Origin of the sequence: Tundrisphaera macrotermitis (assembly GCF_051175315.1) — a bacterium.
Classification (GTDB): domain Bacteria; phylum Planctomycetota; class Planctomycetia; order Isosphaerales; family Isosphaeraceae; genus Tundrisphaera.
In genome coordinates, this window is record NZ_CP195101.1 from 1 (window position 1) to 57,671 (window position 57,671).

General features: G+C 71.9%; 41 protein-coding genes (1 of these 41 running past the window's edge). 28 read left to right on the forward strand and 13 right to left on the reverse strand.

Annotated elements, in window-relative coordinates:
• Positions 1-819, forward strand: coding sequence for a ParA family protein (locus TA3x_RS28490; protein WP_435022560.1), 819 nt, complete (start codon positions 1-3; stop codon positions 817-819).
• Positions 816-1,808: a ParB/RepB/Spo0J family partition protein gene (locus TA3x_RS28495; protein WP_435022562.1), complete on the forward strand. Its 993-nt coding sequence runs from the start codon at positions 816-818 to the stop codon at positions 1,806-1,808. Before TA3x_RS28490 ends, TA3x_RS28495 begins: the two co-directional genes overlap by 4 nt.
• Before the next feature lie 61 nt (positions 1,809-1,869).
• On the opposite strand, the gene TA3x_RS28500 is transcribed toward TA3x_RS28495, so the two are convergent.
• Positions 1,870-4,812, reverse strand: a complete 2,943-nt coding sequence (locus TA3x_RS28500; protein ID WP_435022564.1) for a PQQ-dependent sugar dehydrogenase — start codon at positions 4,810-4,812, stop codon at positions 1,870-1,872.
• A 281-nt stretch (positions 4,813-5,093) separates the two neighbouring features.
• Between TA3x_RS28500 and TA3x_RS28505 the strand changes: the two genes are divergently transcribed.
• Positions 5,094-7,598: a sodium-translocating pyrophosphatase gene (locus tag TA3x_RS28505; RefSeq protein ID WP_435022616.1), complete on the forward strand. Its 2,505-nt coding sequence runs from the start codon at positions 5,094-5,096 to the stop codon at positions 7,596-7,598.
• A gap of 46 nt (positions 7,599-7,644) precedes the next feature.
• Here TA3x_RS28505 and TA3x_RS28510 read toward each other — a convergent pair whose 3' ends face one another.
• From TA3x_RS28510 to TA3x_RS28530, 5 genes are all read right to left on the reverse strand, one after another.
• A complete protein-coding gene (locus TA3x_RS28510) occupies positions 7,645-10,323 on the reverse strand; it encodes a M14 family zinc carboxypeptidase (protein ID WP_435022566.1) in 2,679 nt (892 codons plus the stop codon).
• A gap of 57 nt (positions 10,324-10,380) precedes the next feature.
• Complete coding sequence (locus tag TA3x_RS28515; RefSeq protein ID WP_435022568.1) at positions 10,381-12,921, reverse strand: excinuclease ABC subunit A; 2,541 nt, start codon at positions 12,919-12,921, stop codon at positions 10,381-10,383.
• A gap of 152 nt (positions 12,922-13,073) precedes the next feature.
• A complete protein-coding gene (locus TA3x_RS28520; protein ID WP_435022570.1) occupies positions 13,074-13,982 on the reverse strand; it encodes a manganese catalase family protein in 909 nt (302 codons plus the stop codon).
• A 70-nt stretch (positions 13,983-14,052) separates the two neighbouring features.
• Complete coding sequence (locus tag TA3x_RS28525; RefSeq protein ID WP_435022572.1) at positions 14,053-15,222, reverse strand: zinc-dependent alcohol dehydrogenase; 1,170 nt, start codon at positions 15,220-15,222, stop codon at positions 14,053-14,055.
• Between the two features lie 42 nt (positions 15,223-15,264).
• Positions 15,265-15,708: a hypothetical protein gene (locus TA3x_RS28530; protein ID WP_435022574.1), complete on the reverse strand. Its 444-nt coding sequence runs from the start codon at positions 15,706-15,708 to the stop codon at positions 15,265-15,267.
• A 644-nt stretch (positions 15,709-16,352) separates the two neighbouring features.
• Here TA3x_RS28530 and TA3x_RS28535 point away from each other — a divergent pair.
• From TA3x_RS28535 to TA3x_RS28605, 15 genes are all read left to right on the forward strand, one after another.
• Positions 16,353-16,970 carry a hypothetical protein gene (locus tag TA3x_RS28535; protein WP_435022576.1) on the forward strand — a complete coding sequence of 206 codons (618 nt, stop codon included), beginning with the start codon at positions 16,353-16,355 and terminating at the stop codon, positions 16,968-16,970.
• A gap of 170 nt (positions 16,971-17,140) precedes the next feature.
• Positions 17,141-18,658 carry an MraY family glycosyltransferase gene (locus TA3x_RS28540; RefSeq protein ID WP_435022578.1) on the forward strand — a complete coding sequence of 506 codons (1,518 nt, stop codon included), beginning with the start codon at positions 17,141-17,143 and terminating at the stop codon, positions 18,656-18,658.
• Positions 18,659-18,755: 97 nt separating this feature from the next.
• Complete coding sequence (locus TA3x_RS28545; protein WP_435022580.1) at positions 18,756-20,051, forward strand: glycosyltransferase; 1,296 nt, start codon at positions 18,756-18,758, stop codon at positions 20,049-20,051.
• On the forward strand, positions 20,048-21,046 hold the full coding sequence (locus TA3x_RS28550) for an FkbM family methyltransferase (RefSeq protein ID WP_435022581.1): 999 nt from the start codon (positions 20,048-20,050) through the stop codon (positions 21,044-21,046). The genes TA3x_RS28545 and TA3x_RS28550 overlap by 4 nt, the downstream gene beginning before the upstream one ends.
• Entirely contained in the window at positions 21,043-22,242 is a 1,200-nt protein-coding gene (locus tag TA3x_RS28555) for a glycosyltransferase family 4 protein (protein WP_435022583.1), read from the forward strand. Before TA3x_RS28550 ends, TA3x_RS28555 begins: the two co-directional genes overlap by 4 nt.
• A complete protein-coding gene (locus TA3x_RS28560) occupies positions 22,224-23,588 on the forward strand; it encodes a hypothetical protein (protein WP_435022585.1) in 1,365 nt (454 codons plus the stop codon). Before TA3x_RS28555 ends, TA3x_RS28560 begins: the two co-directional genes overlap by 19 nt.
• Before the next feature lie 301 nt (positions 23,589-23,889).
• A complete protein-coding gene (locus TA3x_RS28565) occupies positions 23,890-24,579 on the forward strand; it encodes an ABC transporter permease (protein WP_435022618.1) in 690 nt (229 codons plus the stop codon).
• A gap of 3 nt (positions 24,580-24,582) precedes the next feature.
• Positions 24,583-25,815, forward strand: coding sequence for an ABC transporter ATP-binding protein (locus TA3x_RS28570; RefSeq protein ID WP_435022587.1), 1,233 nt, complete (start codon positions 24,583-24,585; stop codon positions 25,813-25,815).
• Positions 25,812-26,573, forward strand: coding sequence for a class I SAM-dependent methyltransferase (locus TA3x_RS28575; protein ID WP_435022589.1), 762 nt, complete (start codon positions 25,812-25,814; stop codon positions 26,571-26,573). The genes TA3x_RS28570 and TA3x_RS28575 overlap by 4 nt, the downstream gene beginning before the upstream one ends.
• A 21-nt stretch (positions 26,574-26,594) precedes the next feature.
• Positions 26,595-27,833 carry a glycosyltransferase family 4 protein gene (locus TA3x_RS28580; RefSeq protein WP_435022591.1) on the forward strand — a complete coding sequence of 413 codons (1,239 nt, stop codon included), beginning with the start codon at positions 26,595-26,597 and terminating at the stop codon, positions 27,831-27,833.
• Positions 27,830-28,588, forward strand: a complete 759-nt coding sequence (locus tag TA3x_RS28585; protein ID WP_435022593.1) for an FkbM family methyltransferase — start codon at positions 27,830-27,832, stop codon at positions 28,586-28,588. Before TA3x_RS28580 ends, TA3x_RS28585 begins: the two co-directional genes overlap by 4 nt.
• Before the next feature lie 113 nt (positions 28,589-28,701).
• Positions 28,702-29,340: a class I SAM-dependent methyltransferase gene (locus TA3x_RS28590; RefSeq protein WP_435022595.1), complete on the forward strand. Its 639-nt coding sequence runs from the start codon at positions 28,702-28,704 to the stop codon at positions 29,338-29,340.
• Entirely contained in the window at positions 29,337-30,524 is a 1,188-nt protein-coding gene (locus TA3x_RS28595) for a glycosyltransferase family 4 protein (protein ID WP_435022597.1), read from the forward strand. Before TA3x_RS28590 ends, TA3x_RS28595 begins: the two co-directional genes overlap by 4 nt.
• Entirely contained in the window at positions 30,521-31,729 is a 1,209-nt protein-coding gene (locus TA3x_RS28600) for a glycosyltransferase family 4 protein (RefSeq protein ID WP_435022599.1), read from the forward strand. Before TA3x_RS28595 ends, TA3x_RS28600 begins: the two co-directional genes overlap by 4 nt.
• Complete coding sequence (locus TA3x_RS28605; RefSeq protein ID WP_435022601.1) at positions 31,717-32,928, forward strand: glycosyltransferase family 4 protein; 1,212 nt, start codon at positions 31,717-31,719, stop codon at positions 32,926-32,928. Before TA3x_RS28600 ends, TA3x_RS28605 begins: the two co-directional genes overlap by 13 nt.
• Before the next feature lie 22 nt (positions 32,929-32,950).
• Here the strand turns inward: TA3x_RS28605 and TA3x_RS28610 are convergent, their stop codons facing one another.
• Positions 32,951-34,102 carry an acyltransferase family protein gene (locus TA3x_RS28610; protein ID WP_435022603.1) on the reverse strand — a complete coding sequence of 384 codons (1,152 nt, stop codon included), beginning with the start codon at positions 34,100-34,102 and terminating at the stop codon, positions 32,951-32,953.
• Positions 34,103-34,432: 330 nt separating this feature from the next.
• On the opposite strand from TA3x_RS28610, the gene TA3x_RS28615 reads away from it, so the two are divergent.
• From TA3x_RS28615 to TA3x_RS28635, 5 genes are read left to right on the forward strand one after another with little or no spacing between them, the layout of a single operon-like run.
• Positions 34,433-35,194, forward strand: coding sequence for a class I SAM-dependent methyltransferase (locus TA3x_RS28615; RefSeq protein ID WP_435022605.1), 762 nt, complete (start codon positions 34,433-34,435; stop codon positions 35,192-35,194).
• Between the two features lie 47 nt (positions 35,195-35,241).
• On the forward strand, positions 35,242-36,429 hold the full coding sequence (locus tag TA3x_RS28620; protein WP_435022607.1) for a glycosyltransferase family 4 protein: 1,188 nt from the start codon (positions 35,242-35,244) through the stop codon (positions 36,427-36,429).
• On the forward strand, positions 36,426-37,562 hold the full coding sequence (locus TA3x_RS28625; protein WP_435022609.1) for a glycosyltransferase family 4 protein: 1,137 nt from the start codon (positions 36,426-36,428) through the stop codon (positions 37,560-37,562). The genes TA3x_RS28620 and TA3x_RS28625 overlap by 4 nt, the downstream gene beginning before the upstream one ends.
• Complete coding sequence (locus tag TA3x_RS28630; protein WP_435022611.1) at positions 37,559-38,677, forward strand: glycosyltransferase; 1,119 nt, start codon at positions 37,559-37,561, stop codon at positions 38,675-38,677. Before TA3x_RS28625 ends, TA3x_RS28630 begins: the two co-directional genes overlap by 4 nt.
• Positions 38,674-39,807, forward strand: coding sequence for a glycosyltransferase (locus TA3x_RS28635; protein ID WP_435022613.1), 1,134 nt, complete (start codon positions 38,674-38,676; stop codon positions 39,805-39,807). Before TA3x_RS28630 ends, TA3x_RS28635 begins: the two co-directional genes overlap by 4 nt.
• A gap of 28 nt (positions 39,808-39,835) precedes the next feature.
• Here the strand turns inward: TA3x_RS28635 and TA3x_RS28640 are convergent, their stop codons facing one another.
• On the reverse strand, positions 39,836-42,328 hold the full coding sequence (locus tag TA3x_RS28640) for an O-antigen ligase family protein (RefSeq protein WP_435022614.1): 2,493 nt from the start codon (positions 42,326-42,328) through the stop codon (positions 39,836-39,838).
• A gap of 210 nt (positions 42,329-42,538) precedes the next feature.
• Between TA3x_RS28640 and TA3x_RS28645 the strand changes: the two genes are divergently transcribed.
• Positions 42,539-45,238 carry a polysaccharide biosynthesis tyrosine autokinase gene (locus TA3x_RS28645; RefSeq protein WP_435022516.1) on the forward strand — a complete coding sequence of 900 codons (2,700 nt, stop codon included), beginning with the start codon at positions 42,539-42,541 and terminating at the stop codon, positions 45,236-45,238.
• Positions 45,239-45,311: 73 nt separating this feature from the next.
• Entirely contained in the window at positions 45,312-46,514 is a 1,203-nt protein-coding gene (locus TA3x_RS28650; protein WP_435022518.1) for a glycosyltransferase family 4 protein, read from the forward strand.
• A gap of 46 nt (positions 46,515-46,560) precedes the next feature.
• Here TA3x_RS28650 and TA3x_RS28655 read toward each other — a convergent pair whose 3' ends face one another.
• Positions 46,561-47,475 carry a sugar phosphate isomerase/epimerase family protein gene (locus TA3x_RS28655; RefSeq protein WP_435022519.1) on the reverse strand — a complete coding sequence of 305 codons (915 nt, stop codon included), beginning with the start codon at positions 47,473-47,475 and terminating at the stop codon, positions 46,561-46,563.
• A gap of 250 nt (positions 47,476-47,725) precedes the next feature.
• Here TA3x_RS28655 and TA3x_RS28660 point away from each other — a divergent pair, with 250 nt between their 5' ends.
• Positions 47,726-48,067, forward strand: coding sequence for a hypothetical protein (locus TA3x_RS28660; protein WP_435022521.1), 342 nt, complete (start codon positions 47,726-47,728; stop codon positions 48,065-48,067).
• 19 nt (positions 48,068-48,086) lie between these two features.
• On the opposite strand, the gene panE is transcribed toward TA3x_RS28660, so the two are convergent.
• Positions 48,087-49,010: a 2-dehydropantoate 2-reductase gene (gene panE / locus TA3x_RS28665; RefSeq protein WP_435022523.1), complete on the reverse strand. Its 924-nt coding sequence runs from the start codon at positions 49,008-49,010 to the stop codon at positions 48,087-48,089.
• Between the two features lie 205 nt (positions 49,011-49,215).
• Here panE and TA3x_RS28670 point away from each other — a divergent pair, with 205 nt between their 5' ends.
• Positions 49,216-49,926, forward strand: coding sequence for an ABC transporter ATP-binding protein (locus TA3x_RS28670; RefSeq protein WP_435022525.1), 711 nt, complete (start codon positions 49,216-49,218; stop codon positions 49,924-49,926).
• A gap of 25 nt (positions 49,927-49,951) precedes the next feature.
• Complete coding sequence (locus TA3x_RS28675) at positions 49,952-51,493, forward strand: ABC transporter permease (RefSeq protein WP_435022527.1); 1,542 nt, start codon at positions 49,952-49,954, stop codon at positions 51,491-51,493.
• Here the strand turns inward: TA3x_RS28675 and TA3x_RS28680 are convergent.
• The 3 genes from TA3x_RS28680 to TA3x_RS28690 all read right to left on the reverse strand — a co-directional run.
• Positions 51,471-53,513 (reverse strand): redoxin domain-containing protein, encoded by a 2,043-nt coding sequence (locus TA3x_RS28680; protein ID WP_435022529.1) that lies wholly within the window; start codon positions 53,511-53,513, stop codon positions 51,471-51,473. The genes TA3x_RS28675 and TA3x_RS28680 overlap by 23 nt on opposite strands.
• Positions 53,514-53,606: 93 nt before the next feature.
• The gene (locus tag TA3x_RS28685) at positions 53,607-56,882 is read right to left on the reverse strand and encodes an SNF2-related protein (protein WP_435022533.1); all 3,276 of its coding nucleotides are present in this window, start codon (positions 56,880-56,882) and stop codon (positions 53,607-53,609) included.
• 256 nt (positions 56,883-57,138) lie between these two features.
• Positions 57,139-57,671, reverse strand: the final stretch of a protein-coding gene (locus TA3x_RS28690) for a Gfo/Idh/MocA family protein (protein WP_435022535.1). 559 nt of this gene lie beyond the right edge of the window; only the last 533 of its 1,092 coding nucleotides appear in the window; its start codon lies off the right edge, out of view; it ends in the stop codon at positions 57,139-57,141.

Here is a 57,671-nt window from a genome sequence, read left to right on the forward strand (position 1 = left end):
ATGGGCGGATTCACCCTGACCGTGACGCAGAGGAAGGGCGGCGTCGGCCGTTCGACCTTGCTGTATTCCCTGGCCGGCTCTTATGCCCTCCAGGGCAAGAACGTGCTGATCGTGGACCTGGACCCCCAGGCCAGCGCCACGCAATTGCTGCTGTCCCCCGAGTCGGTGGACATTATGCCGGCCTCGAAGACCGTGGCCGCGATCCTGGGCGACACCCTGTTCGGCCCGGTGGCCGACCTGGTGGTCGCCTCGGACATCCCCCGGATCTCGATCCTGCCGGGGTCCAACACCCTGGCCCGGTTCAACCACCCCGAGCCCGAGAAGACCGGCGACCTCCAGACCTCGCTCCGCGACGCGCTGGCCGAGCTGAAGGGGGCGTATGACGTGATCCTGTGCGACACGCCGCCGAGCCTGGAGACGCTCTCCTGGATCCCGGCGGTCGCGGCGGACGTGGCCATCACGCCGACCCCGGCCGAGCCCCTGGCGGTGCAGGAGCTGACCCACGCCGGCCGGTTCCTGGAAAGGGTCCGCTGGGCCAAGAACCCCCGACTCGTCTGGGCGGGCGTCGTCCTGACGATGTTCCAGCCCAAGCTGTCGATCCACGCGACCTACGCCGAGAAGATGCGCGAGGCCTACGGCGAACTCCTGTTCGAGTCGGCCATCCCGTTCAACGTCGCCTTCAAGGAGGTGGCGCTGGCGAGGAAGCCTTTGTCGCACTGGAAACCCAAGGGGGCCCCGGCCAAGGCGGTGGACGCGGTGGCCAAGGATATCCTGGACCGGGTCGCCAAGATCCGCTCGGGGCAGGGGGTGGCGGCGTGAGCAAGGCCAAATCGCTCGCGGACAAGTTCGGCGGGAACCTCGCCCAGACGATCGCCATGCGGCCCGGCCTGGCTCCTCCGATGATGGCGGAGCAGGGGGGGGCGGACAAGTACGACGGCGCCATCAAGTCACGGGCCTTCGCCGAACTCCCGCTGGACGCCATCGTCCGGGACGAGACGCAGCCCCGCGAGGAGTTCGACCCGACCGAACTCCGGTGGCTGGCCGACAGCATCGCCCGGTTCGGGCAGATCTCGCCGATCCGGGTCCGGCACGACGCCGCCCGGGGCAAGTGGGTGGTCCTGGTCGGCGAGCGTCGGCTCCGGGCGTGCAAGCTCGCCGGGCTCGACAAGGTCCGCGTCGAGTTCGTCGAACGCGACATGACCGAGGCCGACATCCTGGCCGAGCAGACCATCGAGAACATGGTCCGCGCCACCCTGACCCCGGTGGAGCAGGGCAAGGCCTATCGTCGCCTGATGGACCTCAACGGCTGGACCGTCCTGGAACTGGCCGCCACGATCGGGGTCGACGCGACGGCCGCCCACCGCAGCCTCGGCCTGCTCCGGCTGCCCGAGGACATCGCCGAAAAGGTGGATGCCGGGGAGATCCGGGCGACCGCCGCCTACGAGATCGCCAAGCTGCCCGACGCCGAGACCCAGCGCGAGGTGGCCGAGGCGGTCGTCGCCGGCGACCTCGGGCTCAAGGAGACGGTGGCCGTCGTCCGCCAGGCCCGGGAGGCCGGCGAGGCCCGCAAGGCTAAGGCCGCCCCATCCCAGAAATCGGCCGGTCGATCCGCCCCGGCCGCGGCGAAATCGGCCCGGGCCAAGGTCGTGCCGATTCGCGTCTACAAGACCGCCGTCGGGATCAAGTTGACCGCCGAAAGGTCCAAGGGCGTGGAGATCCCGGTCCTGATCGATGCCCTCTCCGAGGTGATCGAACGCCTGAGGCTGGAGATGGGGGCGGGGCAGGGGAGCGAGGCCGACGCGGCCTGAACCCCCCGCCCTCCGACGAGATTGTTCGACGACTCGGCCCGGGGCATGCCCCCGGGCCTCGTCATTTCCGGGGTCCGGGGCCGCCCGACCCGAGCGAGGCGAGGTAGGCCAGCAGGTCGGCCGCCTCCTCGGCGGTCAACCCGGCCAGCTGGCCGTCGGGCATGAGCGACGACCGCGACGGGCGGACTTCCTCCACGTCGCCGGCCGCGAGGGCGATCTCACGGCCCTGGGCGTCCCGCAGGACCAGCCGCCGGGCGTCCCGCTCGACCATGAGCCCGGCGAGCGATCGCCCGTCGGCCGTCGCCACGGCATAGGTGGCGTACTTCGGGTCGATCCGCCGCGACGGCTCCAGCAGGCTTTCCAGCAGGTCCTCGCGCGAGCGGAGCGTGCCGATGGCGGTCAAGTCCGGCCCGACCGGCGTCCCGCGATCGCCGACCCGGTGGCAGGCGGAGCACCGGGCCTCCTGCGACCAGAACTGCCGCTCGCCCCGCGCGGGGTCGCCGGCGAGCGCCAGGATGGCCCGGGGACGGGGGTTCGCCCCGAGCTTCCGCACGCCTGGGCCGTCGCTCGGCAGGTAGCCCTCGAACAGGTCGCGGATCGGGCCGTGGGGCAGGCTCGCGGCCGAGGCCAGCGCCGCGTCGCGATCGGGGCCGGCCAGTTCGCCGCGGCCGATCCGCCGCGCCAGCCGCTGGGCGTTCGGCATGTCGTCGGGCCGGGCGACGGGGGCGGGGGCCGGCCCCGGGTCCCCTCCCCCCATCCCGGCGATCCAACGTTCGACGAGTTCGAGGCCCGACTCATCCGGCCACTCGGACCCGATGTGCGGCATCCGGTCGCGGCCGAACTTGGCCATGCGGTAATAGAGGGTGCTCGCGTGCGGGTCGCCGGGCCGGATGATCTGCGCGTCCGGCAGGCCGAAGTTGCCCCGGGTGGGGCGGGCCCCGATCGCGTTCATCCGGCCGGGCGGGGTCGACCACGAGAGGCGGAGGGGGACGGACCCGCCGCCGTTGTCGGAATGGCAGTGGCCGCAGTTGGCGTGGAGGTAGCCGCGGGCCCTTTCCTCCGGGGTCCGGGACGCGTCGGCCGGGTCGGGGACCCTGGGCTCGCGCGCGGCCGACGCGGCGTCGAACGGCGGCAGGTCCCGCCCGTCGTCGCCGGCCCTGCGGATGTATCCCGCCTCGGTGAGCGCGACGAGCTGATTGCGGCCGTCGAGGCCGGGTCGGTTCAGCTGCTCGGGGAGGAACGCCAGGGCGTATTCGGACTGGTTGCTGTGGCACGACAGGCACTGGCCCCGACTTTGGAACTGCCAGAGGCGCGTCCGCCCCCCGTCCTGGACCTCCCTCTCCGAGCCCTCGGCGGGGACGAGGTCGGCGTCGGACTGGTCGGGGCGCCAGGCGAACGAGTAGCCGTGCCAGTCCACGCCGTCGTAGTGGAGCATCTGCGTCTCCTGCCGCCGGCCGGCCAGGGAGAGGGTCCGCATCAGGACCGCATCCTTGGGGAAGTGCATCCGGAAGCGATGCCAGTCCACCAGGCCGGGGATCGGCTTCCCCTTGGCGTGGAGGGTGGCGGCGGACTGGCCGGGGAAGGCGGCCCAGTGCTCCTCGGTCGCCCCGTCCTGCCACTGGCGGGCGTTCACCGCGAACGGGACGACCCCCTCCGACGGACGGTGGTCGCGGGTCGAGGCGAACAGGCCGGTTTCCGACAGGCTCGCCGGGAATCGGTCGTTGCCGGGGCCTTCGTCGGATCGCGCCAGGGCATGGATCGTCCCGCCGTCGTGGTCCAGGAACAGCGGCTCGCCACGCCGGTCCTCGCCGAAGGCGATGAATCGGATCGAGGGGCGGGCGATCTCGGGCATCTCCCGGGCGCGGTCCCCGTCGAAGCGGGCGGCCCAGAGGCGCCGGGTCTCCCAGTCGCCGAAGAGATACGCCCCGCGCAGCTCGGGGAGGTCCCGGCCTCGGTAGACCAGCCCGCCGGTGATGCTGCAGGCGACCGTGTGCGGCAGCTCGATCAGGGCCGGGCGGATCGGCGACGGCCCGGCCGGCCCCCCCTTGATCGGCTGCGGCCCCTCCATCGCCGGCCATCCGTAGTTGCCCCCCCGCTCAATCCGGTGGATCGACTCCCACAGCTCCCACCCCACGTCGCCCGCGAACAGCTCCCCGGTCTCGCGGTCGAAGCCCATCCGCCAGGGGTTGCGGAGCCCGTAGGCCCAGACCTCCGGGCGGGCCCCCTCGACCCCGACGAAGGGGTTGTCGCCGGGGATGGCGTAGCCCTTCCCCGCGTCGCGGCGGTCCACGTCGATCCGGAGGATCGATGCGAGGAGGTCGGAGAGGTCCTGCCCGGTGTCGAACGGGTCGGGCGGGTTCGGGGTGCCCGCGTCGCCGGCGGAGATGTAGAGCATCCCGTCGGGGCCGAACCGGAGGTCGCCCCCGTTGTGGCCCCCCTGCAGGAACGTGAGCAGGACCTCCTCGCTGGCCGGGTCGATCCGGGGCGGGTCCGCCGTCGTGACCTTGAAGCGGGACACCCGCGTGCCGTCTTCGAGGTTCGGCCGGTCCGACCCCCGCAAGGTGTAGCAGACGAAGCAGGCGCGGTTCCGCTCGAAGTCCGGGTGGAAGGCCAGCCCGTAGACCGCCTCGACCCCCTTCGCCCCGGCGGGCCGGGCTTCAGGGTTGAGCTCAGAGCGCAGGTCCAGGAAGAGGTCGGCTTGGGCGACCCCCGGATCGTCGACGAACGAGCGGAGGACGCCCGCCTGTTCCCCCACCACGATCCGGCCGCCGCCGGGATAGCCGACGATCAGCACGGGATGCTCGAACTTGAGATTGGGATAGGCCCGGACGACCCGATACGGGGGCGGCGTCCCGGGCGTGCCCGAGACGCGCGAGTTGGTCCAGGGCGGCCGGGCCGGCGGCGCGGCGTGGGCGGCCTCGGGCCGGGCCAGGAGCCACGCCGCGAGCAGGACCGACGCGACGGCCGCGGGCCGACGCGGACCACCGAGGGCAAGGGACGGCATCGGCGAGACTCCCGGGACCGGGGCCGGCGGGCGGGTCCGGCCGGTCGGGCCATTCTATCCCAACCCGGGTCCGGGGCGGACCCCCGCGATGCCCCGCATCAAAGCCGGTAGCCGGTGGCGACGGGGGGGCGAGTCCGACTACCATAAGACGCGCCCTCCCGAGGGGGCGCATTCCCTTCCCTGCGAGTCCCTGGGCAATGCACCGTGCAGCCGGCCGTCGGGCCGTCGACGTGGAGGATACCCCCGTGATTGAGGATCGGAAGATCCGGCGGCCCGCCCCGATGCGGGCCGCCCTGGCGGCTTCGGGCCTGGCCCTCGCATTCCCGTCCGTGGCCGGCGCCGGGGAGGCCAACCTGGTCCTGCCCGACCTGGCGCGGACGCAGTTCCTGGGGGGCGCGCTGACCGGCCAGGCGCTCCTGATGATCGGCCTCCTGATCTGCGTGGGGGGGCTGGCCTTCGGCCTGATCTTCTACCGCCAGCTCAAGGGGCTGCCGGTCCACCGGTCGATGCGCGAGATCTCCGAGCTGATCTACGCCACGTGCAAGACGTACCTGTTCGCCCAGGGCAAGTTCATCCTGATCCTCTGGGCGTTCATCGCGGCGGTGATCGTCGCCTACTTCGGCTTCCTCTCCAGCGACGGCGCGGGCGTGCCGGGCGCGGCCGATGGGGCACCGGCGCTCTCGCGGCCGGCGAAGGTGGGGATCATCCTCCTGTTCAGCCTGGTCGGGATCGCCGGAAGCTACGCGGTGGCCTGGTTCGGGATCCGGATCAACACCTTCGCCAACAGCCGGACCTGCATGGCCTCGCTCCGGGGCTCGCAGTACCTCTGCTATTCGATCCCGCTGAAGGCGGGGATGTCGATCGGCATGGTCCTGATCAGCGTCGAATTGCTGATCATGCTCTGCATCCTCCTGTTCATCCCCCGGGGGCTGGCCGGGCCGTGCTTCATCGGGTTTGCCATCGGGGAGTCGTTAGGGGCCGCGGCGTTGCGCGTGGCGGGCGGGATCTTCACCAAGATCGCCGACATCGGCGCCGACCTGATGAAGATCGTCTTCAAGGTCAAGGAGGACGACGCCCGCAACCCCGGGGTGATCGCCGACTGCACCGGCGACAACGCGGGCGACTCGATCGGGCCGACCGCCGACGGGTTCGAGACCTACGGCGTGACCGGCGTGGCCCTGATCACCTTCATCGCGCTGGCCATCCCCCGGCCCGAGGTCCAGGCCGACCTGCTGGTCTGGATCTTCGCCATGAGGATCCTGATGGTCGTGGCCAGCGGCGTTTCCTACTTCGCCAACGAGGCCATCTCGCGATCGAAATACGAGGGCGGGGCGGGCTTCGACTACGAGGCCCCTTTGACCCGCCTGGTCTGGCTGACCAGCGCCATCTCGATCGCCGGGACCTACCTGGCCAGCCTCGTCCTGATCCGCGGCGTGGGCGGCGACCCGAGCCTGTGGTGGAAGCTGGCGACCATCATCACCTGCGGGACCCTGGCCGGGGCGATCATCCCGGAGGTGACCAAGATCTTCACGTCGACCAAGTCGGGCCACGTCCGCGAGGTCGTCACCGCCAGCCGCGAGGGCGGGGCGTCGCTGAACGTCCTGAGCGGGCTGACCGCCGGCAACTTCTCGGCCTTCTGGGTCGGCGGCGTGGTGATCGTCCTCCTGATGGCCGCGGCCTACGGCGTGAGCCTGGGCTTCCCGCCCGACCTGATGATCGCCCCGGCCGTGTTCGCCTTCGGCCTGGTCGCCTTCGGGTTCCTGGGCATGGGGCCGGTCACCATCGCCGTGGACAGCTACGGCCCCGTGACCGACAACGCCCAGAGCGTCTACGAACTCTCCTTGATCGAGCAGTTGCCCGACATCGAGGCCGAGATGGCCCGCGACTTCGGCTTCGCCCCCGACTTCGACCGGGCCAAGATGCTCCTGGAGGAGAACGACGGCGCCGGCAACACCTTCAAGGCCACGGCCAAGCCGGTCCTGATCGGGACCGCGGTGGTCGGCGCCACGACCATGATCTTCTCGATCGTCGTGCTCCTGGCGGGCCTGCGCGACGACGCGACCGCCCGGTTCACCGGCCTGGATCCGGCCAAGGTGGCCAACCTGTCGATACTCCACGCCCCGTTCCTGCTGGGCATGCTGTTCGGCACCGGCGCGATCTACTGGTTCGCCGGGGCCAGCACCCAGGCCGTGATCACCGGGGCCTACCGGGCCGTGTCCTACATCAAGCGGACGATGAAGCTCGACGGCCAGGCCCGCGCCAGCGTCGAGGACTCCAACCGGGTCGTGGCCATCTGCACCCGCTACGCCCAGGCCGGGATGTTCAACATCTTCCTGACGGTCTTCTTCCTGACCCTGGGCTCGGCCTTCATCGAGCCGTTCTTCTTCGTCGGCTTCCTGATCGGGCTGGCGATCTCCGGGCTGTTCCAGGCCGTGTTCATGGCCAACGCCGGCGGGGCCTGGGACAACGCCAAGAAGATCGTCGAGACCGAGCTGCGCGAGAAGGGGACCGCCCTCCACGATGCGACGGTGGTCGGCGACACCGTGGGCGACCCGTTCAAGGACACCAGCTCGGTGGCCATGAACCCGATCATCAAGTTCTCGACCCTGTTCGGCCTGCTGGCCGTGGAACTGGCCCTGGAGATGCCGCCGACCTGGAAGTTCCTCCTGGCGATCGCCTTCTTCGGCGCGGCCCTCGCCTTTGTCCACCGGAGCTTCTACGGCATGAGGATCGACTCCATGGAGGCCGTCGAGGCGGGCCGGGAGGAACTGGCCGCGACCGCCTGAACGACCGCCGCGCCTCCGGATCGACCCGGAGGCGCGGCCGATCGGCTCAATGCCCCGGGCCGAAGAACACGGCGTTGAGGAAGAACCTCTGGGTGGCCGGGACCATCGCCCGGAAGTTGGGGTCGTCGGCGAAGGCGACGACGTGCCCCTTCCCCGCCTCCTGATACAGGACCAACGGCTTACCCGCCATCAGGTCGAGCGTGGTCGGCCAGCAGAAGCCGCCGGCGAGCAGCCGGTCCCGGGCGGCGAAGTTGACCAGGTTCCGCCCGTCGTTCGCCGCGAGCGGGGCCAGGATCAGGTCGGTGTTGACCAGCGGGACCACCTCGCGCGGGGATCCGAACGTGACGAAGTGATCGTCGTATGCCGAGGCCCGGAAGAAGGCGCCCGGGACGGCGTCGGGCGTCTCCTCCTTCTTCTCCTGATCCTTATCCTTATCCTTCTCCTTGTCGGGCCCGGCCGGCGCCTCGGGCGGGGGGATCGGCTTCTTGATGACCCGGCTGGCCAGCAGGCCGACCGGCTTCTCGGCGGCCCATGCGGCGGCCCCCTTCACCAGGATCAGCGTGCCGCCGGCCCGGACCCAGTCCTTGATCCTCTGGGCGGCCCCCTCGCCGAGCGGGCCGGGGTAGCGGCCGTCGGGGAGGATCAGGACGTTGTACCGGGACAGGTCGAGGTCCGAAAACGAGCCGGCCGGGATCCGGGCGAGCGGGTGGCGCCAGACCTGGTCGAACAGGTACCAGGTGTGCCCCGCCGCCGTCGAGGTCGGGCGGTCGACGATCATGGCGACCTTCGGGGGCTTGACCCACGTCACATCGAACCCGCCGAGGCCGGCCCCCTCGTCGACCAGCCCGGTGTCGGTCGCATGGACCGCGAGCCCGTGCTCGTCGGCGGCGCGGCGGATCTCGTCGTGGAGCCGATCCGGGTTGTCGGCGACCCGGAACAGGAGCGTCCCCTTGGCGTAGGCGACCCCGCCCAGCCGGGTTGGCTGGTCGAAGACGTGGGCGCGGAGGCCGAGGCGGAGCATCCGGGCGAGCAGGTGCATGGCCGCATCGTCCTCGGCGGGGACGAGGTAGCCGACCTTCGCCCGATCGGGGCCGACGACGCGGCCGATCGACCTCGGCGCGGGGGCCGGCTCGCCGGCGATCTCCGACGGGCCGGACACGGCCAGCGACCGGACGTAGAAGACGGTCGGCAGCGACCACGCGGTCACGTCGTAGATCTCGTCGCCCAGGCGCCGGGCCTTGCGGTCGAGCTGCCGTTTGCGGACCTCCTCGCCCATGTCGAACCGGGGATCCAGCAGCGATCGGACCAGCCGGGCGGCGGGCTGGGCGACCGGGACGTGGTAGCTGCCGGCCGGGGCCGTCCACTCCTTCTCCGCGTCGTCGAGCCCTTCCTTCGCCTTGAGCTTGACCGGGGCGGTCGTCCGGCGGACCTCGATGCCGTTCTTGACGAGCAGGTCGGCCAGCCTCGCGGCGCGGGCGGGGGTGGCCCCGGGCAAGAGCAGGTAGTCGCGGACCGGGCCCTCTCGGCCCGTCGCCACGGCCGAGGCGCGATAGCTCGCGAAGTCGGCCACCAACTCCTTCGCGTGGGCCGCGGCGGTCTCGACGGTCGACAGGCTGCTGACGTAGTGGTGGCGGACCCCGTCGTGATAGTGGAGCGTCGTCCCGTCCTCGCGGTCGACGACCAGGCCCCGGGCGCTCGGCTGTTCCCAGAGGATCCCGATCGAGCCGTGGAGCACCGGCCAGGTCGACCCGTATCCGGGATAGAAGGCGTCGTAGTGCTCGCGGGTCGTGTAGCCGAAGCCGAACCCGTCGAAACGGGCCCCGTGGCGGCGGGCGAACCGGGCGAACCAGTCGCGCTGCTTGGGGGTGATCAGCTCCAGGATCGGCTCGATGGGCGGGTCGAAGTAGTAGTGGGCGGCGTTGGTCCCCATCTCGTGCGAGTCGATGGTGACGTGCGGCTGCCAGCGGAGGTAGGCGGCGACCCGCGCCCGGGTTTCCTCCTGGGTCTGGAGGAACCAGTCCCGGTTCATGTCGAACAGGTAATGGTTGACCCGCCCGGTGGCCCAGGGCTGGACCCGTTCGGCGGCGGCGGGCTCGGCGTCCGGCTCCACGCCCCGGTTGCCCCGGTGGAACTGGACGAAGCGGTCGCGGCCGTCGGGGTTCTGCATCGGGTCGATGATCACCACCACCTTGTCGAGCAAGCCCCGGGTCTCGGGGCGGCGGTCGGCGAGGAGGTGGTAGGCGGTCAGGATCGCCGCGTCGCCCGACGAGATCTCGTCGCCGTGGACGCCGTAGGCCATCAGGACGATCGCCGGGACCTCCGCCGCGAGCCGCGCGGCCTCCTCGGGCGTGGTGCCCCGGGGGTCGGCGAGCCGCAGGTTGTCCGCCCGGATCGCGTCCAGCCGGGCGAGGTTGGCGGGGGACGTGACGATCAGCTGGGACAGCTCGCGGCGCTCGATCGTCCGGCCATAGGGGACGAGCCGGGCGCGGTCGGGGGCGGCGTCGGCGAGGGCGCGGAGGTAGCGGGCGATCTCGGCGTGGGAGGAGATGTCCTCGCCCCAGGCGTGGCCGACGACCTCCTTCAGGGCGGGGATCTTCGGGTCGGCGTCGACCTCGGGCAGCGGCAGGAGCCAGCCCGGCCGGGACCGCTCGGCCTCGTCGGCGCCCGGTGCCGTCGCGGCGGCCCCCATGCAGATGAACAACGTCAGCCAGATTCGCCTCGGCATCGTCGCGGGCCTCGCTCGGGTCGCTCGGGATCGGGACGACCCGTTATACCCGATGCGTCAGGCCCCGGGGCCGCCGAGGGTTCGGGCCAGATACGGGGCGGTGCGGCTGCCCGCCGCCGCGGCCATCTCGGCGGGCGGGCCGGCAGCGACGACCCGGCCCCCTTCGTCTCCCGCGCCGGGGCCGATGTCGATGACCCAGTCGCTGGCGGCCACGACCTTCATCTCGTGCTCGACCAGGATGGCCGTGTTGCCGGCCTCCACCAGCCGGTCCAGTTGCGCCAGCAGGCGGTCGACGTCCGAGGGGTGGAGCCCGGTGGTCGGCTCGTCGAGGACGTAGAGGGTATCGCCGCGCTGGGATCGCTGGAGTTCGGTGGCCAGCTTGATCCGCTGGGCCTCGCCGCCCGATAGCTCGGTGGCCGGCTGGCCGAGCCGGATGTAGCCCAGCCCGACCTCCCGCAGGACGGCGAGCGGCCGGGCGACCGGCGGCTGATCGGCGAAGAACTCGGCCGCGGCGTCGACCGTCATCCCCAGGACGTCGGCGATGGTCTTGCCCCGATAGGTGATCTCCAGCGTCTGGGGGTTGTACCGGGCCCCCCGGCAGGCGGGGCAGGGGGCGTACACGCTGGGGAGGAACAGCAGCTCCACCATCACGAAGCCTTCCCCCTCGCACTTCTCGCAGCGCCCCTTGGCGACGTTGAACGAGAATCGGCCGGCGTCGTAGCGGCGTGCCCGGGCCTCGTCGGTCGCCGCGAACAGCTTGCGGATCGGGTCGAACAGACCGGTATACGTGGCCAGGTTGGAGCGCGGCGTCCGGCCGATCGGCCTCTGATCGACCCGGACGAGGCGGCGGATCCCCTCGATCCCGGCGACGATCCGCCCGCCGGTCGGGGCCACGTCCGCCCGCTCCAGTTCCGAGCCTTCCTCCTCGTCCGGGGGGAGTTCGTGGCCGAGCTGCGCCGCCACCAACTCGACCAACGCCTGGCTCACCAGGCTCGACTTGCCCGACCCCGAGACGCCGGTCACGCTGGTCAGCACCCCCAGGGGGAAGGCGGCCTCCAGCCTGTGGAGGTTGTTGCGGGTGATGTCGGCCAGCCGCAACCAGCCCCTCGGTGATCGAGGCGTCCGGGGGGGCAGGGGACCGTCCACGAACAGGTGACGCCGGGTCCGCGAGGCTTCGATGTCGCGTAAGCCTCCCGTTGGTCCGCTGTAGAGGATCTGGCCTCCGCCCTGTCCTGCGTCCGGCCCGACGTCCACAATCCAATCGGCGTGGTGGATCACGTCGAGGTCGTGTTCCACCACGAACAGTGAGTTCCCGGAGGCCTTGAGCCGGTCGAGGGCGCGGAGCAGGGCTTCCGTATCCGCAGGATGGAGTCCGGCCGACGGCTCGTCCAGGACGTAAACGACGCCGAACAGGTTGGACCGGACCTGGGTGGCCAGCCGGAGCCTCTGGAGTTCCCCCGGCGACAGGGTGGGCGTGCTCCGCTCCAGGGACAGGTAGCCGAGCCCGAGGTCGAGCAGCACGTCCAGCCGCCCGGCGAGGTCCTGGGCGATCCGCCGGACGACCAGGGCCTTTTCCGGATGATCCTCGGCCAGCGCGGCCAGGCCGGGGGCGGTCCCATCGGCGTGGGGTTGGAGGACCTCGGCCAGACGCTTCAGCGGAAGGCGGGACGTGTCGGCGATGTCCCGCCCGGCGAAGGTCACGCCCAGAACTTCCCGGCGGAGCCGCTTGCCGCCGCAGGCCGGGCAATCTGTGCCGATCATGTACTGGAGGGCCCGCTTCTTCATGAGCGGGCTTTGCGTGTTGGCGAACGTGTGCAGGACGTGCCGCCGGGCGCCGGTGAACGTCCCCTGGTAGCTCGGCTCGGCCTTCGCCTTCAGGGCTCGCTGGACCTCCTCGAAGGAGAGGCCGGAGTAGACCGGGACGGTCGGCTGCTCGTCGGTAAACAGGATCCAGTCGCGCTGTTCTTTGGGCAGGTCGCGCCAGGGGCGGTCGACGTCGTAGCCGAGCGTCATCAGGATCTCGCGGAGGTTCTGGCCGTGCCAGGCGGTCGGCCAGGCGGCCACGGCCCTCTCGCGGATCGTGAGCGAGTCGTCCGGGACCATCGACCTTTCGGTCACCTCGTACACCCGGCCCAGGCCGTGGCACTCGGGGCAGGCCCCCTCCGGGGTGTTGGGGGAGAACGACTCGGCGTAGAGCAGGGGCTGGCCGGGCGGGTAGTCCCCGGCCCGCGAGTAGAGCATCCGCAGGAGGTTGGACAGCGTCGTGACGCTGCCGACCGACGACCGGGTCGACGGCGTGCCCCGCTGCTGCTGCAACGCCACGGCCGGGGGCAGCCCCTCGATCTCGTCGACGTCGGGATTGCCGAGCTGGTGGAACAGCCGGCGGGCGTAGGGGGAGACCGACTCCAGGTAGCGGCGTTGGGCCTCGCCGTAGAGCGTGCCGAACGCCAGCGACGACTTGCCCGACCCGCTCACGCCGGTGAAGACGACCAGGGCATCGCGCGGGATGTCGACGTCGACATCCTTGAGGTTGTGCTCCCGCGCCCCGCGCACCCGGACGAACCCCGACCCGCCCGCGTCCGCTCGTCCCACGATCATTCCCCCACTCGCCCCGCGGCCGGGTCGAACGCCCGTCCCGCCGGCCTCACGGTAGCAAGGGGCATACCGACGCGGAAGGGCCTCCCCGCGACGCGCCGGGGCGTGGTCGCGGGGAGGCCCTCCGGGATCGATCCGCGATCGAAGGATGCGGATTACTTCTTGCTCTTGCCGAAGATCCGGTCGGCGGCCTCCTGGACCTCCCCCGGGTCGAGCGTCGAGGGGGCGCCCACCTGGGGCTCGGCGGGGAGGTCGGGCATCGGGGCCAGGGTGGGGATCGGGTCGTTGGTCACGACCAGGTCGGGGGCGCCGTCGGGGTGCTTGCCCTTCCAGATCGCGCCCAGGGCCGAGATGTCCTCCTGGCTGAAGCTGTACATCGTGTTGTAGAGGCCCTGCTCGACGTACTTGCGGGCCTCGGGGAAGGCGTCGGTGCTCAGGTCGGGGATCGGGAACAGCTTGGAGACCTCGACGCCGCCGGACAGGGCCTCCAGGGCCTTGGCGTAGGCGATCACGTGGGTACTGCCGCGGACCAGCAGGAAGGCGGTCAGCTCGCGCACGGTCGGGTCGCTGGTGGTCTCATAGACCTTCAGCTTGGTGGCCCGCGCGTTCAGCTCCAGGAAGAAGTTGTGCACGAGGTCCAGCTTCAGGCTGCCGCTGGAGTGGACGTAGCTGCCGTTCCAGAACCGGCCCATCGCGTCGACCGGCAGGGCGTTCTGCCCGGCGTTGAAGAAGTGGTCGGTCATCCGGAAGCCGGTCACGTCGTCCAGGGGCTTCTTCGTGGGGTCGTGGCCCCGGGTGGTCGTGCCGGTCAGCAGCAGGTTGATGGCGCTGGCCACCAGCTCGACGTGGCCCCACTCCTCGCCGGCGATGTTGGCCACCAGCTTGTAGAACGGCTGGTAGTTGTCGCGGTCGCGGAAGTTGATGGTCTGGAAGAAGTAGTTCATCAAGGTGGACATCTCGCCCGCCTTGCCGCCCATCAGCTCCTGCACGGCGGCGGCCGCGTTGGCGTCCGGGTGCTTGGGCTTGGGCAGGGCGGTCAGCAGCTTGTCGGCGCGGAAGATCATGGCAGGTCCTTGGGTTTCGGGCTTGCGGGTTCGGGGCCCGACATCGGGGCGGACGATGCCGGAGGTCGGCTCACGGCTTCAGGACGACCTTGATGCAGCCGTCCGTCTTGTCCCGGAAGGTCTTGTAGGCGGCGGGGGCCTCTTCCAGGGGGATCTGGTGGGTGATCACGAACGACGGGTCGATGGCGCCGGTGCGGATCTTGTCCAGCAGGGGCCCGGTGTAGCGCTGGGTGTGGGTCTGGCCCATCTTGAAGGTCAGGCTCTTGTTCATGGCCGCGCCCATCGGGACCTTGTCCAGGAAGCCGATGTAGACGCCCGGGATGGAGACGGTGCCCCCCTTGCGGCAGCACATGATCGCGTCGCGGAGGGCGGCGGGGCGGTCGGTGGCCAGGCCGACCGACGCCTTGGCCTTGTCGACCACGGCCCCGAGGCCGCCGCCGGCGTGGGCCTCGGCCCCGACCGCGTCGATGCAGCTATCCGGGCCGCGGCCCCGGGTCATCTCCATCAGCGTCTCGTAGACGTTCTGATCCTCGAAGTTGATCGTCTCGGCCTTGCCCTGCCGGGCCATCTCCAGCCGTTCGGGGACCCGGTCGATGGCGATCACCCGCCCGGCGCCGAGCATCCAGGCGCTCCGGATGGCGAACTGGGCCACCGGGCCGCAGCCCCAGATGGCCACCGTGTCGCCGGGCTGGATGTTGGCGTTCTCCGCGGCCATGTACCCGGTGGGGAAGATGTCCGAGAGGAAGACGACCTGCTCGTCGGGCAGGCCGTCGGGGATGATCTGCGGGCCGACATCGGCATAGGGGACGCGGAGGTATTCGGCCTGTCCGCCGGGGAATCCCCCCAGCATGTGCGAGTAGCCGAGCAGCCCGGCCGGGGACTGGCCCATCATCTGGCGGGCGACCTCGGCGTTGGGGTTGGACTTGTCGCAGAGCGAGTATTCCTTCCTCAGGCAGAAGAAGCACTCGCCGCAGGACAGGGTGAAGGGCACGACCACGCGGTCGCCCTTCTTGAGCTTCTTGACGTCCCTGCCGACCTCGACGACGACGCCCATCGGCTCGTGGCCCAGGACATCCCCGGCCTTCATCGTCGGCATGTAGCCGTCGTAGAGGTGCAGGTCCGACCCGCAGATGCAGGTGGACGTGATCTTGATGATGGCGTCGCCGGGGGACTCGATGGTCGGGTCGGGGACGGTATCCACGCGGACGTCGCTCTTCCCGTGCCAGCACAGGGCTCTCATGGCGGTTCCTCGGAGGGGTGGGGGCGGCCGGGCGTCGATGGATCAGCGGGATGCGGGCATCTCGGCATCGCGGTAGTGCGGGGCCGAGCCGTCCGCGACGTTCGCGCGGTGGGTGGCGATCGAACCGTGGGGCCGGGCGCTGCCCAGGCGCCTGGCGCACCAGTAGTCCAGGGCCGTGATCCCGGCGACGTTGGCGAACGCGAGGGCCAGGTTCCCCTTCTTCGGGTTGTCCTCGGTGAAGCCCGAGCCCAGGACGGCCAGGTCGAGCACGTCCCCCGCCACCCGCGACCAGACGGCGGCCCTGGGGTTGTCCGTGGCGAGGATGGCCACCCCCGAGGCGATCTCGCGCACGCCGAAGGCGCGGATCAGCCATTCCTTGTCCTCCAGGCCCAGGGCCCGGCCGAGCTCCCGGCCCGCGACGATCTCCGCCACGCCGAGGCCGATGCTGAACCAACCCAGTCCGCGCGCCACTCTCATCTCGTTCATGGTCGGGTCCTCGCTCGCATCGGTTGGTCTCTCATCGTCCGCCGGTTCTGCGGCCCTGGGGTCATCGGCGGTCCATCGGGCGGGTCGGCCTGGGGGCCGACGCGGCACGATTCGCCGGGCTGTTCATCGTCCCCACTCCTCGCCTATCCGCGAACCCATCCGGAAGTAGGGGCCAGTGGGCAAGCAAACGCCGGACCGGGGACGCTGTGATCAATCCGATCCATACCGGTCCCCGGCCCGAAGATCTCCGGGCCGGGAGGACCCAGGTTCTCAGATCCCGGCGATTCCTCGAGGAATCAAGGGCCACCGGAGGGTGACGGGGGCGGCCCCTCGCCCGGGATCGTCCTCTCCCCAATTGGGGGTGAAGGGGCCCCGGAACCTGCGATCACGCATCGATCGGGCCCCCGGGATCGCAGCGGATGCGCAGGATCGTCGCGATCTCGGGCGTGAAACCGCGTGCCAAAAGCGCCGAGAACGGGAGTTTGTTGATGGCCTGGGCGGCCTCCCGGGAGATTCTCGCACCCGATCGGCGCAAAACGCCCTCCGTTGACCTATGGTTCCACCGAGCCGGGTCGGCCGGATGGTCCTTACCACCCGGGCGGCGAGTCCACGGGACGATGATGACCCTAGACGAGACCCATCCGATGCGCGTTCCGACGCTTGCCCTTGTCCTGGTCCTCCCGAACGCGCTGGTCCTCGCCGTGGCCTTGAATGCCAGGGCCGATCGCCCGAAGCAGGCCGCGACGCGCCAGGCACCCGCGGTCCAACGCGCCTCCCAGGGAAGACGAGTCGCCGCGGCGAGGGTTTCCGCCCCATCGCGACCGAGGTTTCTCGCCGAGGCGGTCCGCGACGAGAAGCGACTCGTCACGACGCTGATGAGGCGCGAGAATCGGGCGATCTCCGAGCAGCGGCGATCGCTGCTCGAAATGGGGCGGTTGATGTCGAGGAATCTGCGAGGCGGTGGGCGAATCCAGACGCTCATCTCGGCCACCGGAAGGCGGATCGATGGGTTGATCCGGAGGATCCAACTGAGAGAACGGCGGATCCTGGGCCGTTACTTGAGGATCGACCAGATGATCACCGGGATCCGGCGGCTGGCCCCGCTGACGGCGGGCCTGGATACGCTCCTGCGCCGGCAAGAGATGATGTCAGGCTCGATCGAGGAGATCGAACGGATCCAGTCGAGCCTCGGCATCGAGTCACTCCCCGACACGCCGGCCTTCCCGCCGGGCAAGCCCGCGGCGAGCCCCGTCCAGGCTTGATTTCCCGCGCCGGCGCCGGATTCGGCCCCTCCAGATCGTCCCGCCCTCGACCTGCCGGGCATCGCTGCGCAGGGCACAGGGCGGCCCGCCTGTCGGAATGTGAAACGGTATGAGGTCCGGGCGATTGACGTCCCAGCACGCGCGATCAGTCCGAGACATGAGCGGTTATCATGCATTCAAACATCGCTACCATCGTCGCCCCGGCCATCGCCTTCGCGGCGGGACGCCTCGCCACCTCGATGATGCGGCGCTTCGCGATCACCATCGGCTTCGTGGACAGGCCCGATCGGCGGAGGAAGCTCCAGGAGACGCCGATCGCCCTGGGCGGCGGGCTCGCGGTCTGGGCTGCGGCCTGGATCGGGTGGGTGGCCTGCCTGCTCGGGCCGGCCTGGGTCTCCGCCGACGCTGCCATCGAGGCCGTCCCCGCGGCGTCGCTCGCGGTCTCCTCATCGCTGGTCCTCGCCCTGGGCCTCGTGGACGATCGAATCGGCATGCGGGGCGTGAAGAAGCTGACCGGGCAGACGATCGCCGCCTCGGTCCTGGTGGCCTCGGGGCTCCGGATCGACTCCTTCGCCGGCTTCGGCTTCGTGTTCGAACTGGGGAACATGGCCAGCCCGGCCACGATCTTCGCGATCGTCCTCATCATCAACGCGTTCAACCTGGTCGATGGAATGGACGGGTTCTGCGGGTGCCTGGGGCTGGTGGCCTCGCTGGCGGTCTCGCTGCTCTCGCTCGGGGCGGGCCGCCCGGGGGACGCGGTGCTCGGCCTGGCGCTCGCCGGCGCGCTGGCCGCGTTCCTGCTGGACAACCTGCCGCCGGCCCGGATCTACCTCGGCGATGCGGGGAGCATGACGGTCGGGATGATGGTCGCGTTCCTGGCCATCCGGGCCTGCGCCGACGGGGGCGGGGGGGCCGTGTCGCTCCCGATGATGGCCTCCCTGCTGATCCTGCCGCTGCTGGACGTCGCGGTGGCGATCGGCCGTCGGTGGCTCACGGGCCACTCGCTGTTCGCTCCCGATCGGGGCCACATCCACCATCGCCTCCGGAATCGCCTCGGGAGCACGGCCGTCGCGCTGGGCGTCGGGACGGCGATGGCGACGCTGGCGGCGGCCGGGGCCGTGATGCAGCGGGCCTGGGGCATGGGAGACATCCTGGTCGGCCTGCTCATCGTCACGACGGTCGTCCCGCTCGTGGGCACGGACACCTTCGGCGGGTCCGAACTCCGCCTCCTGATCTTCCGGCTCAGGCCGGCCGTGGCGGGCCTCCTGGCGGGACGGGGCGGGGCGGGGGCCATCCGCCACGAATGCCACCTCATGGGCGACCGCGACTGGGCGGGGGTGTGGGGCGCCCTGCTCCGGGAGGCCGAATCGGCGGACCTCCGGCACATCGAGCTCACCATCGACATCCCCGCCGCCGGCGAGACGTACCACGGCCAGTGGTCGCTCCTGGGTGCGAGGGGGGGCGAGCCCGGCTGGTCGATCGTCCACTCGCTCTGCGTCGGGGACGCCGAGGCCGGGACCCTCCGCATCGCGGGGGGGATCGCCTCGGGCGGGGCGCGTTCCCTGGACATCCTGGAGGGACTCCTCGGGATCGTCGAGGACCACCTCCGGTCGATCGCGTCGGACCCGCCGGCCGCCTTCCGCCCCCTGCCTCCCGCGCGCAGGCCGCCGATCGCGCTCGCCAATTGACCCCCCGGACCCCATCCCGCCGGTTGTGACGTGGCATCGGCCGAGCCCGGCCCCCGAGTCGGGAGCCGGGACCAGGATCCATCGAGAGGAATCAGCCATGATCACGCCATCTCATTCGTTCCATCGATCGGGGGCCCCCGACTTCGGGGCGCTCGCGGTGCCGCTCCCGGGCCGCCCCAGGTTCGCCCCCGCCGGGGCCGAGGCCGGCCAGCCTTCGTCCCGGCCATCCGGGTCGCGGGAGGCCGCGCCGAGGATCGTCCACCTGGGGAAGTTCTACCATCCCGCCCCCGGGGGGATCGAGTCGGCGATCCGGTCCCTGGCCCACGCCCAGGCCGGCATCGGGGGCCGCGTGCGGGTCATCTGCATGGACCACGAGCGAGGCCGGGCGACCCGCGTGGAGCGGGACGGGCCGGTCGAGGTCGTCCGGCTCCGCCGGGCGTCGAGCCTCTGCAAGCTCGACCATTGCCCCGACCTCCGGGGGGCGATCCGCGACTCCGGCGCGGACGTGATCCACCTGCACACGCCGAACCCGACGATGATCCTCGGGCTGATGCTCTCGGGGTCCCGGACCCCCCTGGTGGTGAGCCACCACAGCGACGTGGTCAAGCAGAAGGTGCGCCGGCTGCTGTTCAGCCCGATCGAGCGGGCCTGCTACGACCGGGCCCGGCTGATCCTGGCGATGTCGCCGCCCTATGCGGCCGGCTCCCCGGTGCTCCGGCGCTACGAGGGGCGGGTGGACGTCCTGCCGATCGGGTTGGACCTCCGGGGGCTCCTGGATCCTCCCCCCGACGTCCGGGCCCGGGCGGAAGCCCTGAGGGATTCGGCCCGCGGGCCGATCTGGTTCTCGTGCGGCCGGCTCGTCTATTACAAGGGCTTCGAGACGGCGATGCATGCCCTGAGGCACGTCCCGGGGACGTGGATGATCGCCGGGGAAGGGCCCCTGCGCCGCCCGCTCGAACGGCTCGCCGCGGGGCTGGGCCTCCGGGACCGGGTCCGTTTCCTGGGCCGGCTGCCCGGCGCCGAGGACCTCGCGGCCCACTACCGGGCCGCCGAGGCCTTCTGGTTCCCCTCGAATGCCCGCAGCGAGGCCTTCGGGGTGGTGCAGGTGGAGGCCATGGCGAGCGGCTGCCCCGTGATCAACGCCGCGATCCCGCACAGCGGCGTCCCGTGGGTCAGCCGCCACGAGGAGACGGGGTTGACCGTGCCGGTCGACGACCCGGCCGCCTTCGCCGCGGCGGCCCGGCGGATCCTGGAGGAGCCGGGGCTCCGGGCCCGCCTGGCCGCCGGAGCGCGGGCGCGGGCCGCGTCCCGGTTCGACAGCGGGGCGATGGGAATCAGGTCGATGCATTTCTATGCGTCCATCCTGGCCGACGCCCGGGGGGAGGCCCGATGATGGCTTCGGAATGCGTCGCGTCGGCCGCGGCCCCCGGGACGCCGGCCTGGGCGGCCCTCTCCTCGGCCGTGGTCCGGCGGCTGCCCCTGGCCCGCTACCGGGCGATGAACTGGCTCTGTCGCCGGTCCTCGGCCCGCTTCGTGGCCGACATGCCCGGGACGGATCGGGGCCTTCGCTTCGAATGCGACCTGAGGAACGGACTGTCGCGCGAGGTGTTCTTCACCGGATGTTACGAGCCGCAGGAGACGATGATCATCCGCCGCCTGGTGGCCCCCGGGGGGACCTTCGTCGATGTCGGGGCCCATTGGGGGTACTTCTCCCTGATCGTCGCCGACCATGTCGGCCGGGGCGGCCGGGTCGTCTCGATCGAGGCCGACCCCCGCGTTTATGGGATGCTGGAGCGGAGCCTCGCCCTGAACGACCTCCCCCAGGTCCGGCCGGTCCACGCGGCCGCCGCCGCCGGGACGGGGCATGTGACGCTCATCGGCTTCGATGAAACGAGCGACAACTGGGGGACCTCGCGGATCGACGGCGGTGCGGCGGGGCCCGGCGGGTCGTACGAGGTGCCGGCGCGGTCGGTCGACGAGATCCTGGACGACCTGGGGGTGGACGTCGTCGACCTGATCAAGATGGACATCGAGGGGGCGGAGGCGCTGGCCCTGACCGGCATGGCCGCCGGGTTGCGGAGAGGCCGCTATCGTCGCCTCCTGATCGAGCTGCATCCCGCCCGGATCGTCGAGCACGGGACCGATGCCGATGCCCTCATCGAAAACCTGCTCGGGCACGGGTATCGGGGGTGGGTCATCGACCACGCGCCCGGGGAGGTCCGGCGGGCGGCGTACTCGCCGGGGGGACGGGCGGACTCCTTCGTGAGGCCCCTGCGCCGGCACGAGCCCCTGGATGACTGGCCCCACCTGATCTTCGTCCTGGACGGGCACCCGCTCCTCGTCGACGCGCCCGATCGCCGGGCGGGGGTGGGGAGGACGCCCGGATGAAAGCGATCCATCTCTCCGCGGGGAACCTCTACGGCGGCATCGAGACGCTGCTGGCGACCCTGGCGCGGCTGCGCCACCTGGCCCCCGAGGTCGAGCCCGAGTTCGGGTTCTGCTTCCGGGGCCGGGCCTGGGACGAGCTGTCCGCGACCGACGTGCCGGTGCACGATCTCGGCCCGGTCCGGCTCGGCCGCCCGTGGACGGTCTGGCGGGCCCGCGCGCGGCTGAGGGGCGTCCTGGGGCGGGGCCGGCACGGGGCGGTCGTGATCCACGGCCCGTGGGCGCATGCGGTCTTCGCGCCCGAGGTGCGCCGGGCGGGGATCCCGCTGGTCCTCTTCGCCCACGGGGAATCCAATCGAAGCCATTGGCTGGACCGGAAGGCGGCCCAGTCCCCGCCCGACCTCGTCGTGGCCAACAGCCGGTTCACGGCAAGATCGGCCGAGGCCCTGATGCCCGGCACCCGGGTCGAGGCGTGGCACCTGCCCGTCGCCCGCCCCCCTGAGGATGCCGGGGCCCGGCCCGGGGTGCGCTCCGAGTTCGGCACCGCCGACGGGACGGCGGTCATCCTCCAGGCGAGCCGACTCGAAAGCTGGAAGGGGCAGGCCGTCCTCCTGGAGGCCCTGGGGCGGCTGCGGGACGTCCCTGGCTGGGAATGCTGGCTGGCCGGGGGCGTGCAGAAGCCCGGCGAGTCGGAATTCCTGGCCGAGCTGCGATCGATCGCGGGGCGGGCCGGGATCGCGGACCGGGTGCGATTCCTGGGCGATCGCGGGGACGTCCGCCGGCTGATGGCGGCGGCGGACGTGTATTGCCAGCCGAATCTCGGCCCCGAGCCGTTCGGCATCGCCATCGTCGAGGCCCTGCATGCCGGCCTCCCGGTGGTCACGTCCGGGGCGGGGGGGGCGGCGGAGATCGTGGACGAAGCCTGCGGGATCCTGACGCCCCCGGGCGACGCGGCGGCGGTCTCGGGCGCGCTCCGCGCACTGATCGAGGATGCGCCGAGGCGGGGGCGGCTCGGCGGGTCGGGGCCGCATCGGGCCGAGAGGCTCTGCGACCCGGCCCGGCAGCTCGGGTCCTCGGCGGCCACGCTGCTCCGCCTCGCCGGGCGCGGGGCCCGGGGCGGGAATCCGATCGGCGGGGCAGGGCATTCGCCCCGCGAGCCGCAACTCACCCCGGGGATCGCATGGGAATCGTCCTCCTGATCCTGGCGGTCGCCGTGCCCTTCCGGGCCGCCTCCCGGTCGCTCGGGCGGGGGTTCGTCGCGACGCTGGCGGTCGGGTATCTCAGCGGGGTGATCCGGGCCAACGCCCTGAGCGTCCCCACCACGTTCCTGTTCGATGGGGCCGTGCTCGGGCTCTATCTCGGGGATTACGCCGGCCCGGGCCGGCCTGCCGAGGCCCGCCGTCCGGGGGCGGCCGGCGGGTTCGTCCTGTTCCTGATCCTCTGGCCGGCCCTGCTGAGCCTGGTCCCGGTCAACGACTTCCTGGTGCAGCTGGTCGCGCTCCGGGCCACCGTGTGGTTCCTGCCGGTGCTCCTGATCGCGCGCCGGCTCACCCCCGACGACCTGTCGGTCATGGCGCGCGGGCTGGCGGCCCTCAACCTGGTGGCCCTGGCCGGCGGCCTGTACGTCTATGCGTTCGGGGTCGAGGCCCTGTATCCGATGAACTCGGTCACCCGGATCATCTACCTTTCCCGGGACGTGATGAACTTCGAATACCATCGCATCCCGTCGTTCTTCCTGAGCGCGCATGCCTATGGCGGGACCATGCTCCTGACCCTGCCGTTCCTCTTCGACCGGGTCGCCGGGCCGGGGGTCCGCCCCGCGGATCGCGTCCTGGCGGCGGTCGGCGTGGCCGCGGCGGTCGGCGGGCTGCTGATGTGCGGCGCCCGGCTCCCGCTGGTCCTGCTCCTGGCGGGCCTGGCGATGGCCTGGCCGCTCAGCCGGTTCTCGCCGGCCTTGGGCCTGCTCGGGGCCCTGGTGATCGGGGCGGGGCTGTGGGTGGCCGGCTCCAACGAGCGGCTGCAGAGGGCCCTCAGCCTGGCGGACACCGATTACGTGTCCAGCCGGATCGCCGGGAGCGCCAACGCATCCTTCCTCGACCTCGTCGGCGAATATCCGCTGGGGGCCGGGATGGGGTCGTCGATCGGGACCAGCATCCCCTACTTCCTGGCCGACGTGGCACCCGAGCAGGTCGGCCTGGAGAACGAATTCTGCCGGATCCTGATCGATCAGGGATGGGTCGGGCTGGGCGCGTGGCTCGCCTTCGTCGGGTGGCTCTACCTGCGCCCGCCCCCGGCGGGGCCGCCGGGCCCGTGGCGGATCGGGGCCGTGTTCATGTACTCGCTCACCCTCGCCAACTGGATGACCGCCTTCATCGGCACGGGGATGCTGTCCTCGGTCCCCGCCTCGTTCCTCCTGGTGACCCAGATGGGGGTGCTGGTCGGCGTCCGCGACCGTCGGGGGGCGATCGGGCCGGCCCGCGCCGGCGCGGGCCATCGGGCGGCGCGGACATCCGGTGGTCCGCCCCGCCGCCGTGTCGTAGGTTAACCCCGGGAGGCGGGCCGCCCGGCCGGGTCGCCCGCGGGCCGTCGCCGACGAGGTTTGTCGGGCGGCCTCGCCCGGGACATGGCCGTGCCCGGAACGCCCGCCCGACGGGCAGGAGGAAGCCATCCTGATCGCGACCATCGAACTCCCGAAGCCCCGGGCGGCCGAGCCGTCGGCCCCGGTCCATCGGATCCGCCCGAGCCGGGGATGGAGGGCGATCGACCTCCGGGAACTGTGGGATCACCGCGAGATCCTGTTCTTCCTCGCCCTGAGGGACATCAAGCTGCGCTACAAGCAGACCGCGCTGGGGGTCGGCTGGGCGGTCCTGCAGCCCCTGGCCATGATGGCCGTGTTCACGGTCTTCTTCGGCCGGCTCGGGAAGATGCCCTCGGATAACAGGCCGTATCACCTGTTTGTCCTCGCCGCCCTGGTCCCGTGGCAGCTCTTCGCCTACGCGTTGACGCAGTCGAGCCAGAGCCTGGTCGCCGAGCAGAGGCTGATCACCAAGGTCTACTTCCCCCGGCTGCTGGTCCCCCTGGCCTCGGTCCTGGCCGGGCTGGCGGACGCCGTGGTCACGCTCGCCTTGCTGGTCGCGATGATGGCGCTCTCCGCCGAGGTGCCCGGGTGGGGGATCCTGGCCCTGCCGGCGTTCATGCTCCTGGCGGTGATGGCCGCGCTGGCGGTCGGGGTGTGGCTGTCGGCCCTGAACGTCCAGTATCGCGACATCCGGTACACGATGCCGTTCCTGACCCAGTTCTGGATGTTCGCGACCCCGATCGCCTATCCGGCCCGGCTGGTCCCCGAGGCGTATCGCGCACTCTACGGGCTGAACCCGATGGCCGGGGTGGTGGAGGGGTTCCGGTGGGCCCTGCTGGGCACGGCCGCCCCCGACTGGGGCCTGATGGCCGCCTCATCGGGCATGGTGGCGGCCCTGCTCGTTGGCGGCGTGCTCCACTTCCGCAGGATGGAAACAACCTTTGCCGACGTGGTGTGATCGATGGGAAACGTCATGATCCGGGCCGACGGGCTCGGCAAGCGATACCGGCTCGATGGCCCCCGGGAGCGGTACACCACCCTCCGGGACCAGATCGGGAGATGGGCGTCCCTCGCCCGCGCCAGAAGCGGCGGGGCCGAGGTCGGGCGTCCCCCGTTCTGGGCCCTGAAGGGGGTCTCCTTCGAGGTCGGGCGTGGCGACGTGGTCGGGATCATCGGCCGGAACGGTGCCGGCAAGAGCACGCTCCTGAAGATCCTCTCCCGGATCACCGAGCCGACCGAGGGGGAGGCCGACATCCACGGCCGTTCCAGCAGCCTGCTGGAGGTCGGGACCGGGTTCCATCCCGAGTTGTCCGGCCGCGAGAACATCTACCTGAATGGCGCGATCCTGGGGATGAAGCGGGCGGAGACCGCCCGCAAGTTCGACGAGATCGTGGCGTTCGCCGAGGTCGAGCGGTTCATCGACACCCCGGTCAAGCATTACTCCAGCGGGATGTACACGCGGCTGGCCTTCGCGGTCGCGGCGCACATGGAGCCGGAGATCCTGATCGTCGACGAGGTGCTGGCCGTCGGCGATGCCGCCTTCCAGAAGAAATGCCTGGGGAAGATGGGCGACGTGGCCCGGGGCGGCCGCACGGTTCTGTTCGTCAGCCACAACCTGCACGCCGTCAACTCGCTGTGCAACCGGGGCCTGGTCCTCCACGGCGGCCGGGTGGTCTTCGAGGGCACCGCCCAGGCGAGCGTGGCGGCGTATCTCGACCGGGCCCGGGCCGACGGCCCCGCGGATGCCGGCCGGGCCGATGCCCGCCCCGGGTCCGGGGAATGGCGATTCGCCGAGGTCGTCCCCACCAAGGCGATCTATGATCCGGGGGAGGCCAAAGAATTCCGCTTCGAGGTGGCCCCGACCCGGGCCGGGGCCGGGGCCGTCTACCTCAGCGGGCTGCTGATCAACGAGGAGGGGACGACGATCTCCCAGCTCGACTCGCGGCTCACGGGCGGCTGGATCGCCGGCCCGGGGGGGGCGACCGGGCGGCTGCGGGTCGACGGCCCGTGGCTCAGGCCGGGCCGGTACACCGTCGACTTCTACGTGTGCCAGCCCGGCGGGATCGTCGACCAGTTCGAGAGGGCGGCCGAGTTCGAGGTGTCGCCCGTCCTGCCGTATCCCCAGACCTCGTCCCCCGACGCGACCGCGTCCGGGCTCGTCCTGTCCGACTATGCCTGGAGGATCGACCCATGACCAGGACGATGACCGCCCCCTCGGCCCGGGCCGACGACCTCGGGGCGTTCGCCCGCGAGTTCTCCTTCCGGTTCCTCGGCCCGCAGGAGCGGATCCGCCCGCGATGGCTCCGGGCGGCCGCGTGGTGCCGGAGGTTCGGGATGACGCCGGACCTCCTGAACACGCGATTCCCGGCGGGCTCGGCGCAAGCGAGGGCCGCGATCAGGCCCCTCTGCCGGATCCCCCGGATGTCCACCCCGGCCATCGGGGCCCTGATCCACCGCGCGGTCGCGGGGATGGGCCCGGGCGAGGCCTTCGTCAACGTCGGGGTCTGGAACGGGTTCACCCTGCTGTCCGGGATGGCCGGGAACCCGGACAGGCCGTGCATCGGGGTCGACAACTTCTCCCAGTTCGGCGGGCCCAAGGGGGCTTTCCTGTCCCGGTTCGATCGGATCAAGTCCCGGAACCACGCCTTCCACGACATGGATTACCGGGCCTATTTCGCGACCGTCCACCGGGATCCGATCGGGTTCTACCTCTACGACGGAGAGCACTCGTACCAGAACCAGCTGGACGGGCTCCGGGCGGCCGAGCCGTTCTTCGCGCCCGGGTGCGTGGTGATGGTGGACGATACCAACGACCCGGAGCCGAGGCGGGCCACCGAGGATTTCATCCGCGAGGGCCGCAACCGCTATCAGGTCATCTACGACGCGACCACCCGCGAGAACCAGCACCCGACCTGGTGGAACGGGGTCATGCTCTTCCGGAGGACCGGGTAGACCACTCCGGGAGGTGTCGACATGAAGATCCAACTCGTCTACGACAGCCCGACCCGCCTGGCCGACTCGTCGATCCGGTACGAGCGGTATCTGCGCGGATTCCGATGCCTGGGCCACGACGCGTCCATGATCACCACGGCCGCGTCGGCCGAGGGGTCGGACTGGGCCGAGTCCGTGCCGGATCGCGGGGCGTTGCTCGACCCCGCGCTCTGGGCGGGGATCGCGCCGGACCTGGTCCTGTTGCCGACCTGGCTGGGGATGGCGGACCTGCTGGCCGCGATCCGCCCGCACGCCCGCCACGTCGTCGCCCTGGCCGATAGCGACGGCCACGTCGGGGCCCGGGCCCATCCCCGGGAGTCGCTCGCCCGGATGGTGGCCGGGCAGCCGACGCCCGCGGGGAAGCTGCGGTCCTCCGGCTGGTGGGCCCGGCAATACCTGGGCCTCGACCGATCCGTCGATCGCGGGGTCGTCGAGAGCTGCCGGCTCTGCGATCGGATCGTCGTCTTCAGCCCGGGTGCCGGGGCCAACCTGTCCGCGTTCCTCCGGTCGGCGGGTTGCGACACGCCGGACGGCGGGATCGTCGTCGCCCCCTATCCGGTGGATGAGGGGTTCGAGTCGGCCCCGGTGCGCATCGACCGGGAGGACCAGATCCTCGCCGTGGGCCGGTGGGAAGACCCCCAGAAGGGGGCCGGACTGCTGGCCGCCGCGGTCCGCGAGTTGATCCGCCTCGGCCAACCCTCCCGGGTGGTCATCGTGGGTTCCGGCGGGGTGGACCGCTTCGGCCCGATCGCCCGGGCCAACCCGGGCCGCGTCGAGTATCGAGGGGTCGTCGCCCCGGCGGAAGTCCTCGCGCTGATGGACGAGAGCCGGGTCCTGCTCTCGACTTCCCGGTGGGAGAGCGGGCCGATCGTCGCCGCCGAGGCGGTGCTCCGGGGATGCTCGGTCGCCGGCCCGCGATCGATCCCGGGTTTCCGGATGTTCGCCGAGGCGGGGTGCGGCTCCCTGTTCGCCGGGAGGAGCCCGCGGTCGGTCGCGGAGGCCTTGCGAAACGAAGCCAACGCCCGCCGGGACGGATGGCGGGACCCCCGGGCGATCGCGGACGCCTGGCGCGGACATTTCACCCCGCGCGATGTGTGCGAGCGGATCCTCCGCAGCCTCGGCCCCGGGCGGGGCGACGGGGCGGAAGGCCCCCGAGGCGGCGCCTCCGATCGCAATCCGGCACGACCCAGGCCGATTCCTGCCACGGTCCAACACCCATGAAACAATCGATCTGGATCGTGCTCGCCCGGCTGCTGAACCGGGGGGCCAGGGCCATCCGACGCCAACCCTCGCCGCGCGAGCCCGAGGAGTGGCGGTCGGTCCGCTTCTCCTTCTCCCATTACGCCGAGGATCTCCTCGTCCTCCATCTCCTCCGGGACAAGATCTCCCGCGGCGAGTCGGGGATCTACGTGGACGTCGGCGCGTTCGATCCGGTCCGGTTCTCGAACACGCTCCTGCTCCACCAGCACGGATGGATAGGGATCAACGTCGACCCGAACGCCGCCCAGATCGAGAAGTTCCGGCGATGCCGGCCGGCCGACGCCAACCTGTGCGCGATCGTCTCGGACTCCGAGCGGCCCGTGGATTACCTGGAATACCCGACCGGGGGGACCAACCGCCTGGTCGATCCGAGCGAGGCGCGGCGGGAGAACGTCAACGGCGAGCCCCCGTCATCGACCGTGCGGATGACCACGACCACCCTGGCCGACCTGCTGGCCGAGCATCTTCCGCCGGGGGCGAAGATCGATTTCCTCAACGTCGACTGCGAGGGGGAAGACCTCGCCGCCCTCCGGGGGCTGGACTGGTCGCGGTGGTCGCCGGAGGTGATCGCGATCGAGGCCTACGACGACGACGCCCGCGCCGCGGTGACCGACTTCGTCGTCGCCCGGGGCTACACGCCGGCGGCCCAGTGCCTCCTGACCCTCATCTTCGTCCGCTCGGCGGGCCGGGTCTCCGACCTCCGGGCCTACGCCTGAGCCATCGGCCCCTCGCGCTGGATTCCCCGAGATTCACCCGTCCGGCAGGACACCACCAGGGAAAGGCCCCCATGCTCCGGATTTTGCGACGCGGATGGCCGGACGAGGCCCGGTTGATCGCGCAGTTACCGTCCCTCCGCCGGATCACGCGGGAGCACCCCCTGACCGGCCGGTGCCTGAACGCGGGATGCGGGGAAGGGCTCTATTGCGGGTTCCTGGAAGGCTTCCCCGGCGTGACCGCGATCGAGAACGTCGACCTGGATGGCACGCCCCGGCGTCTGGCCGGGTTGACCGACCCCAGGCACGCGGCCCGGGACGCGTCACTGACGGACCTGCCCTTCGACGATGCGACGTTCGACAGCTGCCTGTGCACCGAGGTGCTCGAACACATCCCGGACGACGACCGCGCCGTGCGGGAGCTTTCCCGCTGCCTCCGGCCGGGCGGGACGCTGCTGGTGAGCGTGCCCCACCCGCCGGCCCCCCACGACCCGAATCACGTCCGGGAAGGGTACACCCTGGGGGAGATGAGCCGGTTGCTGGATCGTCACGGGCTCGGCGTGGTGGCCTCGGGGCGATGTTTCAGCACCTGGCTCGCCGGCCTGCTCCGCCTCTGGAGATGGCAGCACCGGGCGCTCGGCGGGTCCCGCACCAACTTCATGCCGGCCTTCCTCGTCCGGGCCTTCGGCTACGCCGACCTCCTCCTGCCGATCGGGCCGAGATGGGACCTCGTCGTGCTCGCGGTCAAGCGATGAGGCCCCGGATCGTGATCGACCTCGGCGGCCTCGACGGCCTGTGGCCGGGGGCCGGCCTGTTCCGGTACGTCGTCGACCTGGTGCACGCCGTGCATGCGCTCCGGGCCCCGGCCGACTTCGTCGTCTTCGGCAGCGTCTCGGAACCGATCCCGGAGATCCGGCCCCTGTTCGGCCCGGGCCGGCCCGACTGGTCCTACCGGGCCGTCCGGCGCCCGACGCGATACGCGGCGGAGCTGCGCCGCCAGTGCGGGATCGCGGCGGCGGTCGCCTCGGCCGGCGCCGACCTGTATCACTGCCTCCATACGTTCGTGCCCATCCCCTGCCCATGCCCGACGGTCGTGACCATCCAGGATCTCATGTATGAACTCTTCCCCGAGTATCGGGCGGCCGTCCGGAGCCGTCCCTACCGGCTGCTCCGGTGGGGGGCGAGGGTGAGGGCCCGGCGGATCATCTGCCCGTCCGGGGCGACGGCCGAGGACCTCGGCCGGATCTGGGGCATCCCGGCCGACCGGATCGACGTCGTCCACCACGGGCTCCGGGCCTTCGGGGCCGATTCGCCCGAGTCGGAGGCCCGGCCGGAGAACGCGGCACTGGCCGGGCTGGGCGAGGCCCGGGTCATCGCCTCGCCCTTGAATCTGGAACCGAGGAAGAACTTGGTCACGCTGCTGGAGGCTTATGCGAGGCTCCCGTATCTCCACGACGGCGCCCGATTGGTCCTGTTCGGTAAAGGCGGCTGGACCGAAGAACGGGCGAAGCGATATCGAGCCGACCTCGCCCGGTTGGGGATCGAGGGTCTGGTCGTCGAGCCGGGGGTCCTGTCGGATCACGACCTGCGATGGCTCTACCGGAGGGCGACGGTGTTCGCCTTCCCCACCCTCTACGAGGGGTTCGGCTACCCCGCCCTGGAGGCGATGGCGGCGGGGACGTGCACCCTGGTCCGGGACGCCTCCTCGATGGCCGAGCTGGTGGGGGATGCCGGGGTGCGCCTCGAACCGTTCACGCCGTCCGACCTGGCGGCCAAACTCTCCGAACTGCTCGCGGACGACGCCCTCCGCGCCGCCCTCGGCCGGGCCGCCGCGGTCCGGGCGGCCTCGTTCACCGCCGAACGCATGGCCCGCCAGACCCTCGACTCGTACCGGAGGGCGCTCGGCCGCCCTACGACCCTCGACGGGGCTTTCCCATGACCATCCCCCGATCCGCGGCTTTCGTGTACGGCACGCCGGCCGGCATCGGCGGGCTGGGCCTCCAGGTCGCCAACGCGGCGGAGGACCTGTGCCGGGAGGTCGCGAAGGTCGTCGCCCTGGGCCCCGGGGCAGGGGGGCCGGCCCGCCTGCCTGCAGATCGGTCCCGACTGGAATGGCGGGCGGCGCCCCGCGTCCTCGGCCCCCCCGCGTCACGCTTCTCCTGGCAGAGATACCTGGTCGGCCTCCGGCAGCACCGGCACGACGTCGGGGTCGGGCGGTGGGCGGCCGGCCAGGCCGCCGCGATCCGGCCGGACCTGTGTTACTGCTTCACCCAGGTCGCCCTGGAGACCCTGCGCTGGGCGCAGGGGGCCGGGGTGAAGACCATCCTGGAGAGCCCCAACGGCCACATCCGGAACTTCCGCGAGGTCTACCTCCGGGAGACCCGGCGCTGGGGCGGCCTGACCTACCTCGGGCACCCGACCGCCGCGATGGTCGATCGGGTGGAGGAGGAGTACGAGCGGGCCGATCTGATCCGCGTCTCGTCGGAGTGGTCGAAGCGGTCGCTCATCGACGGCGGGGTGGCCGCCGATCGGATCATCGTCGTGCCCCAGCGGAGGGGGGACATCACGGCCCCGGCGCCGCCCGCCCGCGTGGCCCGAGGCGGCCGCCTTCGCCTCTGCTCGGTCGCCACCCTGGACCTCCGAAAGGGGTTTCCGTACCTGCTCCGCTCGATCCGCCGGCTCGGGCCGGATCGGGCGAGCCTGACCCTGGTCGGTGGGACCGTGGACCGGGCGACCCGGCGCCTGCTCGCCCGGGAGTCCGCCGGCCTCGACCTCCGCGCGGCCCCGGGCGACCCCTCGGACGCCTATCGCGAGGCCGACCTGTTCGTCCTGCCCACCCTGGAAGACGGGTCCCCGTTCGTGGTCCTGGAGGCGATGGCGGCGGGCCTGCCGCTGATCGTGACCGATCAGTGCGGCAACGCGCCTTTGGTCCGGCCGGGCGAATCCGGCTGGATCGTCCCCGCCGGGGACGAGGGGGCGCTAGCGGCCGCCCTGGCCGACGCCCTGGCCCGCCGGGCCGACCTCCCGGCCATGGGTGCGCGGGCCCGGGCCGACTGGGAGGCCATGGATCCCGCACCGGCGATGGCCGGATTCGCCGGCCTGATCGCCGGCGCCCTGGAGGCCCCCGCCCCATGCGCATCCTGATCGCGACGCACCACCTGGCCATCGTCGGCGGCGTCGAGACTTACCTCCGGGCGGTCCTGCCCCTCCTCGCCGGGGCCGGGCACGAGATCGGCGTGCTGACGGACTCCGCCCCGGCCGATGGGCCCGGGGGCATCCTCGCGGGGATCCCGGACGCCCCGATCTGGTCGACCGCGGGGAGGCCGATCCCCGCCCTGATCCGCGACCTCGCCGGCTGGCGCCCGGACGTGGTCTATGCCCAGGGCCTCGCCGACCCCGATCTGGAGGAGGCCCTGGCCCGGGCGTTCCCCGCGGTCCTGTTCGCCCACAACTACTACGGGGCCTGCATCAGCGGCACGAAGTCGCACGCCGGCCCGGATCGGGAAGTCTGCCGCCGATCGCTTGGGCCGGGCTGCCTCGCGGCCTACTTCCCCCGCCGGTGCGGCGGCCTCAACCCGCTGACCCTCCGCCACCTGTATCGGGCCGAGAGGAAGCGGCAGGGCACGCTCCAACTCTACCGGGGGGTGATGGTAGCCAGCCGCCACATGGCGGACGAGTACCGGAGGGCGGGGGTGCCGCCGGATCGGGTCTGGCTCTCGCCGCTCTTCCCGCCCGGCTGCCGGCCCGACCCGGATCCCCCCCGGCCCCGGGCCTCGACCGGCCGGGTCCTGATGGCCGGCCGCCTGACCCGGTTGAAGGGGGCGGATCACCTGATCGAAGCCCTCCCCCGGGCCTCGGAACGGCTCGGGCGGCCGCTGACCCTGGTCGTGGCGGGCGACGGGCCCGAGCGGGCGAGGCTGGAGCAACTGGCCGATCGCGCGAGGCTCCCGGCCGAGTTCCGTGGGTGGGTCTCCGCCGCCGATCGGGAGACGCTCACGCGAGGGGCCGACCTCATCGCCGTCCCCAGCATCTGGCCCGAGCCCTTCGGGCTGGTCGGGATCGAGGCCGGATGCACGGGAACCCCGGCGGTCGGATATGCCCTCGGCGGCATCCCGGATTGGCTCGTCCCGGGGGTATCGGGCGAGTCGGCGTTGGGAGACCGGCCCGAGCCCGGCGAACTGGCGGGGGCCATCGTCCGGGCGTTGGGCGACGACGACCACCGGAACCGCCTCCGGCGTGGGGCCTGGGAGATGGCGGGCCGGTTCAGCCCGGAGGCCCACCTCGGCCTCCTGTGCCACGCCCTGGAGCGCGCGGCCTCGGGAACGGTCGCGGCGAGGGTCTAACCCTTCCCGGGCGCCGGCCGACTCATCGCCGGTACTCGACCCGGGCCGACAACCGGGCGGATGGTTGCTCGACCAGGCGATAGAAGACGAACCCGGCGGCCACGCCGGCCGCCAGGGTCGCGGAGAACTGGGCGAGGATCATGGCCTGGGTCCGGGGGGGCGAGGCGGCCGCCATCCATCCGATCAACCGGAACCCCACCGGGCCGTGGACCAGGTAGATGCTGTACGACCGCTGGCCGACGAACCCGAGCGCCCGGGCGACGGGGCCATCCGGCGCCCGATAGCCCCGCCCAAGGCCCAGCAGCAGCAGGGAGCAGGCCACCGCCTTCGCCGCGATGACGGCCAGCCCCCCGGCGAGCATCGACCCGGCCAGGACGATCAGGAGCGTCGCCGCGAACGGCAGCCGGCCTACTTCCCGGCGCGTCCTCCAGTAGGTCAGGGCCCCGAGGGCGAACGCCCAGGCCCAGCCCGGCAACTGCCATCCGGCATCCGGGACCATGATCGTGAACCCGATCGAAGCCAGGCAGCAGACATAAGCCAACCCGGCCATGACGCGCGGGGTGATGGCCTGGTAGGACTCCGGGGCCGCCCGGAGGGCGAGCCGGCGGATCGTCCAGTAGGCCAGGGCCCACGCGACGTAGGATTGGAACAGGGGGGCCATCGACCAGAGCGTGAAGAACGGGAAATATTTATCGACGAAGATGTCCTGGACGAAGAACAGGGCGGCCGCGACCTGCCAGGCCCCCGGCAGGGGGTTCGACCGGCCGGCCACGACGTTCGCGGCCCACGCCGCGAGGAACAGCGAGGCCACCACGACCCAGTAGGGCACGGCCAGCCGCAGGATCCGCCTCAACGCATGACGCGGGATCGACAGGAACCGGGCCTCCGACGGCCGGAACGTGTGCGCCAGGAAGTACCCCCCCAGCACGAAGAAGCTTTCCACCCCGGGCCGCAGGTAGGCGAGCCCGAATTCGACGGCCCTCCCGGCGGTCGGCCCGCCCATCGGCCCGGGGAAGGCCGAGTGGTCGTGCATGATGACCACCCCGAGGCAGACCACCCCCCGGAGGAGGTCGATCGACCCGCGATCCGTGGCGGCAGGGTCGGGCCGGGCGGCCGTCTCCCCGATCGGGTCCGCGGCCGGTTCCCGCACCCGCTCGACGTCGGTGAGGAGCATCTCAGGTCCTGAATAGGGCGCCCCGGCCCGGGCCCGTCCTCGCCGGCCGTCCGGGGCCGACGTTTCTCGGGGCCATGCCGGGGTAATCCTTCCGGTTCCGATGGGGGTCGGGGTTCGGCAGCGGCGAGGCCCGGGCCTCCCGGCTCGACCCCCTCCCTGGAACCTACGACTTGCCGACGGGGGAGGCGAACGGCGACGGATCGCTCGGCCCGAGTTCTCAACGGGCGCCGCCGCCTCGTAGGTTGAAACCATCGGCCTCCCCATCGTCGGCGGAGGCACGCGTCCCGCTCCTGTGCAGGGCATCCATCGATCGAACGGGGGCGGATGGGCATGGTGGGATTGAAGCCCGGGAAAGCCGGCTCGGCCGGGCGTTTCAACGGGATGCACCCGATCCGCTGGGTGCCCCCGGGGGCCGGCTCGCTCCTCGACGTGGGCTGCAACGTCGGCGTCTTCCTCAGCCTCTGCGACGCGACCCATCCCGGGATGGAACTCGCGGGCGTGGAGGTGAACCCCGAGGCCCTGGATGCCGCGCGACGACGCCTGCCCGACGCCGACCTCCGCCTCGCGTCGGCCCACGACCTGCCTTTCGAAGACCGGGCTTTCGACTGCCTCACCTGCATCGAGGTGCTCGAACACATCCCGGCCGAACTGAGGCCCCGGTCCCTGGCCGAGATGCATCGGGTGCTGCGCCCGGGCGGCCGGCTGGTGCTCCGCGTCCCCCATGCCGGGGCCTTCGCCTTCCTCGATTCCAACAACCTGCGGTTCCGGTTCCCCCGCCTCTATCGCGGGCTGATCGGCCGGGGCCTGCGGGACCGGGGGTACGAAAACTCCGGATCGGCCGTGGTCTGGCACCACCACTTCACGAACCGCGAACTCCTGGGGGTGGCCGGGGACGGCTGGGAACTCGAATCGTCGCGCCGGGGCGGCTTGCTGATCTTCCCGCTGATCGACCTGGCCCGCTGGCCGTTCTATCGCGCCGGCCTGGGCGACCACGCGATGAGCCGGCTCCTGGAGCGGGTGGCCGACCTCGACATCGGGTTCGATTACGGCCGGACGTCGTTCGACGTGCTGATGATCCTCCGTCGCGTCTGATGTCCCGCACGGCTTTCGCCCGGCGATCTTCCGAAGGAGTGACCGGCTTGGATGAGCCCCGCCGAGCATCGGATGGCACGCCCACCGCCGGCCGATGGCACCTGATCACGGGCGAGTATCCCCCGGCCCCGGGCGGGGTGGCCGACTACACCGCGGCCGTGGCCGCCGCGATGGCCGACCGCGGGGCGGAGGTCCACGTCTGGACCCCCGGTGACGCGGACGGGCTGGCCGAGGGGGAGGGCGGGGTCGCGATCCACCGCCTCGCCGGCCGATTCGGCCCGGCGGGGCTGGCCCGGCTGGACCGGGAACTCGGCCGGTTCGCGGGCCCTCGGAGGCTGCTCATCCAGTACACCCCGCATGCCTTCGGGCTCAGGGCGATGAACCTGCCGTTCGCCGCCTGGGCGGCGTGGCGGGCCCGGCGGGGCGACGATGTCCGGGTCATGTTCCACGAGGTCGCATTCCCGTGGGTCCGCCGGCCGCTCCGGCACAACCTCCTGGCGGCGGTCCACCGGCTCATGGCCTCGGTGCTGGCCGGGTCCTGCACGCGGGCCCACGTCTCGACGCAGGGCTGGGAACCGCTCCTGCGGCGGCTCTGCGGGAAGGGCCTGGACATCTCCTGGACGCCGGTCCCCTCGAACGTCCCCGGCGAGGCGTCGCCCGCCGCCGTGGCGGCACGACGGGCCATGCTGACCGTCGGAGACCCGGCCGCCCGGGTCATCGGCCACTTCGGCACCTATCCCCCGTCGCTCGCCCGGGACCTGGCCCCGGCCCTCCGCGACCTGCTCGGCCGCCGGCCTGAGATCCGCGTGCTCCTGCTCGGGTCGGCGGGGGAGCGGTGGCGGGCGGAATTCCTGGGCGGGCAGATGGAGTGGTCCGCCCGCGTGACCGCCCCCGGGCCGCTGCCGGCCGCCGCCATCTCGGAGTCGCTCCGAGCCTGCGACCTCGCGCTCCAACCGTTCCCCGACGGGGCGAGCGGGCGGAGGACCAGCCTGATGGCCGCCCTGGCCAACGGCGTCCCGGCGGTCACCAACCTCGGCTTCCTGTCCGAATCCCTGTGGGGGGAAGGGGGGGTGGCCGCCGCGCCGGATGGCGACCCCGCCCGGCTGTCCCGGCTGGTCCTCGACCTGCTCGACCATCCCCAGCGCCTCGGGGAACTCGGCCGCGCAGGCCGCCGGCTCTACGAGGAGCGGTTTGCCGTCCGCCACACCGTCGCCTTGCAGATGGGGCCGGCATGAACGAACCCAATCGCCGACTCCGGATCGCCTTCGTGATCCACGACTATAACCGCCACCTGGGACAGGGCCGCTACGTCGCGGAGCTGGCCTCCCGGTTCCGGGCCGACCATGACGTCCACGTCTTCGCCAATCGGTTCGAGGAGCCCGACGCTGCCGGGATCACCTACCATCACGTCCCGGCCTGGCGGCCCAACGCCCTGGCCACCATCCTGTCGTTCGCGATCCCGGCCACCGCGATGGCCCGAGGCCCCTTCGACATCGTCCACGCCCAGGGGCTCTGCGGCCTGCGTCATGACGTGGCCACCGCCCACTTCTGCCGGGCGGGGTGGGACGAGGCCCTGGCCCGGCTCCGGGGGCGGCCGACCTGGCGCCAGGCGTTGGCGAAGCTCCTGGTGACCCCCCTGGAGCGGTTCGCCCTGGCGGCGCGGTCCACGCGACGGGTGATCGCTGTCTCCGGGCGGATCCGCGACGAGTTGGAGCGGTATTACGGGAGGCGGGACGGGGTCCGGGTTATCTACCACGGCGTCGACCTGGACGCCTTCCATCCCCGCAACCGTGAACGATTCCGGGGCGTAATTCGTGCGGATCTGGGCGTCCGCGAGGGCGAATGCCTCGCCCTGTACGCCGGGGATCTCCAGAAGGGGGCGGCGGCGGCGATCCGCGCCACGGCAAGGGTGCCCGGGGTTCGATTGGTGCTGGTCTCCGGCTCGGACCCTGCAGCCGACCGCGCCGTCGCCCGGGCCGAAGGGGTCGCCGATCGCGTCGTGTTCCGCCCCTACTCGCGCCAGGTCGAGCGCTACTTCGCCGCCGCCGACGTGTTCCTGTTCCCCACCCTCTACGATGCGTATGGGATGGTCATCAGCGAGGCGATGGCGGCCGGCCTGCCGGTCGTGACGAGCCGGGCGGCCGGGGCCTCCGAATTGATCGAGCACGGCCGGGACGGCTGGCTGACCGCCGACCCGTGGGATCGGGATCAGGTCGCCGAGGGGCTGCAGGCCCTGGCCCGCGACTCGGACCTCCGGGCCCGGATGGGCGAGGCGGCCCGATCGACCATCGAGCGTTACACCTGGGATCGGGCGGCCTCGGAGACCCTGTCCGTCTACCGGGAGATCTCGCGGGAGGCGCGGCGGTGAGCGATCCCCGCCCCGTGGTCGCGTTCCTGGTGCCCGGCGGGCCCGCCTCGGCGATGGCCGAGCGTGCCGGGGCGTTCGCGGACCGGCTGTCCGGCGAGATCGACCCGCGCCTGGTCTTCGCGGAGGGCCGGCGGGCGTCGGCCGCGCTGGCGATGCTCCGCCGCCTGGAGGGCCTGCGCCCTCGCCTGTGCTACGTCCTCGACATCGCCGCGGCGGGGGTGGCGGCGGCGGGGATGTACCGGGCGGCGACCGGCACCCCGATGGTCGTCGACACCGGGGATGCCGTCGTCGAGCTGGGCCGGGCGCTCGGACGGGGCCCGGTCGGGATGCTCGCCACCCGCGGGCTGGAGGCCTTCGCATTGAGGGCGGCCGCCCGGGTCGTCGTGCGGGGCCGCCATCATCGGGACCTGCTCGCCCGCGCCGGCATCCCGGCCGAATTCGTCCCCGACGGCGTCGCCGTCGACCAGTTCGCGCCGGGCCCCGATGCCGGCCCCCGTCCGGCCGGGCGGCCCCTCACGATCGGCCTGGTGGGCTCGTGCGTCTGGAGCCCGGTCCGGCGCAACTGCTATGGGTGGGATCTGATCGAGCTGGTCCGCATCCTGCGAGACCGGCTCCCCGACCTCCCGGTCCGGGGGATCCTGATCGGGGACGGGTCCGGGGTCGACGTCCTGAAGCGTCGGTGCGAGGAGTACGGGCTCGGAGGCCGGATCCAGTTTGCCGGGCGGGTGCCGTATGAGGAGTTGCCGGCCTGCCTCCGTCGAATCGACATTTGCCTCTCGACGCAGACCAACGACGCGATCGGCATGGTCCGGACCACCGGGAAATTGCCGCTCTACCTGGCGGCCGGCCGGTTCGTCCTGGCCAGCCGGGTCGGCGAGGCGGCCCGCGTCCTCCCGCCCGAGATGCTGGTCGAGTACCGGGGCAGTTCCGATCCGGATTACCCGGGCCGGCTGGCGGAGCGGGTGATCCGGCTCGCGGAATGCGGGGCCCCCTTCGACCACCGCCCGGAGTGCGTCGCGCTGGCCCGGGAGCACTTCGACTACGACCGGCTCGCCGGCCGGGTGGCGGGCGTGATCCAAGGGACGCTCGCCCGTCGCCGGGGGAGGCCGACATGACGCCCCGCCTGGCCATCCTGACCGACTTCCCGGAAGAAGGCTGGCCGAGCATGGACCTCTGCGGCGACATGCTCCTGGATCACCTGCCAAGGCAGGGGCCCCTGGCCACGGAGCCCGCCCGGCTTTGCCCGAAGTTCCGGCCCGTCGCCGCCCGCGTGCCGATCCTCGGCCGGCGTGGCGCCGCGTTCAACGCCGACCGGCTGTTCAACCGGTTCGTGGCCTATCCCCGGCATCTCCTCCGGTCGGCCCACTGCTTTGACCTCTTCCACGTCGCCGATCACACCTACGCCCAGCTCGTCCACGGCCTGCCGGCCGGGCGGGCGGGGGTCTATTGCCACGACCTCGACGCCTTCCGATGCCTGATCGACGGGTCTGCGGATCCCCGGCCGCGATGGTTCCGCGCCCTCGCCCGCCGCATCCTGGACGGCATGCGGAAGGCGGCGGTCGTGTTCCACAACACCGACGAGGTCGGCGGGCAGATCCGGCGATACGGGCTGGTCGATCCCGACCGCCTGGTCCACGCACCTCTGGGCGTGGCGCCCGAGTTCGCCGCCGACGGGGCGCGTACTCCGGAGCGGCCCCGGTGGCTCGCCGATCTCGGGGGCCGACCGCTGCTGCTCCACGTCGGGAGCTGCATCCCGAGGAAGCGGATCGACGTGCTGCTGGACGTGGTCGCGGCGATCCGCCGGCGGCACCCCGACGCGAGGCTGGTCAAGGTCGGTGGCACCTGGACCTCCGATCAAAGGGCGAGGATGGCGCGGCTCGCGCTGGACGGCGAGATCATCCATGTTCATGGGCTGACCCGGGCGGAGTTGGCCGCGGTGTACCGCCGCGTCCAGGTCGTCCTGGTCCCCAGCGAGGCGGAGGGGTTCGGGCTCCCGGTGATCGAGGCCCTGGCGTGCGGGGCGGCGGTCGCGGCCAGCGACTTGCCGGCCCTGCGGGAAGCGGGCGGCCCGGCCGCGGGGTACGCCCCGGTCGGGGATGTCGCCGCGTGGGCCGGCCTGATCTCCGGGTGGCTCGAAGACCCGGCCGCCCCCCCGTCGAGGGCCGCCCGCCTGGCCTGGGCGTCGCGGTTTACCTGGAAGGCCCACGCGGAGGCCGTCGCCCGGGCCTACCGCCGGATCCTCTGATCCCGGCCCGGTCATCCCATCGGCGCGGTCAGCGGGCCCCCCGCGACAGTGCGTCCGTCGCCAGTTCGAGCGCCCGGCGGGCGTCCCGATCGGCCGGATCCAGGTTCACCCCGAGTAGGGCCTGCTCGTGGGCCTCGTCGAACTGGCCCGCATCGAGGAGCCATCCGACGAACTCCGCCCGCCACGCCCCCTGGCCGGGTTCCAGGGCCAGCGCCTCCCGCATCCGCGCCCGGGCCTCCCCCGCGTCCCCAAGGCGGGCCAGGATCTGGGCCTCGCATCCGGCTCGTTCGGCCTCGGGCAGCCCGGGGTCGCTCGGCAGCCGGGCGAGGGCCCATCGGAGGAACTGATCGCGGTCCGGCCGGCCCTCGGTGGAGCCATAGAGGCGGTCTGCGAACCGGAGGGCCTGGCGGCCGTCGGGCAGGACCCAGTCCATGATCTGGCGGGGCGAGAGGGCCGCCCCGGCCTGGTCGGCGACGGTCGCCCAGCGATCGTCCCGGGCCCGGAGCATCATCCGCCATCCGAGGGCGGCCGTTCGGGGATCGCCGGCCTGGCTCGCGGCCGTCGCGGCCAGCTGGATCGTCGGGAAGTCGGTCGCACACAGTTCCAGGGCGCGCCGGGCGTGGTCCGTCGCCGTGCCTCCGCCTGAGATCAGGTAATCGAGCGAGGCCAGCTCGGCGTGGGGCAGCCCCCAGGCCGGGCAGCATCGCCGGGCCTCCAGGAAGCTGCGGGCGGCCGGCACGAGGTAGCGGCGGACGGGACCGTAGTCCGGCACCTCGCCGGCCTCGTCGGGCGACATCGCGTGGACCGCCCCGTGGAGCCAGAGGGGGTCGGCCATCATCGACGCCCGCCGGGGGTCGCCCACCTGCTCGCCGACGAGCCCCGCCGCCTCGGCCCGATACCGGCTCAGGAGCAGGAGTCCGAGACGGGCGTGCCCCTCGGCCCAGTCCGGGCGATGGGCCAGGGCCTCGGCCAGGCAGCCCTGGGCCCGCTCCAGCATCGGCATGGGCGCATTCCAGAGGGTCGCGGTCGGCACGTCGGTCCCGGCCGGGGGGATCCCGCAGCCCGCCAGCGCCGCCTCGGACCGGGCCATCGCGACGCCGTGGCACGCCGCGAGGAGGCCCAGGGCGACCGGGGCCGACGCCAGGGCGACGCGACCCGGCCAGGGCCCCGCCACCTCGGGCACCTCCCCCCGCACGTCGAGCCCCGACCGGGCCAGGTGGGCGGCGAGGATCGCGGCGGCGACCGCGATCGCCGGGATGTGCGTCGGGAAATCGACCAGGCCGTGCGTGGCCAACGCCACCATCCCGAACAGGGCGCCCAGGATCGCCCCCTTGCGACGCGGGTCGGGGGCCGCCCGCGCGGCGACGAGGCCCAGCCTCATTACCGAGCCCGCCAGCAAGACGACCAGCAGGAGGCCGATGATCCCCGACTCGACGAGGACTTCCAGGTATTCATTCTCGGCATGCATGAACGCGACCGGCCGGTCGTGGACGAAGGACCGGGCCGCGGACCAGGCGAAGGTACCCAGGCCGGCCCCCAGGATCGGGCCGGACGACCAGGCTCGCCAGGCCCCCTCCCAGCATTCCGCCCGAGCTTCATAGGCGCCGGGTTCGGTCAGCGATGCGATCCGCCGGAATGGGTCGGAGGCCCCCGCGTCCCAGAGGAAGGCGGCGACCAATGCCAGGGTCGCCGCCATCCCGCCCACGGCGCGGGCCATCCGGGGCCTCGCCATCGCCAGCAGGGACGCGGTCGCGACCGCCATCGCCGCGAATCCGCCCCGCGAGAGCGAGCCGAGGACGCCGACCGCGATCAGCCCGGCGGCGTAGGCCGCGGCAAGCCGCCGCCCCCGGTCCTCCGGCCGGTCGCGGCCCGCTCCCGGGGCGAGCAAGGCGGCCAGGGGGAACCCGAGGCCGAGGTTCAGGTAGGCCGCCAGATGGTTCCGGTTGACGAACGGACCGCCCCGCGCCGTCTCCGCCAGCGGGGCCAGGGTCCAGAACATCCGGCCGTTCCAGGAGAGCATCTGGACCGCGGCGAAGAGGGCCATCAGGGCGGCGTTGGCCGCGAGGGCCGCCCCGAGCCGGCGGAGCGCCCCCGGCCCGAGGCCGGCCCCCAGGACCGTTTGGAACAGGACCCAGCCGGCCACCAGCCGCGTGGCCGCGTCGACCGTCAGCTCCGGGTTCCGGCTGATCGCCGGCCCGTGGGGGGCGATCGGGGGCCCGGGGTCGCCGAGGACCCGCCCCGGCTCATCCCGGCCGGGCGCGGCCATCAGGCGGCCGGGCCACCCCCAGGTCTGGGCGAATGCGAGCGCAATCAGGGCGATCAGGGCCAGGCTCGGGAGGCACGCGAGGGCCCGGCGACGATCGATGTTCCATCCGGAGGCGGCGCCGAGCAAAGACGACAGAGCGATGCCCAGGTACAACCCGAGCTCGGCCCGGGCCGCGACCGCCCCATATGCCCAGGCCGGCAGGCAGGCCAGGGCCACCAGGATCCATTCGTTGATCAGGCGGCATCGCCTTGGCATCGGGCGGGCGATCTCCGAGTTCGGGGCGGGACGCGGGGCGGGACGCCCGGGGGCAGTCTAGATCACGCCGGCCCGAATTGTCGGATCGCCTCCCTTCGTATCCTAGAGTGGATGGAGGAAGGCGTCGACGGCGACGCCGGATCGGCGCCCGATCGATCGCGCTCTTGCGGCGATCATCCCCGGGCGATGCCGGAGCGGAAGGCCCCATCTATGCAGCCTCAACTTCCGCCGGCCGAGGCGGCCGGCTACCTGGCCGGCGACATCCACGCGGTGCTCGGCATCCTCAGGCGGGGCTGGCGATACGTGGCCGTCTCGGCGGCGGTCTGCCTGACGCTGGGGATCATCTACGCCGCCCGGGGCAAGGTGACCTATCAGGCCTCGGCCCGGGTCCTCGTGCTCCAGCACGGCGGGCGGGTCCTCCCCGGCGGCGGGGATCCCCACCAGGCCGCGAAGGGGTTCGAGGATTCCCTGTCCACCCACACGATGATCATCCGGAGCCCGATCATCGTCCAGCGTGCGCTCGACGCGTCGGGGCTGGGCGGCCTGCCGGCCGAGTCGGTCGTCGATCGCCTGACGGTCACCGTGCCCATGGCAACGGCCCGAGTGCTCCAGGTCGGGTACGCGGCGGCCACGCACGACGAGGCGCAAAAGGTCATCGCGGGCGTCATTTCGAGCTATGAAGGGTTCCTCCGGGATAACTACCAGAAGAATTCCAGCGAGACCATCAAGCTCTTCGTGAAGGCCCGCGACGAGCTGAACAACGACCTCATCAAGATGGAGCGGGAGTATCTCGAACACCGCAAGGAGAACCCGACCTATCTCGTCGACGGCAACGGGCGATCCTTCATCTCCCGGCGGCTCGACCAGTGGGACCAGGAGTCCAACCGGGCGATGGTCCGGGCGTTGCAGCTCCAGTCGCAGCTGGAGCTGGGCCGCAGCCTGATCGGCCGGGGCACCGACCCGGCGATCGTCGCCTCCGCCCTGGATCGGATCGGCGCGGGCGGCGATGGGGGGGCGACGCCGGCTGGGGCCGACGGGGCGGGCGCCTCGGGCCATCCCGACGATCGGTTCGAGGCCCAGCTCTACGAGGTCGGCTTCCAAAGGCTCGCGGCCGCGCGGCTGGTCGACCACCTCCGGTCGGAGCGGGACAACGCGGCGGCGGCCTCCCCCCCCGATCCGGGCGACGTCGCCGCCCTGTTCGAGTCCGACCCGGAGACGATCCGGCTCCGATCGGCCATCCAGGAGGCGACCGCCAAGGCGGACGATGCCCGCCGGATCGCCCGGAACGCGAGCGACCCGGCGGGGGCCGGAGCCCGGGCCCGCGTCCGGGCGTTCGAGGCCAAGCTGGAGGCCCACTGGCTGAGGAGCCGGCCCAGGATCGAGGCCGAGCTGTCGCGGCCCGACATGGACGGGGCCATCCGCGAGGCCGAGGCCGACCTCCGGAGGCTGACGGCCCGGGAGGCGGCCTTGAAGGAGACCCTGGCCCAGGTCAAGGCGGACCGGCTGCGGAAGGGCCTCGCCGAGCGGGATCAACTGGCCGGCCTGCACGGGGCGCAGGATGCCCGCGTCCTGGAGCTCGACCGGCGGATCGCCCGGCTCCGCGACGACCCCGCCGACGGGACGGACCTCGAATCGACGCGGGGCGCCGCCCTGATCGGCTCCCTGGAGCAGAGCCTCGCCGCGGTCGGCGTCATCCGCGATCGGATCCGGCAGCAATTCCAGGCCGACGTGGCCGAATCCAGGAAGGCCGAGAGCGGGATGCTCGCCGAGGCCAACCTCCGCAACAACCTGGAGCGGCAACGGGCCCTGTTCAACTCCGTGGTCGACCAGCTCAAGCACGCGCAGATCGCCAGCGATTTCGGCAGCGTCACCGCGCAGATCATCAATCCCCCCAGCGTCCGGGAGATCCGGCCCCGGGGCGGGTCGATCGTTCTGGCCGGACTCCTGCTGGGGACCGCCCTGGGTGCCGGGCTGGCCTTCCTGGTCGACAAGCTGGATTCGCGGTTCCGCACCCTCTCGGAGATCCGATGCGCGCTGGATCTCAACGTGCTCGGCATGATCCCGGAGCTGGCCGGAGGCCAGCGCGAGGGTCCCGACGCGATGGGGCTGATCTGCCACGCCCAACCCCGGTCCTTCGTCTCCGAATCCTTCAAGTCGATCCGGACCAACTTCGAGAGCCTCCGGCGCAACCTGGACGCGAAGGTGATCGTGGTCACCAGCCCCAGCTCCTCGGAGGGGAAGAGCACCACGGCCAGCAACCTGGCCATCAGCCTGGCCCACGCCGGGCGATCGGTCCTGCTGATCGACGCCGACATGAGGCGCCCGACCCAGCACCTGATCCACGGGGTTCCCAAGGATCGCGGCCTGCCCGAAGTGCTCCGGAGGGCCACGCCGCTGAGCCGGGCCGTCGCCGCGACGGCGGTCGAGAACCTCGACCTGCTCCCCGCCGGCTCCTCGGTCTCCAACCCGTCCGAACTCCTGGCGTCGCGGCACCTCGAACGGATCATCGAGGAGATGAGGCGGGGATACGACGTGGTGATCCTCGACTCCCCGCCGCTGCTCGCCGTCGCCGACCCCGCCATCATCGCCTCGGTGGTCGACGGGATCGTCCTGGTCGTCCGGGCGACGTCCACCTGCCGGCCCGACATCGAGCGGGCCGTCGAGATCCTCGGGTCCCTGGAGGCCCCCGTGCTCGGGGCCGTGATCAACGGGATCACCCCGGACCTCATGAGGTCCCGCCACGGATACGGCTACGGTTATGGCTACGGATACGGCACCTACGGCGAGGCCGATCCGGCCGGCAGGGAGGTCGAGATGGCGGGCGCCCCTCGGGCGGAGATCACCGATGGAACCGACCCCGAGGAATCGCGTCCGGCCCGCTGGCCCGGGGCCCGCCGGGGCCGGGCATGAGGGCCGCCCCGGCCGGGGATGGCACGCCCGACGCCCCCGGATCTTCGCAGCCCCACCCATGAAAATCACCTTCTTGAGCCCCGTCGGATGCGTCGGCGGGGCCGAACAGGTCCTCCTCGCCTCGATCCGGGCCGCCCGCGATCTCATCCCCGGGGCCGATCTCTCCGCGGTCCTCCTGGCCGACGGGCCCCTCGGCGCCGAGGCCGAGCGGCTCGGGGCGTCCGTGATCCGGGTCCCGCTCCCCGATCGCCTGGCGCGGCTGGGCGACGCCCAACGCCCCGGATGGGGCCGCGTCCTCGGGGCCGTCCCGGGGGCGGTCGGTTTCGTCGCGGGGCTGCGAGCCGCCCTGGGCCGACTCGCCCCGGACCTGATCGTCTCCAACGGCATGAAGGCCCACGCCCTCGCGGCGCCGGCGCGGCCCCGGGGGGTGCCGGTCCTGTGGCATCTCCACGACTTCCCCTCGCGACGGCCGACGACGGCGCGGCTCCTCCGCCGCCTGGGCGCCGGAGTGGCCGGGGGCATCGCCGTCTCGGACGCCCTGAAGCGGGATGCGGATGCGGCCTTCCCCGGCCTGGCGATCTCGGTGGTGCATAACGCCGTGGACACGGACCACTTCGCGCCGGCCGACCGCGACGGGTCCGGCCTCGACCGCCTCGCCGGCCTCGCCCCGGCCGAACCCGACACGGTCCGCGTCGGGATGGTGGCCACCTACGCGATCTGGAAGGGGCAAGAGGTGTTCCTCGACGCCCTGGCGCGGCTCCCGGCCTCCGGGCCCCCGGTGCGGGGCTACATCGTCGGCGGGCCGATCTACTCCACCGCCGGCTCCCAATTCACCCGCGAGCATCTGGAGCGCCGGGCGGAGGCGAACGCCCTGGCCGGGCGGGTCGGCTTCATCCCGTTCCTGTCCGATCCGGCGGACCTCTACCGGATGCTCGACGTGGCGGTCCACGCCAGCACCCGGCCCGAGCCGTTCGGGCTGGCCATCGCCGAGGCGATGTCGTGCGGGAAGCCGGTGGTCGTCGCGGAGGCGGGGGGGGCCGCGGAACTATTCACCCCAGGCCACGACGGCCTCGGGCACACGCCCGGGGACGCCGAGGGGCTCGCCTCGGCGATCGCCGCGCTGGCCGGGGATCCGGGGTTGAGGCGCCGGCTCGGGGCGAATGCCCGGCGGACGGCGATCGAGCGGTTCTCCCCGGATCGTTTCGCCGGGGAGATCGCGGCGGTTTACGCCTCCTGCCTCCGTCGGCCCGCCCGCCGGGGCCTCGGGCGGGCGTGAGGGGCCGTCGGGCGGCACGGCCCCCGCATCAATCCCGCCTTGAGGATCAGGCGAGGGCTTCCTTGCAGTACCGGACGCACTTGGCCACCTCGGCCACGGCGGTCGAGCCGGCCGGGATCTTGTATTCGAGCTCGATGTCGGCGGGGAACGTCCACTTCTCCTGCTTCATCAGCTGCAAGACCTCCTTGATCGGCGTCTGGCCGGTGCCCCATGCCACGTTGCCGCCCTTGGCGGTGCGATCCTTGAGGTGCAGGCTGACGATCCGGTCGTGGTACTTCTCCAGGACCGGGATCGGTGACTTCCCCTTGGACCCGGCGAAGTAGTGGCCGATGTCGAAGTTGAAGCCGATCATCGGGCTGATCTCCAGGATCGGATCGGGCCGGTCGAGGACCGGGAGGTTCTCGGTGTGGTTGTGGAAGCCGACCCAGACCTTGTGCTTCTCGGCGAACGGGGCGAGCCGCTTGGCCTGCGCCTCGTTGCGTTCCAGGGTGATGGCCGAGGCGCCCAGCGCCTTGGCGATCCGGAAATTGAAGTCGATCGCCTCGTCGGTCGGCCCGAACGGGATCTTGTGGATGTGGATGTTGACGCCCGCGTCGTTGTACATCTTGCGCAGGTCGGCGCACTTGGCGAGGATCGCCTCGCGCTGGGCGTCGTCGAGCTTCGGCGTCTTCGGGCCGACGCCCGACAGCCCGGTGAAGGCCTGGATCGGCCCCTCCTTCAGCTCGACCTCGCTGAGCCCGTCCTCGATCAGGGCCTTGAGCGTGTCCTCGGCCGTGAAGATCTCGCCCCGGTAGCTGTAGGTGTTGATGCCGATCCGCACCCCGTTGAAGACGGAGTTGGGCCGGCCCGCCCCTTCGCCTCGGGCGTATCGGGGCAGGGCTCCGCAGGCGGCCAGGGAGGCCGCCACGCCGAGGAAGGTGCGACGGGTGCGAGGATAGGCGGTCTCGATCGGAGAGTCCATGACGGCCCCTGGGTGAACGGATCTCGTTGTCATATCCCGGTCCGCCCAATCTATCCCACGCGCCGGCCGGCGGGAAGGAATCAGCGTCCCGGCCGGCCCGGGATCGGTGGGCGCCGGGATGACGATCGGGGGCGTCGAGCGGATATTTCGAAGGCGAGCCGGGCGTGCGGCATGGATCCTGAAAGATCCTCGGCCGAACGAGGCCCGGCGGACCGTCCGCCACCCACACAACGCCTGCGGAGGCCCGATCGTGCCACAGCCAGGAGACGGATCGGATCCGGACCCCGTCGCGACCCCGGCCGACGCGGCCCCGCCGAAGGATGGCCCCGTCCGGGCCGATCCGGATCGGGGCCTCATCATCGTGGATCTCGCCGGCCGGGAGAGGCCCTACCTGGTCACCAGGGCGGAGGCCCTGCTGGTGCTCGTGCTGGCCGAGGCCGCGCCGGGGTGGATCTCCGGCGCGGAGATGAGGCGGCGCGAGCCGAGGATCTACAACCCGGCCGTGGTCCTCCAGAGGCTGAAAAGCAAGGGACTCGCCGGGTTCAGGATCGAGACCGATGCCGGCAAGCGGATGCGCCTGATCGTCGACTGACGGCCGCGGCCCGGGGCGATCATTCCCGGAGCCGCCTCACCTCGTACGCCTTCAGCGCGGTGTAGGCGATCCGCAGGAGGCCGGCCGGGTCCTCCGAAGGCTCGGCCCGCCGCAGCAGGTCGCCCAGGATGTGATCGGCCTCGGTCGGGGCCCCCCGCTCGACGTCCAGCAGCATCGAGGCCGTCAGGGGCGAGCCTTCCTTCGTGAGCACGCCGCGGACCCACGCCAGATATTCCTCGCGGGGCGGGCGGCCCGATGCGGCGGCGATCGTTCGGCACTCCTCCAGGAGCGACCCGATCAGGCCGACCCCGCCGGCCGCCATCACGTCGCCGATCGACGCCCTCATCAAGCAGGTGATCCCCGCGAAGGTCGCGAGGAAGGCCCACTTTTCCCACATGTCCTGGAGGATGTCCTCGCTCATCCGGGCGGTGAACCTGGCGCCTTGCATCGCGGCCGAGAGGGCCTCCGCCTTCGGCCGCTGGGCCGCCTCACGCGCCCCGAACGTCAGTTCGTGGACGTCGCTGCGGTGGACCACCCGGCCGTCGTCGCCGAGCTGCGAGGAGATGAAACACGTCCCGCCCAGGACCCTTTCGGCGCCGAATCGTTGGTCGAGCACGTCGAGATGTCGCATCCCGTTGAGCAGCGGCACGACCAGGGTTTCCGGCCCGACCGCCGGGGCGAAGGAGTCGATCGCCCCTTCCAGGTCGTAGGCCTTGCAGCTCAGGAGCACGGCGTCGAACCCGGGCCGGAGGCCCGAGGCCAGGATCGTCGGCGGCGCGGGCAGGTCGACGTCGCCCTGGCTGCTGCGGATCGACAACCCGGATCGGGCCAGGATCTCGGCCCGGCGGGGGCGGACCAGGAAGGTGACGTCGCGCCCCGCCTCCAGCAGGCGCCCGCCGAAATACCCGCCGGTCGCCCCGGCCCCCACGACGAGAATTCTCATGGCCGTCCCCAACCCCGCCCCATCGAGCCCCGATCCCGCACTCCGGATTCCACCCCGATCCTATCCGCTCGGCCCCCCGGGATGCGACCGGGTCGCCGACCCGGCGCCGCGAGTCCCGCCGATCGGGGCCTGGCGGGGCCCGGGGAATCTGGTACGATGTCCGGCCGACAGGTGTCGGAAGGGCGGCCCGGGGGTCGGGACTTCGATGAGACGGGATGACGGGGTCGGCGACGCGGTGGCGATCCGGGCGGTCGACCTGCGGAAGTCCTACGGCTCGAAGGCCGCGCCGGTGGAGGCGCTGCGCGGGGTCTCGCTCGACGTGGCGGAGGGGGAGCGGGTCGCGCTGCTGGGCAAGTCGGGCTCGGGCAAGTCGACCCTGCTGAACCTGATGGGCGGCCTGGACCGTGCCAGCTCGGGCGGCCTGCGGGTCGGCGGGCACGACCTCGATCGGCTCTCGGGACGCGGGCTGGCGCGATACCGGGCGTCGACGGTCGGGATCATCTTCCAGTCGTTCAACCTGATCGCGTCGCGGACGGCGGCCGAGAACGTCGAGCTGCCGATGATCTTCGCCGGGCGCCCGCCCCGGGAACGTCGGGCCGCCGCCCGGCAGGCCCTGGAGGCCGTCGGGCTCGGCGACCGGCTGGGCCATCGGCCGAGCCAGATGAGCGGCGGCGAGAGCCAGAGGGTCGCCGTCGCCCGGGCGCTGGTCAACCGGCCCAGGGTCATCCTGGCCGACGAGCCCACGGGCAACCTCGACAGCCAGACCGCCCGGCGGGTCATGGGCCTGATCCTGGACCATGTCCGCGCGTCCGACGCCACGCTCGTCCTGGTCACCCACGACGAGGAACTGGCCGCCACCTGCACCGACCGCGTCGTCCGCCTGATCGACGGCCGGATCGCGGACGGGGCCCGATGACCGAGAACGGACGGAGACTTCCCTCGTGCGCTGGATCGACCTGATCGGCCTGCCCCTGGCCTCGCTCGGGCAGCAAAAGCTGCGGTCCTGCCTGACGACCCTGGGCGTCGTCTTCGGCGCGTTCGTGCTCGCCGCGAGCCTGTCGATCGGGGAAGGGGTCCAGCAGACGATCGACCGCGAGTCGAGCAAGGGGGACATCGCGCGGAAGGTGACGGTCTCCCCCGGCTGGCGGCCGGCCGAGCCCAGGGAGCCGGGCGAGGTGAAGGTCGACGGGCGGATGGCCCCGGAACGCCGCGAGCGGATCCGCAAAGTCCTCGAACAACGGGCCCGGCAGGGCGGGTCCGGCCGGGAACAGGTCAGCCTGACCCCGGAACGGCTGGAAGAACTGTCGCGCATCCCGCACGTCCGCCAGATGGTCCCGATCGTGGGGGGCGGGGTCGTCGCGATCCTGGGCAACCGGCCCGAGGAGGCGAGCGTCTCGTCCGGCGCGGGCGAGGACCCCGAGTTCCGCAAGCGGGTGGTCGTCGGCCGGGCGTTCGAATCGGACGGCGAGCGGTCGGTCCTGCTCTCCGAGATGTTCGCCCACCGGATCGGCCTGGTCGATGACGCGGACCTGGAGCAGGTCATCGGCAGGCCGCTCCGGATCGAGCTGCGGGCCCGGGATGACGGGCCGAGCGTCAACGTCGTGCTGTCGGACCGGACGAAGGGCGGCGATCGGGACGCGCAGGCGGCGCTGCGGCAACTGTCCTGGCAGATCCCCGGGGCGCTCGACAAGTTCAGCCTGACCGCCGAGGAGGTCGCGACCCTCCGCGATGCGCTCCGGCCGGGGCCGGCGGGGGTCGAGCCGATCGTCGTCGCCGACGACTTCCGGATCGTCGGGATCTTCCGCGAGCCGACCGAGGACGAGGAGAAGGAGTCCTGGAGCCAGTTCCCGGCCAATACCGACCTCGTCCTGCCCCGTCGGACGGCGCTCGACCTGGCCTTCCGCGACCCGTCCCGGCGCGACCAGGGGATCCCCCAGGCGGTCCTCTTCGTCGACGCCATGAGCGACGTCAAGGAGGTCGTGGATCGGGTCAAGGCGCTCGACCTGGGGGGCCGGTCGGCGGTCGACTTCATCGAACGCCAGCGCCTGACCTACCTGCTGATCTTCGGCGGGATGACGTGCGTGGCCGGGGTCGCCCTGCTGGTCTCGTCGCTGGGGATCGCCAACACGATGCTCATGAGCGTCCTCCAACGCCGCCGCGAGATCGGCATCATGAAGGCCGTAGGCGCCACGAACCGGCAGCTCCAGGCCCTTTTTATCTTCGAGGGGGCCCTGATCGGCACGATCGGCGGGACGCTGGGGCTGCTGATGGCCTGGGGGGCATCGCACCCGGGGGATGCGTGGGTCCGCTCGATGGTCCTCCGGGACATGAAGATCGACCTGAAGGGGTCGATCTTCGCCTTCCCGGGCTGGATCGCCGCGACGGTCGTGCTCGGGACCGTCGCCGTGACCACCGTCGCGGCGTTCTACCCGGCCCGGCACGCCGCGAAGGTCGACCCGGTCACGGCGCTCCGGCACGACTGAGCGACCCGGTTTCGGGCAGGCGGATCAGGCTGTTGTGGAAGAACCCGGCCTGCTCGGGGTTGCCCGGGTCGTGGCGGTAGTCCTTGCCGTCGATGAGGAACTTGTACTCGTGCGGGCCGGGGTCGAGTGTGACCGTCGCCGCGTAGTTCCCCCGGGCGTCGGGGCCGGCCATCGGGACCGGCTTGTTCTTCCAGTCGGTGAAGGTGCCGACCAGGGCGACCGATCGGGCCGGGCCGGCGGGCCGGTGGCGGAAGGTGACCTCGTACTTCCCGTTCGCGAGCCGCTTCGAGGTCGGCGTGCCGAGCGCCAGGTCCTGGTCGGCCAGGGCAAAGTTGAGGTAGCCGATGTGCATCTCGTCCTTGGTCTGCTCGCCGAAGGTGACGGCCCGCTTCGGGTCCGGGTTGTTGGGGTTCTCGGCCGAGTTGTCGAACCGGGCCTCGGTGTGGAGGATCGTCCCCTCGGGCATCGGCTTCGGGACGCGGAGGACGTAGAGGTTCTGCCAGTCGAACTCGTAGCGGGGGACGTCGAGAATGACCTCGCGGCGGCCGTCGGGATACTCGGCCACGAACCGCATCGACTTGCCCCGCAGGTGCATGTGCGGCATGAGCGAGAGGAGCAGCGACGGCTGCGAGAACCGGAAGTCGGCCTTCGAGATGTAGTTGCCCTCGCCGGGGGGGATCTGGAAGCGGAAGTTGAGCGCCATGCCCGACTTCAACTCTTTGCGGACCGAGGCGGGATCGGCGAAGAGGAGGCCGATCCGGCTCCGGTCGACCTGCTTCGTCCCCCGGGGCGTGTAGTGGAGCTGGAGCATGAACTTCGAGCCGGCCGGGATGCGCTTGGCCAGGCCGTCGGGCATGACCCGGCCGGGCATGCCGGGGGCGTAGGCGGCGAGGAAGTCCCCGCCCTCCTCGTCGATCTTCTCGACCCCGGGCGGCAGGACGTAGACGACCGCGTGGTGGACCACCGCCGGGTTGCCCGGCCGGACCTGCGAAGCCCGGATCCAGGCGTCTTGCGTCAGCTTCGGGTCGATCTCGACCATCTCATAAGGCATCGACCCCTCGGCCGGGATCTCGATCTCCCGGGGCATCTCCAGGACGAGGTCGGGCTGGGGGATCTGCCAGCCCTCGACGAACTGGCGGGGCGGGGGGAGGTCGGCCGGGTCCCCCTCGGGCGATCCGGCCTCCACCCAGTCGCGGATCGCCTGCTTTTCGGCGTCCGAGAGCCGGGCGTCGTTGCTGAACGTGCCGTGATCGGGCGAGGCGTGCCAGGGCGGCATCCGCCCGTCGTCGACGACCTCGGCGATCATGCTCGACCAGCCGGCGGCCTGGCCGTAGTCGGTCAGCGAGAACGGGCCGATCTCGCCGGGCCGGTGGCAGGAGACGCAGTGCGCCTGGAGGATCCGCGAGACCTCCCTGGTGTAGGTGACCTTGGCGTCCCCGGACGGCTTCGGGGCCCGGCCGATCTTGCAGCCGGCGGCCTCGGTCCTCGGCGTGGCGATCGGCCGCCCGGCGAGGGCCGCTTCGAGGGCTTCGACCAGGTCGCGTCGGCCCGGCGCGGGACGATGGACCCCGATGGCGTACTGGTCGTCGACCCGGCCCCGATAGACGACGGACCGCGACCCGTCCAGGACGAGCACCTCGGGCGTCCGCTCGACGCCGAGGCGATCGGCCAGCTCGTTGCCCACATCCTTGAGGATCGGGAACGGCAGGGAGTGCTTGTCGGCGAACCGGCCGATGGCGACCGGCCCGTCCTGCGAGTTGGGATCGACTCCCAAGAAGCCGACGCCCTTGCCCTCGAAGTCGCGGGCGATCTCGGCCAGCCTCGGGGCATAGACCTCGACCAGCGGGCACTCGGTCCCGACGAAGGCCAAGACGACGACCTTCCGGTCGCGGGCCTCGTCGAGCGTGTGCCAGGCCCCCCGATGGTCCTGGAGCCGGAAGGCGACCGCCGACCCCGACGGATCCGCGGGCCCCGCCAGCCCGACCAGCCCCGCCACCACGATCCATGCGCCAACGCCCATCGTCCGGCCCCCCAGGCATCCGATCCCGTCCCGAAACGTTGGGCCGATCGTATCACAGATGTCCGAGGTGTTCCAGCGTCCGTGACCCGGGCGTCAGGACAGGAGGAGTTCCAGGTCCTCGCGGCCGAGGTCGCGGATGAGGCTGTTGTCGGCGGTGATGATGGCGTCGGCCAGCGCGCGTTTGTCGGCCTGGAGTTGCAGGACCTTCTCCTCGACCGTGCCCTTCGCGATGAGCCGGTAGGCGAAGACCTTGCGCGTCTGGCCGATGCGGTGGGCCCGGTCGATCGCCTGGGCCTCGACGGCGGGGTTCCACCAGGGGTCGAGCAGGAACACGTAGTCGGCCGCCGTCAGGTTCAGGCCGACGCCCCCGGCCTTCAGGCTGATCAGGAAGACCTTGCAATCCGGGTCCTCCTGGAACTGCTGCACCCGCGCCTGGCGGTCCCTGGTGCGGCCATCCAGGTAGATGTAAGGGATCCCCTCCGCGTCGAGCCGCTGCTTCACGATCGCCAGCAGGCTGGTGAACTGGGAGAACACCAGGCTCTTGTGCCCGCCGTCGACGACCTCGCTGAGTTGCGGAAGGAGCGCGTCGAGCTTGGCGCTCGGATCGCCCGAGCGTTTGGCCTTGTCGATCAGCCCGGGGTGGCAGGCCGCCTGCCGGAGCCGGAGGAGGGCTTCGAGGATCTGGATCTTCGACTTCTGGATGCCCTGCTGCTCCACGCGGCCGAGCAGCGCGTGGCGGTAGTGCTCGCGCAGCTCGTCGTAGAGCTTGCGCTGGGCGGGCTCCATGTCGCAGTAGATCGTCTGCTCGTTCTTCTCGGGCAGGTCCTGGGCGACCTGCTCCTTGGTGCGCCGGAGCAGGAACGGCCGGAGGGCCCTGGCCAGCAGCGATCGGGTCTCCTCGCCGGGCTTGCGGAGGCCGCCGTCGGCCTTGCCGAGTTCCGCGGCCTTGCCGAGCATGCCCGGGTTCAGGAACTCCATCAGGCTCCAGAGCTCGCCCAGATGGTTCTCCACCGGCGTCCCGCTCATGGCGAGCCGGTGATTGGCGCGGATCAGCCGGGCCGCCTTGGCCGACTGGCTCCCGGCGTTCTTGATCGCCTGGGCCTCGTCCAGGATCGCATAATCGAACTCCTGGTCCTTGAGGTCGACGATGTCCCTCCGGAGGGTGCCGTAGGTGGTCAGGACGACGTCGTAGCCGTCGAAACTCTCCCCGGGCTTGCCGCGGCCGATGCCGGTGTAATCCAGGACCCGGAGTTTCGGCGTGAAGCGGGCGGCCTCCTGCTTCCAGTTGAAGATGAGCGAGCGCGGCACCACCACCAGCGACGGCCCGGGCCTGTTCCGCTTCCGGGTGGCGGCCCGCGACGCGCGGCGGGATTCCAGCAGGGCGAGCACCTGGACGGTCTTGCCCAGGCCCATGTCGTCGGCCAGGCAGCCGCCGAAGCCGAACTCCCGGAGGAAGTGGAGCCAGCCCAGCCCCTCGCGCTGGTAGCCCCGGAGTTCGCCCTCGAACCCGGCCGGCGGGTCGGCCGGCGCGATGCCCTGGAACTGGCGCAGCCGCTCGCGGGCCCGCTCGAATCGCTTGTCGAACCGCACCTCGGGCTGCTCGGCCAGGAGCACGTCGAGCAGGCCGACCTGGGTGGGGCGGAACCGGAGGTGATCCCCCTCCTCGCTGCCCACCTGGCCCAGGAGCCCGTACTTTTTGAGCCAGTCCTCCGGCAGCAGGCCGAAGCTGCCGTCGCCCAGGGTCACCAGGCCGTCGCCCCTCTTCAAGGCCGCCAGCAGGGTCGGCAAGGGCACCGCCTCGCCGTCGAACTCGGCCCCGCCGTGGACCTCGAACCAGTCGATCCCCGACTTCACCTCGATCCGGAACTCGGCCGCCTGGCGGTACAGCTTCCCCTCGGCCTCGACGCGCCAGCCCTCCTGGATGAGCGTCCGCGCCACCTTCGGCAGGTGCCGCGCGAGCAGTTCCAAAGTCTCGCCCCGGTGGTAGTCGGACCGGCGATGGAAGCCGATCTCGTCGAGCCGGGCCGCGTAGGCCTGCTCGGCCTCCGGGTCGCGCGGCAGGAGCCGCCGCTTCTCGGGCTCGTAGACGCTCCGGGCCGGGCTGGTCGCGGGCAGGATGTGGCCGTCATAGTCGAGGCTGAGCTCGCCGACGAGCCAGTTGTCATCGGTGGCGCTCGACCAGCCCCGGGGCTCGCGCTTCTTGACCTTCAGGAAGGGAAGGGGGGCGATGGCGACCTCCTCGTACCGGAGGTCCTCGGGCAGGTCGAGCCGGGGCTGGTGAGGAAGGCGCAGCAGCTCCGCGATCAGCTCGTCCTTCTGCCGGGCGGGGACGGGCAACTCCCCCTGCCTCCGCAGCAACTCGATCCAGTCGAAGGCCTCGAAGTCGCGCAGCGGTGCGACCCGGTCCTCCCAGAACACCAGGCCGCCGCTCAGCAAGAGCCGGGGGGCATCCAGCGCCATGCTTTCGTCGCCGCGTCGCAGCTCGCCGGAGAGGCCGTATGCCTTGCCGGTCGCGGCCGGCGCGACCTTCAGCCAGAACTCCCAGGGGCCGGCGTCATCCCAGAGGAGCGGCCGCAATCCGTCGTTCGGGTCCGCCGTCCGCGCGAGGCAGCGGCCCGTGGGGCAGAGGACGGGGAGGATCGCCTCGCCCAGCGTCTGCGAGAGCTTGTAGCGGGACGGGGCGGTGTCGTAGGTGTTATTCGCATAGTATCCGTAGTAGCTGGTCACCTGCTCGCGCCCGCCGGCCAGCATCGCCATGGCCTGTCGGTCGGCAGGGTCCGCCAAGGCGGCGACCTCGGCGGTGCCGAAGCGCCGGCCCTTGGGCTTGCTCCACTCGCCGTCCCGCTTGCGGTTGCGGGTCGCCACCTCGAACACCAACGCGTCCCCCTCCAGCGAGGCGGGCAGGTCCACGACATAGACGATCTCGTGCCCCGGGGCCAGGCCCGCCGGGCCGGCCGCCTGCGTCTTCTCCATCGTCGACCGCAGCCGAGCCAGCGTCGCCTTCCAGGCCGGGGCCGCCTGCTTCGGCTTCGCGGCCGGGGGCGATTTCGGCTTGTCGATGCCGCCGCGCGTGCGGGACCTCGAAGCCGGGAGCGGGGGCTCCGACCACTCGTCTCCCATCGCTCCGGGGTGGTCTACCAGCACCAAGTCCCGAGGGGCCCCCCCGCCCGTACCTTTGAGGTATCCCTGGGCCTCCGCCGCGAGGAGGGTCGCCCAGATATGCTTGCAGGTCTCGTATCGATCCTCGAAGTAGGGGCACGAGCATCCGGCCTGGATCGAATCCCCTTCTCGAAAGAGTTCGACCCGATATGGCAGGCTGCCCCGAACGGTCGCGTCGACGCGCTTCGAGTTGCCGATATCGACTTTCACGCTCCGCGAAACGAAGTACTCGATGCCACGATCTCGGATCGTTTTCGGGACAAGGCGGATCAGGTTGACGATCAGCACCGTGGCATCCTCGCGGCCGTGACGGCTGGCTCAACTCTTGATTATCCCATCCGGGCGGCAAAGATCCACTTCGGCGGACCTTCCAATGTTCGGTGTCCGGTGCGTGGAAACGAGGAAAGACCTCGGCTCGGTGCGTCCGGCGGGTTGAGCGGGCCGGCCGCGAAAGGCGGTGCCCTCATCAGGCGAGGACCGGGAACCGCACGGGGCGTCCGTCGCGCTGGGAGCGATAAATCGCGTTGAACATCGCCACGACGGTGCGGCCGTCCTCCCCGGTCACGGCCGGCGCCCGGCCTTCCCGGGCCGCCCGGAGGAATTCGGCGATCTGGAGGGCGTGGTAGTGGGCGGTCGGGTCGACCCGGGCGAAGGTTTCCCGGTCCTGTAGGCGGAACGAGTCCAGCAGCGTTTCCTCGCCCGGGATGTTCCAGAGGTCGTTCAGGGGCGGCTCGGCAATCGTCGAGACGCCCGCGATGAACGACGCGCCCCGGTCGGTCTCGACGCCGACCGACGCCCCGTTCGACCCGTGGACGTGCACGTGGGTGAACAGCCCGGGCCGTTGCGACAGGCTCGCGACGATCGACCCGAGGCCTCCCGACCGGAAGCGGACGACGGCCACGGCGGTGTCCTCGACCTCGACGGTCGGGTGATTGACGTTGGCCCACGAGCCGCTGATTTCCTCGATCTCGCCCATGAACCAGGCGAGCAGGTCGAGCT

Bases quoted from the DNA above. Each gene is read 5' to 3' on its own strand.
- TA3x_RS28515 (WP_435022568.1), bottom strand. From the start codon at position 12,921: ATGATCGTGGGACGAGCGGACGCGGGCGGGTCGGGGTTCGTCCGGGTG.
- TA3x_RS28595 (WP_435022597.1), top strand. From the start codon at position 29,337: ATGAGGCCCCGGATCGTGATCGACCTCGGCGGCCTCGACGGCCTGTGG.
- TA3x_RS28555 (WP_435022583.1), top strand. From the start codon at position 21,043: ATGAAAGCGATCCATCTCTCCGCGGGGAACCTCTACGGCGGCATCGAG.
- TA3x_RS28645 (WP_435022516.1), top strand. From the start codon at position 42,539: ATGCAGCCTCAACTTCCGCCGGCCGAGGCGGCCGGCTACCTGGCCGGC.
- TA3x_RS28540 (WP_435022578.1), top strand. From the start codon at position 17,141: ATGCATTCAAACATCGCTACCATCGTCGCCCCGGCCATCGCCTTCGCG.
- TA3x_RS28490 (WP_435022560.1), top strand. From the start codon at position 1: ATGGGCGGATTCACCCTGACCGTGACGCAGAGGAAGGGCGGCGTCGGC.
- TA3x_RS28680 (WP_435022529.1), bottom strand. From the start codon at position 53,513: ATGGGCGTTGGCGCATGGATCGTGGTGGCGGGGCTGGTCGGGCTGGCG.
- panE (WP_435022523.1), bottom strand. From the start codon at position 49,010: ATGAGAATTCTCGTCGTGGGGGCCGGGGCGACCGGCGGGTATTTCGGC.
- TA3x_RS28615 (WP_435022605.1), top strand. From the start codon at position 34,433: ATGGTGGGATTGAAGCCCGGGAAAGCCGGCTCGGCCGGGCGTTTCAAC.
- TA3x_RS28625 (WP_435022609.1), top strand. From the start codon at position 36,426: ATGAACGAACCCAATCGCCGACTCCGGATCGCCTTCGTGATCCACGAC.
- TA3x_RS28605 (WP_435022601.1), top strand. From the start codon at position 31,717: ATGCGCATCCTGATCGCGACGCACCACCTGGCCATCGTCGGCGGCGTC.
- TA3x_RS28655 (WP_435022519.1), bottom strand. From the start codon at position 47,475: ATGGACTCTCCGATCGAGACCGCCTATCCTCGCACCCGTCGCACCTTC.
- TA3x_RS28560 (WP_435022585.1), top strand. From the start codon at position 22,224: ATGGGAATCGTCCTCCTGATCCTGGCGGTCGCCGTGCCCTTCCGGGCC.
- TA3x_RS28520 (WP_435022570.1), bottom strand. From the start codon at position 13,982: ATGATCTTCCGCGCCGACAAGCTGCTGACCGCCCTGCCCAAGCCCAAG.
- TA3x_RS28610 (WP_435022603.1), bottom strand. From the start codon at position 34,102: ATGCTCCTCACCGACGTCGAGCGGGTGCGGGAACCGGCCGCGGACCCG.
- TA3x_RS28510 (WP_435022566.1), bottom strand. From the start codon at position 10,323: ATGCCGAGGCGAATCTGGCTGACGTTGTTCATCTGCATGGGGGCCGCC.
- TA3x_RS28525 (WP_435022572.1), bottom strand. From the start codon at position 15,222: ATGAGAGCCCTGTGCTGGCACGGGAAGAGCGACGTCCGCGTGGATACC.
- TA3x_RS28505 (WP_435022616.1), top strand. From the start codon at position 5,094: ATGCGGGCCGCCCTGGCGGCTTCGGGCCTGGCCCTCGCATTCCCGTCC.
- TA3x_RS28640 (WP_435022614.1), bottom strand. From the start codon at position 42,328: ATGCCAAGGCGATGCCGCCTGATCAACGAATGGATCCTGGTGGCCCTG.
- TA3x_RS28570 (WP_435022587.1), top strand. From the start codon at position 24,583: ATGGGAAACGTCATGATCCGGGCCGACGGGCTCGGCAAGCGATACCGG.
- TA3x_RS28580 (WP_435022591.1), top strand. From the start codon at position 26,595: ATGAAGATCCAACTCGTCTACGACAGCCCGACCCGCCTGGCCGACTCG.
- TA3x_RS28550 (WP_435022581.1), top strand. From the start codon at position 20,048: ATGATGGCTTCGGAATGCGTCGCGTCGGCCGCGGCCCCCGGGACGCCG.
- TA3x_RS28535 (WP_435022576.1), top strand. From the start codon at position 16,353: ATGCGCGTTCCGACGCTTGCCCTTGTCCTGGTCCTCCCGAACGCGCTG.
- TA3x_RS28585 (WP_435022593.1), top strand. From the start codon at position 27,830: ATGAAACAATCGATCTGGATCGTGCTCGCCCGGCTGCTGAACCGGGGG.
- TA3x_RS28575 (WP_435022589.1), top strand. From the start codon at position 25,812: ATGACCAGGACGATGACCGCCCCCTCGGCCCGGGCCGACGACCTCGGG.
- TA3x_RS28545 (WP_435022580.1), top strand. From the start codon at position 18,756: ATGATCACGCCATCTCATTCGTTCCATCGATCGGGGGCCCCCGACTTC.
- TA3x_RS28635 (WP_435022613.1), top strand. From the start codon at position 38,674: ATGACGCCCCGCCTGGCCATCCTGACCGACTTCCCGGAAGAAGGCTGG.
- TA3x_RS28670 (WP_435022525.1), top strand. From the start codon at position 49,216: ATGAGACGGGATGACGGGGTCGGCGACGCGGTGGCGATCCGGGCGGTC.
- TA3x_RS28500 (WP_435022564.1), bottom strand. From the start codon at position 4,812: ATGCCGTCCCTTGCCCTCGGTGGTCCGCGTCGGCCCGCGGCCGTCGCG.
- TA3x_RS28600 (WP_435022599.1), top strand. From the start codon at position 30,521: ATGACCATCCCCCGATCCGCGGCTTTCGTGTACGGCACGCCGGCCGGC.
- TA3x_RS28530 (WP_435022574.1), bottom strand. From the start codon at position 15,708: ATGAACGAGATGAGAGTGGCGCGCGGACTGGGTTGGTTCAGCATCGGC.